General features: G+C 69.4%; 39 protein-coding genes and 1 pseudogene. 19 read left to right on the top strand and 21 right to left on the bottom strand.

Annotated elements, in window-relative coordinates:
- Positions 1–108: 108 nt before the first annotated feature.
- From O6P37_RS28135 to O6P37_RS28120, 4 genes are all read right to left on the bottom strand, one after another.
- Positions 109–786 (bottom strand): methyltransferase family protein, encoded by a 678-nt coding sequence (locus O6P37_RS28135; protein ID WP_269897167.1) that lies wholly within the window; start codon positions 784–786, stop codon positions 109–111.
- A gap of 91 nt (positions 787–877) precedes the next feature.
- Positions 878–1,660 carry a GAP family protein gene (locus tag O6P37_RS28130; RefSeq protein ID WP_269897166.1) on the bottom strand — a complete coding sequence of 261 codons (783 nt, stop codon included), beginning with the start codon at positions 1,658–1,660 and terminating at the stop codon, positions 878–880.
- 45 nt (positions 1,661–1,705) lie between these two features.
- Positions 1,706–8,029, bottom strand: coding sequence for a sulfolipid-1 biosynthesis phthioceranic/hydroxyphthioceranic acid synthase (pks2, locus tag O6P37_RS28125; RefSeq protein WP_269897165.1), 6,324 nt, complete (start codon positions 8,027–8,029; stop codon positions 1,706–1,708).
- Between the two features lie 305 nt (positions 8,030–8,334).
- On the bottom strand, positions 8,335–9,093 hold the full coding sequence (locus O6P37_RS28120; protein ID WP_269897164.1) for a class I SAM-dependent methyltransferase: 759 nt from the start codon (positions 9,091–9,093) through the stop codon (positions 8,335–8,337).
- A gap of 223 nt (positions 9,094–9,316) precedes the next feature.
- Between O6P37_RS28120 and htpG the strand changes: the two genes are divergently transcribed.
- Both htpG and O6P37_RS28110 read left to right on the top strand, forming a co-directional pair.
- On the top strand, positions 9,317–11,251 hold the full coding sequence (gene htpG, locus O6P37_RS28115; protein ID WP_269897163.1) for a molecular chaperone HtpG: 1,935 nt from the start codon (positions 9,317–9,319) through the stop codon (positions 11,249–11,251).
- Positions 11,252–11,339: 88 nt separating this feature from the next.
- Positions 11,340–13,079: an AMP-binding protein gene (locus O6P37_RS28110; RefSeq protein ID WP_269897162.1), complete on the top strand. Its 1,740-nt coding sequence runs from the start codon at positions 11,340–11,342 to the stop codon at positions 13,077–13,079.
- A 13-nt stretch (positions 13,080–13,092) separates the two neighbouring features.
- On the opposite strand, the gene O6P37_RS28105 is transcribed toward O6P37_RS28110, so the two are convergent.
- Positions 13,093–14,028 carry a manganese catalase family protein gene (locus tag O6P37_RS28105; protein WP_269897161.1) on the bottom strand — a complete coding sequence of 312 codons (936 nt, stop codon included), beginning with the start codon at positions 14,026–14,028 and terminating at the stop codon, positions 13,093–13,095.
- 168 nt (positions 14,029–14,196) lie between these two features.
- Between O6P37_RS28105 and O6P37_RS28100 the strand changes: the two genes are divergently transcribed.
- Entirely contained in the window at positions 14,197–14,319 is a 123-nt protein-coding gene (locus O6P37_RS28100; protein ID WP_269897160.1) for a hypothetical protein, read from the top strand.
- A gap of 62 nt (positions 14,320–14,381) precedes the next feature.
- Here O6P37_RS28100 and O6P37_RS28095 read toward each other — a convergent pair whose 3' ends face one another.
- Positions 14,382–14,645 (bottom strand): hypothetical protein, encoded by a 264-nt coding sequence (locus O6P37_RS28095; protein ID WP_264013699.1) that lies wholly within the window; start codon positions 14,643–14,645, stop codon positions 14,382–14,384.
- 117 nt (positions 14,646–14,762) lie between these two features.
- On the opposite strand from O6P37_RS28095, the gene O6P37_RS28090 reads away from it, so the two are divergent.
- Genes O6P37_RS28090 through O6P37_RS28080 form a run of 3 tightly spaced genes read left to right on the top strand, consistent with a single transcriptional unit; the run spans position 14,763 to position 17,575 of the window.
- Positions 14,763–16,106 carry a lipase family protein gene (locus O6P37_RS28090; protein WP_269897159.1) on the top strand — a complete coding sequence of 448 codons (1,344 nt, stop codon included), beginning with the start codon at positions 14,763–14,765 and terminating at the stop codon, positions 16,104–16,106.
- 48 nt (positions 16,107–16,154) lie between these two features.
- Positions 16,155–16,736 carry a TetR/AcrR family transcriptional regulator gene (locus tag O6P37_RS28085; protein ID WP_269897158.1) on the top strand — a complete coding sequence of 194 codons (582 nt, stop codon included), beginning with the start codon at positions 16,155–16,157 and terminating at the stop codon, positions 16,734–16,736.
- Positions 16,737–16,741: 5 nt separating this feature from the next.
- A complete protein-coding gene (locus O6P37_RS28080; RefSeq protein WP_269897157.1) occupies positions 16,742–17,575 on the top strand; it encodes an enoyl-CoA hydratase/isomerase family protein in 834 nt (277 codons plus the stop codon).
- A gap of 4 nt (positions 17,576–17,579) precedes the next feature.
- On the opposite strand, the gene O6P37_RS28075 is transcribed toward O6P37_RS28080, so the two are convergent.
- Entirely contained in the window at positions 17,580–18,083 is a 504-nt protein-coding gene (locus tag O6P37_RS28075; RefSeq protein WP_269897156.1) for a DUF6328 family protein, read from the bottom strand.
- 132 nt (positions 18,084–18,215) lie between these two features.
- Between O6P37_RS28075 and O6P37_RS28070 the strand changes: the two genes are divergently transcribed.
- Positions 18,216–18,863: a GAF and ANTAR domain-containing protein gene (locus O6P37_RS28070; RefSeq protein ID WP_269897170.1), complete on the top strand. Its 648-nt coding sequence runs from the start codon at positions 18,216–18,218 to the stop codon at positions 18,861–18,863.
- A gap of 5 nt (positions 18,864–18,868) precedes the next feature.
- On the opposite strand, the gene O6P37_RS28065 is transcribed toward O6P37_RS28070, so the two are convergent.
- Together O6P37_RS28065 and O6P37_RS28060 are read right to left on the bottom strand one after the other, a co-directional pair.
- On the bottom strand, positions 18,869–19,036 hold the full coding sequence (locus O6P37_RS28065; RefSeq protein WP_269897155.1) for a hypothetical protein: 168 nt from the start codon (positions 19,034–19,036) through the stop codon (positions 18,869–18,871).
- A gap of 117 nt (positions 19,037–19,153) precedes the next feature.
- Positions 19,154–19,879: a GAF and ANTAR domain-containing protein gene (locus O6P37_RS28060; RefSeq protein WP_269897154.1), complete on the bottom strand. Its 726-nt coding sequence runs from the start codon at positions 19,877–19,879 to the stop codon at positions 19,154–19,156.
- 155 nt (positions 19,880–20,034) lie between these two features.
- Between O6P37_RS28060 and O6P37_RS28055 the strand changes: the two genes are divergently transcribed.
- Genes O6P37_RS28055 through O6P37_RS28045 form a run of 3 tightly spaced genes read left to right on the top strand, consistent with a single transcriptional unit; the run spans position 20,035 to position 22,105 of the window.
- The gene (locus tag O6P37_RS28055) at positions 20,035–20,484 is read left to right on the top strand and encodes a hypothetical protein (protein ID WP_269897153.1); all 450 of its coding nucleotides are present in this window, start codon (positions 20,035–20,037) and stop codon (positions 20,482–20,484) included.
- Between the two features lie 38 nt (positions 20,485–20,522).
- Entirely contained in the window at positions 20,523–20,930 is a 408-nt protein-coding gene (locus O6P37_RS28050; protein ID WP_269897152.1) for a YciI family protein, read from the top strand.
- Between the two features lie 11 nt (positions 20,931–20,941).
- The gene (locus O6P37_RS28045; RefSeq protein WP_269897169.1) at positions 20,942–22,105 is read left to right on the top strand and encodes an RNA polymerase sigma factor; all 1,164 of its coding nucleotides are present in this window, start codon (positions 20,942–20,944) and stop codon (positions 22,103–22,105) included.
- Here the strand turns inward: O6P37_RS28045 and O6P37_RS28040 are convergent.
- Positions 22,044–22,379: a hypothetical protein gene (locus tag O6P37_RS28040; protein ID WP_269897151.1), complete on the bottom strand. Its 336-nt coding sequence runs from the start codon at positions 22,377–22,379 to the stop codon at positions 22,044–22,046. The genes O6P37_RS28045 and O6P37_RS28040 overlap by 62 nt on opposite strands.
- 175 nt (positions 22,380–22,554) lie before the next feature.
- Here O6P37_RS28040 and O6P37_RS28035 point away from each other — a divergent pair, with 175 nt between their 5' ends.
- Positions 22,555–23,199 carry a dihydrofolate reductase family protein gene (locus O6P37_RS28035; RefSeq protein WP_269897150.1) on the top strand — a complete coding sequence of 215 codons (645 nt, stop codon included), beginning with the start codon at positions 22,555–22,557 and terminating at the stop codon, positions 23,197–23,199.
- A 14-nt stretch (positions 23,200–23,213) separates the two neighbouring features.
- Here O6P37_RS28035 and O6P37_RS28030 read toward each other — a convergent pair whose 3' ends face one another.
- Positions 23,214–23,975: a GAF domain-containing protein gene (locus O6P37_RS28030; RefSeq protein ID WP_269897149.1), complete on the bottom strand. Its 762-nt coding sequence runs from the start codon at positions 23,973–23,975 to the stop codon at positions 23,214–23,216.
- A gap of 162 nt (positions 23,976–24,137) precedes the next feature.
- On the opposite strand from O6P37_RS28030, the gene O6P37_RS28025 reads away from it, so the two are divergent.
- Both O6P37_RS28025 and O6P37_RS28020 read left to right on the top strand, forming a co-directional pair.
- Entirely contained in the window at positions 24,138–25,109 is a 972-nt protein-coding gene (locus O6P37_RS28025; protein WP_408633270.1) for a methylenetetrahydrofolate reductase, read from the top strand.
- Positions 25,106–25,861: a class I SAM-dependent methyltransferase gene (locus O6P37_RS28020; RefSeq protein ID WP_269897147.1), complete on the top strand. Its 756-nt coding sequence runs from the start codon at positions 25,106–25,108 to the stop codon at positions 25,859–25,861. Before O6P37_RS28025 ends, O6P37_RS28020 begins: the two co-directional genes overlap by 4 nt.
- 8 nt (positions 25,862–25,869) lie before the next feature.
- Here the strand turns inward: O6P37_RS28020 and O6P37_RS28015 are convergent, their stop codons facing one another.
- The gene (locus tag O6P37_RS28015; protein ID WP_269897146.1) at positions 25,870–27,345 is read right to left on the bottom strand and encodes an amidase; all 1,476 of its coding nucleotides are present in this window, start codon (positions 27,343–27,345) and stop codon (positions 25,870–25,872) included.
- Between the two features lie 92 nt (positions 27,346–27,437).
- On the opposite strand from O6P37_RS28015, the gene O6P37_RS28010 reads away from it, so the two are divergent.
- Positions 27,438–27,599, top strand: coding sequence for a DUF7218 family protein (locus O6P37_RS28010; protein WP_269897145.1), 162 nt, complete (start codon positions 27,438–27,440; stop codon positions 27,597–27,599).
- A gap of 6 nt (positions 27,600–27,605) precedes the next feature.
- On the opposite strand, the gene O6P37_RS28005 is transcribed toward O6P37_RS28010, so the two are convergent.
- The 5 genes from O6P37_RS28005 to O6P37_RS27985 all read right to left on the bottom strand — a co-directional run bounded on the left by O6P37_RS28005 (position 27,606) and on the right by O6P37_RS27985 (position 33,716).
- A complete protein-coding gene (locus O6P37_RS28005; RefSeq protein ID WP_269897144.1) occupies positions 27,606–28,850 on the bottom strand; it encodes a fatty acid desaturase family protein in 1,245 nt (414 codons plus the stop codon).
- Between the two features lie 181 nt (positions 28,851–29,031).
- Complete coding sequence (locus O6P37_RS28000) at positions 29,032–30,222, bottom strand: metallophosphoesterase (protein WP_269897143.1); 1,191 nt, start codon at positions 30,220–30,222, stop codon at positions 29,032–29,034.
- Positions 30,223–30,253: 31 nt separating this feature from the next.
- Positions 30,254–31,279: a zinc-binding dehydrogenase gene (locus tag O6P37_RS27995; protein WP_269897142.1), complete on the bottom strand. Its 1,026-nt coding sequence runs from the start codon at positions 31,277–31,279 to the stop codon at positions 30,254–30,256.
- Positions 31,272–33,233 (bottom strand): flavin-containing monooxygenase, encoded by a 1,962-nt coding sequence (locus O6P37_RS27990; protein ID WP_269897141.1) that lies wholly within the window; start codon positions 33,231–33,233, stop codon positions 31,272–31,274. The genes O6P37_RS27995 and O6P37_RS27990 overlap by 8 nt, the downstream gene beginning before the upstream one ends.
- Before the next feature lie 90 nt (positions 33,234–33,323).
- The gene (locus O6P37_RS27985; protein WP_269897140.1) at positions 33,324–33,716 is read right to left on the bottom strand and encodes a hypothetical protein; all 393 of its coding nucleotides are present in this window, start codon (positions 33,714–33,716) and stop codon (positions 33,324–33,326) included.
- A 387-nt stretch (positions 33,717–34,103) separates the two neighbouring features.
- Here O6P37_RS27985 and O6P37_RS27980 point away from each other — a divergent pair, with 387 nt between their 5' ends.
- Complete coding sequence (locus tag O6P37_RS27980; protein ID WP_269897168.1) at positions 34,104–35,189, top strand: glycoside hydrolase 5 family protein; 1,086 nt, start codon at positions 34,104–34,106, stop codon at positions 35,187–35,189.
- Positions 35,190–35,191: 2 nt separating this feature from the next.
- On the opposite strand, the gene O6P37_RS27975 is transcribed toward O6P37_RS27980, so the two are convergent.
- The 4 genes from O6P37_RS27975 to O6P37_RS27960 all read right to left on the bottom strand — a co-directional run bounded on the left by O6P37_RS27975 (position 35,192) and on the right by O6P37_RS27960 (position 38,502).
- Positions 35,192–35,944, bottom strand: coding sequence for a cutinase family protein (locus O6P37_RS27975; protein WP_269897139.1), 753 nt, complete (start codon positions 35,942–35,944; stop codon positions 35,192–35,194).
- Positions 35,945–36,053: 109 nt separating this feature from the next.
- Complete coding sequence (locus tag O6P37_RS27970) at positions 36,054–36,776, bottom strand: cutinase family protein (RefSeq protein ID WP_269897138.1); 723 nt, start codon at positions 36,774–36,776, stop codon at positions 36,054–36,056.
- 25 nt (positions 36,777–36,801) lie between these two features.
- Positions 36,802–37,068 carry a YdeI/OmpD-associated family protein gene (locus O6P37_RS27965; protein ID WP_264014266.1) on the bottom strand — a complete coding sequence of 89 codons (267 nt, stop codon included), beginning with the start codon at positions 37,066–37,068 and terminating at the stop codon, positions 36,802–36,804.
- Between the two features lie 105 nt (positions 37,069–37,173).
- Positions 37,174–38,502, bottom strand: coding sequence for a DoxX family protein (locus O6P37_RS27960; RefSeq protein ID WP_269897137.1), 1,329 nt, complete (start codon positions 38,500–38,502; stop codon positions 37,174–37,176).
- A gap of 62 nt (positions 38,503–38,564) precedes the next feature.
- Between O6P37_RS27960 and O6P37_RS27955 the strand changes: the two genes are divergently transcribed.
- The 4 genes and pseudogenes from O6P37_RS27955 to O6P37_RS27940 all read left to right on the top strand — a co-directional run.
- Positions 38,565–39,461, top strand: a complete 897-nt coding sequence (locus tag O6P37_RS27955; protein ID WP_269897136.1) for a DUF1295 domain-containing protein — start codon at positions 38,565–38,567, stop codon at positions 39,459–39,461.
- A gap of 106 nt (positions 39,462–39,567) precedes the next feature.
- On the top strand, positions 39,568–40,758 hold the full coding sequence (locus O6P37_RS27950) for an NAD(P)/FAD-dependent oxidoreductase (protein WP_269897135.1): 1,191 nt from the start codon (positions 39,568–39,570) through the stop codon (positions 40,756–40,758).
- Complete coding sequence (locus tag O6P37_RS27945) at positions 40,755–41,639, top strand: RNA polymerase sigma-70 factor (protein WP_269897134.1); 885 nt, start codon at positions 40,755–40,757, stop codon at positions 41,637–41,639. Before O6P37_RS27950 ends, O6P37_RS27945 begins: the two co-directional genes overlap by 4 nt.
- 53 nt (positions 41,640–41,692) lie before the next feature.
- Positions 41,693–41,869 (top strand): annotated as a pseudogene (locus O6P37_RS27940) (hypothetical protein); the annotation flags it as partial.

Here is a 41,869-nt window from a genome sequence, read left to right as displayed (position 1 = left end):
TCCCCCTCGCCACCATCATCAACGCACCCACCATCAACACCCTCACCCAACACCTCTAAACACACGCACGGAACTGACCGTGCGGGAGGGGATTTCAGGGGGCGGCGGTCACCACACGCCGGGAACGAGCCGGTACCGAACCTTCTGCGTGTACTCGCTGTATCCCTGCAGTTCGTTGCGCAACAGCCCTTCCTCGTCGCGGATGCGCACCGTGATCACCCCGACGAACAAGATGACGAAGATGAGCCCCCAGTAGGACCCGAGCGCCAACGGAATGCCCACCATCACGAGCAGATTGCCGGTGTACATCGGGTGGCGCATCAGCCCGTACAGGCCGGTGGACACCACGGTCTGGCCTTCCTCCACCCGGACGACCGCGGCCGCGTAGCTGTTCTGGATGATCACGAGCGAGACGACGAACAAGCCCAAAGCGGCCACGATGAGACCCACCACGCAGACCGCCGTGGGTACCCGGGACCACCCGAAGCGATGGTCGAGCGCGCTGACGACGAACTGCGCTCCGACGGCCAGCCAGAGGCCGGCCATGACGCCCTTCTGGACGCTGCGGCCCTCTTCGGTCGGCCCGCCGCGCAGTCTGCGCTCGAGCGCGGCGGGATTCCTGCCCATCAGGTATAACGCCGGGAAGCAGGTCGACACCACGTACATGATGACGAGGAGCGCCCACGCCTGCCAGTAGTCGAACGTCCACGCCGGGATGAAGGACAACGCGCCGTAGATGGCGAGTCCGACAAGACCATTCAACAACATCTTGGGACCGGGACTCACGGGCTCTCCTCTGACTTCAGTGCGGATGTCGCTGACCGACGGGACATGTCGACGATAGTGGCGCAGTGCTGCAGCGGTGCCGGGACAGCGTTCACGCGATCCCCGTCACCGTCAGGCCGACCCCGACCATGGCAAGGACCGCGGTCACCACCTGCCGGCGATACCTCAGGGCCCAGTCGCGAACGCGACCGAGGACGCATTCGGTTCTCGCAGGGATGATCGCGTAACTGACGATCACTGCCTCGACCACCACGAGCATGGAGACGATGTAGGTGATGCCGGCACTCAACTGAATCCCGATCGAGGCACCCGAGGTCAGGACCACGGCCAGCACCAGGAGAACCGCGTCGGGAGCCGGTGCGCTCATGAAGCCGATCACCAGGGCCATCCACAGAGATCCGCGCTTCCACGCTTCCTGCGTGCGACCGATCATCCGCCGAATCGGAGGTCCGTCGTCCGTCGCAGCCGACGACTCCGCCGGAGCCCGGTGCCGACCCGTCGCAGGCGTGTGTGAGTCGTCGTGGGAGGCCGTATTCTGCGCCGTCGCGGTGACCGAAACCGATTCACTCACCGTGGCACCGGGACGCCGCAGGAGGCTGATGAGCATCAGCACCGCCATCGTCAGTAACACCAGTCCTGCGCCCAACTTGATGTAACGGGTCACCGGGCTCGAGCCGATTTCCCGCACCAGCGATTCGACCTGCTGCACGTCGTGCAACACGAACATCGGGACCAGGACCAGCGAGACGGCAACGGTGACCGCCCCGACCCAGAAGGCCAGCAGGCTCCGAACGGGACGAGGGCGGGAGATCATGAGCAGAATCGCGCTCAGCCGCAGAGGATTCAGCGCACCCATCAGGGCAACACCGAACACCGCCGCCCACATCAGCGACGCGCCGGGCCGCGTGACATTCGGCGGTCAGGCAGCATCTACGGGTACGAGCTCGTCGTGCAGCATCCCCGCCAGATCACGCACCGTGGTCGTCATGTCCTTCGGACTCACCCGCACCCCCGTTTCGCTCTCGATACGGGTACGCAGCTCGAGTGCGCCCAGGGAATCCATGCCGTACTCGGCGAGCGGACGGTCGGGGTCGACGCTGCGGCGCAGGATCAAGCTCACCTGATCGGAGATCAGTCGTCGCAACCGGACCGGCCATTCCTCGACGGGAAGCTCGTCGAGCTCGGCACGGAATCTGCTCGTGCCCGAGGCGTTCTGTGCGGTGGACCGGAACGCCTCCGCGAAGGGGCTGTGCGCCGCGAACGCATCCAGCCACGGGGCCCCCATGATCGGCGCATACCCGGTGTACGCCCGGTCATGGCGCAGCAGTGCGTCGAACGCGTACGCGCCCTCCTCGGGCGCGATCGCGACCCCGGAACCCTCGGCAAGTGCCGTGCCCGCGCCGATCTCGCCCCAGGCACCCCACGCGATCGCCGTCGCCGGAAGGCCCTGGGCCCGCCGCCACAGCGTGAAGGCGTCGAGCCAGCTGTTGGCCGCGGCATAGGCACCCTGCCCCGGCGAGCCCACCAGGGCGGCCGCCGAGGAGAAGGAGCAGAACCAATCCAGAGGCTGACCCGCGGTCGCCGAGTGGAGGTTGAACGCCCCATCGACCTTGGCCGTCCAGTCATGCTCGAGGAGTTCGTCGGTGATGTTCGCCAACGTGGCGTCCTCGATCACCGCCGCGGCGTGCAGCACGCCCCGCACCGGCAGTCCGCCTGCCGTGGCGGTCGCGACCAGCCGCTCCGCGGTGCCGGGGTCGGAGATGTCCGCCGACTCGACGACGACATCGGCGCCGCCGGCTCGCATCCGCTCGATCGCCGCCAGCGCCTCGGACGAGGGCTGCGACCGCGACGACAGCACGATGCGACCGCAGCCGGCCGCGGCCATCTTCTCGGCGAGGAACAACCCGAGCCCGCCGAGGCCGCCGGAGATGACGTACGCACCGTCACCGCGGAACACCGGAGCCTGCGCCGGCGGGACCACGACGCGGCTGCGCCCGGTGTGCGGCACCTCGAGCACGAGCTTGCCCGTGTGATTGGCACCGCTCATCACCCGGATGGCGGTCGCCGCGTCGCCGAGCGGGTAGCGCGTGCATTCCGGCAGCGGCAATGAGCCGTCCGCGGTGAGCTGGTACACCGTTCTCAGCAGTTCGCGGATCCGGCCGGGATGGCTCACCGACATCAACGCCAGGTCCACGGCGTAGAAGGAGAGATTCCGCCGGAACGGGAACAGCCCCAACCGGGTGTCGCCGTAGATGTCACGCTTGCCGATCTCGACGAAGCGGCCACCGAACGCCAACAGCTCGAGGCCGGCCTTCTGGGCGGCGCCGGTGACGGAGTTGAGGACGATGTCGACTCCGTAACCGTCCGTGTCCCGTCGGATCTCGTCGGCGAAATCGGTGCTGCGGGAGTCGTAGACGTGCTCGATGCCCCTGTCGCGCAGAAGCTGTCGCCGCTGCTCGCTGCCCGCGGTCGCATAGATCTCCGCACCGGCGGCACGGGCGATGGCGATGGCGGCCTGTCCCACACCGCCGGTGCCGGAGTGGATCAGCACCTTGTCGCCGGAGGAGATGCGCGCCATGTCGTTGAGGCCGTACCAGGCGGTGGCGGTGGCGATCGTCAACGCGGCGGCGTCCACGTCGCTCAGTCCGGCCGGCAGGGCCACCGCCAGGTCGGCGTCGCACGTGATGAAGGTGCCCCAGCAGCCGTTGGCGGACAGGCCACCGACATGGTCGCCGACCTGCAGGTCGGTGACTCCCGGCCCGACGGCCGTGACCTCACCCGCGAAGTCGATGCCCAGCTGCGGCAGCCGCCCCTCGAACGACGGGTAGCGGCCGAACGCCACCAGGACATCGGCGAAGTTGATGCTGGACGCGTTGACCGCGACCTCGATCTGGCCTGGTCCCGGCGCCACTCGCCCGGTGGTCACCAGTTCGGCCGACTCCAGGTCACCCGGCGTGCGGATCTGCAGCCGCACGCCGACGTTCTCGAAATCGGCGACGGCGGAGCGCCGTTCCTCGGGGAGGAGTGGGGTAGGCGTCAACCGCGCGACGTACCACTTGCCGTCTCGCCACGCGGTCTCGTCCTCTTCGGACCCGCTGAGAAGCTGCTGTGCCAGTCGCTCGGCGTCGGGCGTCTCGTCGACGTCGATCTGCGTGGCGCGTAGGTGCGGATGCTCGGTGCCGATCACCCGCATCAGGCCGCGGATGCCGGCCTGCTCCAGGTTCAACCGGTCGTCGGCCGCCACCGCCTGGGCGGAGCGCGTCACGACGAACAGGCGGGGCGGCTCGCCGGCGGTCTCCGGCAGTTCGCGGGTGATCCGCACGAGATGGCGCACATAGCCGCGGCCCAGTTGCGGAGTCTGGTCGTCGGAGTGGCCGTTACGCGGTCCGGTGAGAACCACCACCCCGGTCAGACCGCTGCGGAGGTGGTCCCTCAAATCGTCGGTGTTCGAGCCGAAGTCGCCGTGCTGCGGCCACACCATGGTGGTGCACGCCGCGCCAGAGCTCTTCAGTGCGTCGGTAAGTGCCGTGGAGATGACGTCGGCGGTGGGGCTCGTGCTGATCAGCAGCCACGATCCGCCGTCGGTGTACTCCACCTCGGGCAATTCCCGGTGGCGCCACTCGATGGTCAGCAGCCGGTCGGCGAACGTCCGGTCCTGCTGCGCGGCGTCGGAGACGCCGGTGCCCAGCAGCAGCCCCTGAACGGCGAGTAGCACCTTCCCGTGCTCGTCCATCAGGTCGATGTCGGCCTCGACCCCGGAGGCATCGGCCTTCGTGACCCGGGTGTGGCAGTAGTGGATGTTGCGGGCGGCGCCATAGGAGCGCAGCCGACGGACACCGAGGGGCAGCCCGAGCGCGCCCTCACCCAGGGCGCGCACTTTCGGATGGGCCTCGACGGACTGGAAGCAGGCGTCGAGCAGCGCCGGGTGGACTCCGTACGCATCCTGTTGTGAGCGAATCTGGCGTGGCAGCGCGACTTCGGCCACCACGGTGTCAGAGCGCTCGGCGCCGGTGTGCACGTCGCCAAGACCCGAGAAGGCCTGGCCGTATTGGACGCCCCGGGCATCCATGCGTCGGCGAACCGCGTCACCGTCCTCGACATCCGGGTGCGCGGCGAGCAGTGCGGCGACGTCGTGGAACGGTGGCTGCTCCTCGTCGGCGGCGTGCAGGATCGCCGACGCCTGGCGCGTCTGTTCGCCCGATTGCGTGGTCTCGACCGTGAAGTCGACGACACCGGGCGCCGACGTCGAGGCGGACGCACCGACCGTGGTCTGCTCATCGAGAAGCAGAGCCTGCTCGAATTTCACGTCCCGCACCTCGGCGGGTCCGCCGAGCACGGCATGAGCTGCTGCGAGTGCCATCTCGCAGTATGCGGCCCCGGGCAGCACGGCCACGTTGCGGACCTCGTGATCAGCGAGCCAGGGCTGGGCAACGGTACCGACCTCGCCCTGCCACACGTGACGTTCCGGTTCTTCCTGAAGGCGGACGTGTTCGCCCAGCAACGGGTGCACGGAGACGGTGCACGCGCCGTGCGTCAGGATCTCCTGACCGCCGCCTTCCAGCCAGTGCATCTGATGGGTCCAGCTGGGCAGCGGGGCGTCGACCAGCCGGCCGTTCGGGTACAGCACGGAGAAGTCGACGGCGGCACCGGCAGCGTGCGTGTCGGCGACGAAATCGCTGAGTCCGTGCGGCAGTTGCTGTTCGCGACGCATACCGGCCAATGCGATCAGCGGTGCGTCGACACTCTGGGCGGTCTGCTCGAGCGCGCGAACCAGCAGGGGGTGTGGCGACAGCTCGGCGAAGACGCGGTGGCCGTCTTCCATCGCGGCCTGCACCGCCGTGGCGAATCGCACCATGCGGCGGCAGTTGTCGGCCCAGTACCGGGCGTTGAACGCGGGCTGTTCCCGGGGATCGAACGAGGTCGCGGAGTAGAACGGGATCTCCGGCGACATCGGCGCGAGATCCTTGAGCGCGTCTTTGAGTTCACCGAGGATGGGGTCGACCTGCGGTGAGTGGAAGGCGACGTCGGTGGGGACCTCGCGGGCCATCACATCGCGTTCCTCCCAACCCGCGACGAGATCGTGCACCGTCTGGGCGGCGCCGGCGATCACCGTGGACTGCGGTGAGGACACCACGGCTACCACCACGTCCTTGACGCCCCGCGCTGTGAGCTCGGAGAGCACCTGTTTGGCAGGCAATTCCACCGCGGCAGTGGCTCCGGCGCCCGCCACCTTGGTCATGAGCCGGGAACGCCGACACACGACGCGCGCGCCGTCCTCCGGCGAGAGCGCGCCGGCGACGACGGCGGCCGCGGCCTCCCCGAGCGAATGCCCCACCACAGCGGCCGGCCGGACGCCGTAGGACTTCAGAGTTGCTGCGAGAGCGACCTGCATGGTGTAGAGGGTCGGTTGCACCCGGTCCTGTCCGGTGACCGTCTGCGTCGCCGACATCGCCTCTGTGACAGAGAATCCGGACTCTCCGGCGATGACCGGCTCGATCTGGGCGACGGTCGCCGCGAACACCGGTTCGTTCGCCAGCAGTTGCGCACCCATCGCCGCCCACTGCGAGCCCTGACCGGAGAACACCCAGACCGGGCCGCGGTCGTCGCGTCCGACCGCCGGCTGATACGGGGTGTCACCGTCGGCGACCTCGCGCAGGGCCGCGACGAGCTCGTCGGCGTTGCTCGCGACGACGGCAGTGCGCACCGGTCGATGCGCGCGCCTGCGTGCCAGGGTGTAGGCGAGATCCGCCGGCGAGACGTCTTCGTTCGCCTCGACCCAGTCGGCGAGCCGGGTTGCGGTGCGCCTCAATTCGTCGGCCGAGGTAGAGGACAGTGCGAAGAGCCGCGGAGCGGTGCCCGCCGGCTCCGCGGACTTCTCCTGACTCTCGGGAGCCTGCTCCAAGATCGCGTGGACGTTGGTCCCCGAGACGCCGTATGCGGACACCGCCGCACGCCGGGGCGTGTGGCCGTTGGTCGGCCACGGCGAATTCGTCTGCGGCACGAAGAGGTTCGTCGGGATGTCCGCCATGGCGTCGGGCAGACGTTCGAAGTGGAGGTTCTGGGGCACGACGCCACCCTGCAGTGACAGCACCGTCTTCACCAGCCCGATGGCGCCGGACGCCGACTGGGTGTGCCCGAAGTTGGTCTTCGACGACACCAGCGCACATGGACCGTCGATACCGTATACCTCGGCGAGACTTGCGTATTCGATCGGATCGCCCGTCGGGGTCCCGGTGCCGTGTGCCTCCACCATGCCCACGCTGGTGGGGTCGACGCCTGCCGCGGCCAGCGCGTCGCGGTAGGCCGCCACCTGCGCGGTCCGCGACGGAGTGGCGATGTTCACGGTGCGACCGTCCTGGTTCGCCGCCGTGCCGCGGATGACGGCCAGGATCCGGTCTCCGTCACGCTGTGCATCCGACAACCGTTTGAGCAGCACGACAGCGCAGCCCTCACCGGCGACGAAGCCGTCGGCCGCCACGTCGAAGGCGTGGCAGCGTCCCGTCGGGGACAGCATTCCCTCAGCCGATCCCGCTGCCCACTTGCGCGGGTCCAGCGCCAGCGTCACACCGCCTGCGAAGGAGAGGTCGCTCTCGCCCTCGTGCAGGCTGCGGCAGGCCAGGTGTACGGCGGTCAGACCCGAGGAGCACGCGGTGTCCACCGTCAGCGCGGGACCGCGGAGCCCGAGGGCGTACGCGATGCGGCCGGAGGCCAAGCTGGGGTTGTTCGCGATGAAGCCGTACGGCTTCTCCACGGCGCCGGCGTCGGCGGCCAACAACTGATAGTCGGTGTGGGTCAGTCCGACGTAGACACCGGTCACCGACTGGGCCAGTACCTCCCGGTTGAGGCCCGCATGTTCCATGGCTTCCCACGAGGTCTCGAGGAGGAGCCGGTGCTGCGGATCGCTGACCGTCGCTTCACGGTCACCCATGCCGAAGAACTCCGAATCGAAGCCGGCGACGTCGTCGAGGAAGGCGCCCCATTTCGACACCGACCGGCCCGGCACACCCGGCTCCGGGTCGTAGTAATCGTCGGCATCCCACCGGTCGGCGGGAATCTCCGTGACGAGGTCCTCGCCTCGGAGCAGTGCGTCCCAGAGCCGTTCAGGGGAGTCGATTCCGCCCGGAAGTCGGCAGGCCATTCCGATGACGGCAATCGGGGTGACGGCCTGAGGCCCCCCAGACCGCGCGAAAACGGTGGAATCCGATTCCGACAGCGAATTCTGGCCGGTGTCTACCGAAGCCATCTGCCCCCCTTGTCAACGCCGGCAACGGCATTGCCGCGGCCGGAGTGAAGCTCTTGCGCTTGCAACTTCTACCAGGAACCGAAGTGGATGTCGCGACGGCATTCCTCCACGTTTCCCATATCTCAGCAAGCTACTGCCAGCAAAGACGGTAATTGCGAGCAGGGGAGTTGTCTCGGAATCCGCGCAATCCACCAACCGTCGCACAACGGCGCGCGAAAAGTTGCTAGAGCCTCCCGATTCCGCGAAACCGCTACCCACAGCCGGTCAACGGCCGACCGCCTCCAGGTTGCTCACGTCGCCCCATCTCAGCGGCTGGCCACCGCCAGTTCCCATCGGCCGCGGAGATTGAAGGCACTTCGACGCACTTCGACACGAATCGCGGGGTCGGCGTAGCGGGCCAGGGTCCGCAATGCCGAGGGGCTGTAGGCGCGCAACGCGCTGATGTATCCGTCATGCACCACCGGGAACATCAGCGCGAGCGGGAGCAGCAGAGGGGACTGCACGATGTGCCGCCACGGAGGTAACCGCGGCAGGTCGATGATCAGCAGCTTGTCGGCGACGCGGGTCCCCTCGGCGAACACCCGCGCCGCCGGTCGCGGCGGCAGGTGGTGAAAGGACTGCGCGAAGACGACGAGGTCGTAACTCCGGTCGGGGCTGTCGATCTCGGTCGCGTCCATCTCGCGAACCGTGGCACGCGGGTGGCTGCCCAGATCGCCCGCGGCGATGTCGGCCACAGAGGTGGCATCGATGTCGGTGACCGTCACCCGGGCGGACTGGTGCAGGGCGAGTATCGCCCGCGACAGTCCACCGTGGCCTGCGCCCAACTCCAGGATCCGGGGATCGGGTACGCCGCGGAGCTCGTCGAGCACGATGCCGGCCATCAGGTCGTGCTGGCCCAGCCGCTTCTCACCCCGGTCCAGGGCCCGGATCACGCGTCGCTTCCGGTCATCGGAGTCGTCGCGGTCCAGATACTCCAGGCGGTCGGTCTGCAATCGGCGGTCCAGCCATGAGGCGTCAGGGCCGCCGCGGGGCATGTTGTCGATGTCGAGTGCCTCGCTCACCATGGGACCATCATGGCCGACCGGGGGTGACATCCGGACGAAAACCAGTTTGCCAGTGCTGATCCTGGTTTCGTGTGGAATGAAGCGCGCGCCTCGGCGCGGTCGGGCCCGGTCCGGAGCAACGGCGAGCAAACTGTATCCGAGCCCTCGAAACGTCGATCGGATGACGCCTCGGTACTATTCCTGGGCTGTCCGCATTGGGATATCGAGTTGTCGAAGGATTGACATGACCGCACACGTCGAGCAGCTGGAATTTCAGGCAGAAGCGCGCCAACTGCTGGATCTGATGATCCACTCGGTCTACTCCAACAAGGACTCCTTCCTCCGCGAGCTGATCTCGAACTCCTCCGACGCGCTGGACAAGCTGCGGCTGGAATCGCTGCGGAACAAGGACCTGGACGTTGACACCTCCGATCTCCACATCGAGCTCGAGGTGGACAAGGAGCAACGCCTGCTGACCGTTCGGGACAACGGCATCGGTATGACGCGTGCCGAGGTCGTCGATCTGATCGGCACCCTCGCGAAGTCGGGCACCGCGGAGGTTCGCCGGAAGCTGCGGGAGGCCAAGAACGCCGCCGCCTCCGAGGAGCTCATCGGCCAGTTCGGCATCGGTTTCTACTCGACGTTCATGGTGGCCGACGAGGTCGTGCTGCTCACCCGCAAGGCCGGCGAGGGCGCCGCAACGCGCTGGGTGTCCAGCGGTGACGGCACCTACACCGTCGAATCCGTCGACGACGCCCCGCAGGGCACGTCGGTGACGCTGCACCTGAAGCCCGAAGACGCCGAGGACGAGCTGCACGACTACACCTCGGAGTGGAAGATCCGGGAGCTGGTGAAGAAGTACTCCGACTTCATCGCCTGGCCCATCCGGATGCAGGTCGAGCGGCGTTCCCCCGCCCCGGAAGAGGGCGGAGAGGAACAGACCACGGTCGAGACACAGACCCTCAACTCGATGAAGGCGCTGTGGACGAAGTCGAAAGACGAGGTCCCCGAAGAGGAATACAAAGAGTTCTACAAGCACGTCGCGCACGCCTGGGATGACCCGCTCGAGGTCATCGCGATGAAGGCAGAGGGCACCTTCGAGTACCGGGCTCTGCTGTTCATCCCCTCGCACGCACCGTTCGACCTGTTCACCCGGGACGCCAGGACCGGGGTGCAGCTGTACGTCAAGCGCGTCTTCGTCATGGCCGACTGCGACCAGCTGATTCCCGGCTACCTGCGCTTCGTCAAGGGTGTGGTCGATGCGGAGGACATGTCGCTCAACGTCTCTCGCGAAATCCTGCAGCAGGACCGGCAACTCACCGCGATCCGTCGACGGCTGACCAAGAAGGTCCTCTCGACGATCAAGACGGTGCAGGCGGAGCGACCGCAGGACTACGCCACCCTCTGGGCGCAGTTCGGCGCAGTCCTCAAAGAGGGCCTGATGTCGGACGTCGACAACCAGGACACGCTGTTGCGCATCTCGTCGTTCGCCTCCACACACAGCGACGACGAACTCACGACGCTGGCCGCGTACGTCGAGCGCATGAAGGACGGTCAGAAGCAGATCTTCTACGCCACCGGGCAAACACGGGAGCAACTGCTGAAGTCCCCGCACCTCGAGGCGTTCAAGGCCAAGGGCTACGAGGTGCTGCTGCTCACCGACCCGGTCGACGAGGTGTGGGTCGGGTCGGTGGCCGAGTTCGACGGCAAACCACTGCAATCGGTCGCCAAAGGTGAGGTCGACCTCGACTCCGACGACGAGAAGGCCGCGCACGAAGAGGAGCGCGAGGAACAGCAACGGGACTTCGCCGACCTGCTGACCTGGCTCAAGGAGACGCTGGCCGAACACGTCAGGGAGGTGCGGTTGTCGACGCGCCTCACCGAGTCGCCCGCCTGCCTGATCACCGACACGTTCGGCATCACGCCGGCGCTCGCGCGCATGTACAAGGCTTCGGGCCAGGCGATACCCGTCGGGAAGCGCATCCTCGAACTCAATCCGAAGCACGCACTCGTCACCGGCCTGCAGCAGGCGCACCAGAGCCGCGGCGCCGACGACCCCTCCCTCGGCGAGACCGCCGAATTGCTCTACGGCACTGCGCTTCTCGCGGAAGGCGACGTGCCCGACGATCCGGCGAGATTCGCCGGACTGCTCGCGAACCGGCTGTCCCGCACCGTATAGAGCCCGTCACACCCACGAAGGTGGTGCCAAGTGAGCCAGCAAACGTCATTCCGGCGTGTCCGGAGAGTCGCCGCGGTAGGTTGTGCACGTGACTGAGACCTCTATTCCGAGTGTGCTGCTCGAGCGTGCGAGCCTGCAGCCCAACGAGACGGCATTCACGTTCGTCGACTACGACAAGGACTGGAACGGCGTCGCGGAAAGCCTGTCGTGGTCACAGCTCTACCGGCGCACAGTGAATGTCGCCAACCGTCTCGAGGAATGCGGATCTGAGGGCGACCGCGCCGTCATCCTCGCGCCACAGGGGATGGATTACGTCGTCGCCTTCCTCGGCGCTCTGCAGGCCGGCCAGATCGCGGTCCCGCTCTCGGTGCCCATGGGCGGCGCCACCGACGAGCGGGTGAGCTCGGTGATGATCGACGCGTCGCCGGCCGTGGTGCTCACCACCTCGGCGGTCGCGGGCGCCGTCGGAGACTACGTAACGCCGCGGGCGGACGGGCCCGCGGCGGCCGTCGTCGAGATCGACTCGCTGGATCTCGACGGACCGATGGGCTCAGGCGCAGGCCGGGAAGACTTCCCGGACACCGCATTCCTGCAGTACACGTCCGGTTCGACCCGTACGCCGGCGGGCGTCGTGATGTCACACAGCAACATCCTGGCCAATTTTCGACAGTGGGCGGCGGGATACTTCTCGGCCCATGGGAACGCGGCGCCACCCGGAACAACCGTGGTGTCGTGGCTGCCGTTCTACCACGACATGGGGCTGTACCTCGGCGTCTGCGCACCAGTGCTGTTGGGCATCCCCGCCGTGCTGGCCAGTCCGGTGGCGTTCCTGCAGCGGCCCGCCCGGTGGATGCAGTTGGCGGCCGGCAACACCAAGGCATATACGGCTGGCCCGAACTTCGCGTTCGAGGTGGCGGCGCGCAAGACGTCGGATGACGACATGGCCGGACTCGACCTCTCCGATGTCCAGGTCATCGCCACCGGCGCCGAGCGGGTGCACCCCGCGACCGTCGAGCGGTTCACGCAGCGGTTCACGCCGCTGGGGTTGGACGCATCAGTGATCAGGCCGTCCTACGGGCTGGCCGAGGCGACCGTGTACGTGGCGACCGACACCACCACCGCTCCGCCGTCGATCGTGCGCTTCGAATCGGAGAAGCTCACGGCGGGCAAGGCCGAGCGCAGCGCGGACAAAGGCGGCACCCCGCTGGTCAGCTATGGGACACCGACGTCGCCGATGGTGCGCATCGTCGATCCCGACACCGGCACCGAGTGCCCGGCCGGCACCGTCGGTGAGATCTGGGTGCACGGCGACAACGTCGCGAAGGGTTACTGGCAGAAACCCGAGGAGACCGCGAAGACCTTCGGCGCATCGATCGTGTCGCCGTCGGCAGGTACACCCGAGGGCCCGTGGCTGCGCACCGGCGACTCGGGCTTCCTGTCCGACGGCGAGATGTTCATCATCGGCCGCATCAAAGATCTCCTGATCGTCTACGGCCGCAACCATTCTCCGGACGACATCGAGGCCACGGTGCAGGAGATCTCGCGCGGCCGCTGCGCAGCGATCGCTGTCCCGGACAGCCAGACCGAGAAACTCGTGGTGATCGTCGAAGTCAGGAAGCGTGGTGCGACCGACGACGAGGCGGCCGAGCACCTCGACCAGCTCAAGGGCGAGGTGGCGTCGGCGATCTCGAACAACCACGGACTCAGCGTCGCCGACCTGGTCCTGGTGGGTCCCGGTGCCATCCCGATCACCACGAGCGGCAAGGTCCGGCGGGCGTCGTGTGTCGAGCAGTACCGACTCGGTCAGTTCGCCCGCGCGGACGCTTAGCCGCCCGTAGCCGTCAGGATTTCTCGATCGAGTCGATCTCCACCTCGGCGGTCGCCTGGATCAGCGCCAGCAGTTCCTTGTCGAGGCCCGGCGCGAACTCCTCGCGGCGTTCCGGTGCGATGGTCATCGGGAAGCCCTCGGGCATCATGGCGGTGCTCAATTCGGTGCCGTCGTTCGAGGGCGAAGCGCCCCGGTAGAGCTTCGCCGCCTGGCTCGCGTCGTCGGCGTCGAAGGTGAACTGGACACTCTGCAGGCCCTGGTCGAGCAGCTTCTTCACCTCGGGGAACTGCTCGGCATTGGTCTTCGGGATGGGCAGCACGGCACCCCAGTTGACGCCGAGACTCTCCAGCGCCTTGGCGAAGGCGTTCTCGTGCGCCTGGTCGCGCACGATGAGGTACGAGATCGTCGAGCGCGCCGTCTTGTTGGCCGTCATCTCGTAGATGCGGCACTTCTGCAGCCGCCCGGTCGACTCGAGCATCAGGTTGTAGAGGAGGTCGAGCACCAGGTTCCCGCTGTTGTACACATAGGACCCCAGCCAGGGGTTGCCTGCCGCGTCGACGGGCATCGCGCCCTGGGCGCCGACCAGATAGTGATGGATGTTGCTGTGATCCAGTGCGATCTTCAGCGGCGTCGCGCCCTTGGCGCCCGGCTTGTCCACCGGATCGGTCGGCTTGCCCTTGTACTCCGGTGAGCCGTCGAGCAACCGCGAAATGGTGGTGCCGATCAGCTCCACATGGCTGATCTCCTCGGTGCCCACCCCCTGCAGCAGGTCCTTGTAGGGCTTGGCCGTCACGTCGCCGCGGAAGTTCATGCTCTGGAACAGGTACTGCATCATCGTGCGCATCTCGCCGAACTGGCCACCGAGGCCCTCCTGCAACGCGTTCGCCGCGGCGGGATCGGGCTCGTCAACGGCGATCTCGTTGATCAGTTGCTGTGTGTGTAGGTACATCGTGTCTCTCCCTGTGGTCGCGACCGCCCGTGAAGTTGGGCAGCGCGTAGAGGGACTACCCAATCTCTGGAGTCGAACCCGAATGCGCCCCACCGATCTTGCAGAGATTGCCCGCGGACTCCACCGGGTACTGCTGCACGGACCGACCACCGACAAGGAGCGCAGCGAATGACGTCTCAGGAACCCACCACACCCGCGACCGAGGCCGCCGAGGACGAGGTGCTCGCACCTGCAACGCCCGGCGCCGAGGCGCTTCCGGCGGACGATTCCGGCGACACCGCGCAGAAGTAATCGCCGTAGGACGCAGAACGGGTCGCTGTGTAACAGCGACCCGTTCTCTGTGTTGCGCGACGTCAGGCCTGCTTGGAGTACCGGATGAGGAATGCGGCGGACACCACCGCCGCACCGACGCCCACCGCGACCCAGATCACCGCGGAGAAGATCAGCGACGCCGCCGAGAATCCGACACCAGAGAGCACCGACGCCGAGTACAGCAGCCAGAACACGCGGTAGAGCGACCACAGCGCGGTCATGCCGGCGAAGATGCCGAGCACCAGGCTCGGGGTGCGCTCCACGCGGTCGACCTGCTCCTGGACGCGGGTGGGGATGATGTTCATCGTTTGCTTCCTTTCGTCGTGCGCGCCGCTGCGGCGTCGCCATGACGGCAAGTGAAGTCGTGTCGAGCAGCTACCGATCCCAAACTGCGGCCTGCTCGGAGGGGATACCGTATGACGATGGAGCGCCCGGGATTTGCCGAGGATGGTGCCGAGTGGTCCGCGCCGCACGAGGAGCTCCGCGCCGGGGCTCGCCCGGTGCTGCCCGGTGACGACCCGTTCTACCAACCGCCGCCTGGATTCGAGCGGACCGCGCCCGGCACGGTGCTGCGGTCCCGCGACGTGCAGTTGGCGTTCCTCGGTGTGATCCCGCAGCGCTTCACCGCCACCCAACTGCTGTACCGGACCACCGACCTTGACGACGGCGCGTCGACCACCGTCACCACCGTGCTGACACCGTCGGAGCGGACACCCGGCACAGCCTGCCCGATCCTGTCCTACCAGTGCGCCATCGACGCCGTGACGGGCCGCTGCTTCCCGTCCTACGCACTGCGGCGGCGGGCCAAGGCGGCCGGCGCGCTGGCGCAGTTCGAGCTGCTGCTGATCGTCGCCGCGCTCGCCGAGGGCTGGGCGGTGTCGATACCGGACCACGGCGGACCCCACGGCGTGTTCGGCGCTCCCTTCGAGCCCGGATACTGCGTGCTCGACGGTCTCCGTGCGGCACTGAGCTTCGAACCGCTCGGCCTCTCCGCGTCGGCACCGATCGGCCTGTGGGGATACTCCGGTGGCGGGCTGGCCGCCGCGTGGGCCGCCGAGATGTACGACGGCTACGCACCGGAACTCAACGTCGTCGGCGCCGTACTCGGATCACCGGTCGGCGACCTCGGCAGCACCTATCACCGCCTCAACGGCAAGTTCTTCTCCGGGCTGCCGACCATGGTGGTCGTCGCGCTGATGCACAGCTATCCCGACTTCAAGCGTGTCATCGAGCAGCACGCCAGCGCCGAAGGCAGGGCGCTGATGGAGAAACTCGCGAAGATGACGACCGCGCAGGCGGTGGTGCGGCTGAGGAAGCAGGATATGGCCGGCCTGCTGGACCATCCGCTCGAGGAGATCCTGCAGATGCCGGAGGTCCAGCACGTCTTCGACAACATCAGGCTCGGAATCGCCGCCCCCACCATGCCTGTGCTGATCGTGCAGGCGGTGCACGACCGCATCATCTCGGTCGACGACATCGACCGGCTGGCAGCCACGTACGCCGCCGGAGGCACGAACGTCACCTATCACCGCGACAAGTTCTGCGAGCACATCCTGCTGCACCCGTTGTCCGCCCCGATGGCGCTCCGGTGGCTGCGCGACCGCTTCGACGGCAGGCCGGTCGACGAGAACCGCCTGCGTACGACGTGGCCGACGGTGTTCAACCCGTCGACGTACCGCGGATTGGGCAGGCTCGCCGTGGTGAGCGCGAAGGTGATCACCGGACGGGGCGTCGAGCGTCGCCCGCTGTCGGCGACCGACCGCTGAGCCCGATCTCTTGACAGAGGATTACTCGGTAACACTAGAGTGATCCTCGTGCCGACGCGCAGTGGTGGTGGAGCCCGGAACCGGTTGCTGACCACCGCCCGTCGCCGCTTCGCCGCCGACGGGGCGTTGTCGCCGACCCTCGACGAGGTGCGGCGCGAGGCCGAGGTCAGCGTCGGCGCTCTCTACCACCACTTCCCGGACAAGCGGGCGCTGGCGGCGGCGGTGTTCGCGCAGCTGATCCGCGAGTACCAGGACGGGTTCCTCGAGGCGCTCGTCAAGCAACCGACCGCCGAAGGCGGCATCCGGGCGGGCGTCATCCACCACCTTCGCTGGGTCGTCGCGCATCGTGCCGAAGCCGCACTGCTGCTTGGGGATCGGCTCGACAGCGCCGAACTGCAGGACGCCAACCGCCGGTTCTTCTCCGCCGTCGGTGACTGGTGGCGGCCCCACCACGCCTACGGAGCGCTCGGCCCGATGCAACCAGGGATCACCTCAGCGCTGTGGCTCGGGCCCGCGCAGGAGTACAGCAGGTACTGGCTGGCAGGCACCGCCGCGAAGATCTCCAGCCGAACCGCCGAGACGTTCGCCGCCGCCGCATGGGCGGCGCTGCGACAGCACGCAGAGGAGTGAACTCCATGTCCGAAGACTCGCTGTACCGGAAGATCCTCGCCGAGGGCGACGATCCCTCGGCCCCGGCGCGGGTGCACGTCGACCGGCGCGGTGACCGCGCGGTGATCACCCTCGACGAGCCGGACCGCCTCAACGTGCTGTCGGCACCGCTGGTCCGCCAGTTGCGGCGCGCACTGGTGGCGCTGGCCGACGACGTCGACGTCCGCACCGTCGTGCTGACCGGCGCCGACCCCGGCTTCAGTGCCGGTGGCGATCTGCAGATGATGCGCACCGCGATCGACCACCTCGACGCCGACGAGGGAACCACCGACATCTGGCGGTGGATCCGGCGCGAGTTCGGCGGTGTCGCAAGGACCATCGCGGGATCGGACACCATCTTCGTCGCGGCGCTCAACGGGCCTGCCGCGGGCGTCGGACTGGCCTGGGCCCTGACGTGCGACGTCGTCATCGCCAGCGAGCGGGCGGTGCTGGTGCCTGCCTTCGGGCGGCTGGGACTGATCCCGGAGGTCGGCACGAGCTGGGCGCTCACCCGCCGGCTCGGCTACCAGGGCGCGCTGGCGTTCTTCCTGCGCGGCGAACACATCGACGCGCAGACCGCACGCGAGCTCGGGTTGGTGCAGGAAGTGGTCGAGCACGACCAGCTGCTGCAGGCGGCCGACGAATGGTGCACACGCGTCGCACAACTGCCCGCCCATGCGGTGGCCATGAGCAAGTCACTGCTGCGCGGAGCTGCCGACGCCGGCTGGCACCAGTCCTTGTCCTTCGAGGAGTTCGCGGAGCCGAACTGCTTCTCCACCGCGGCATTCGCCGGCAGCGTCGGCGCCATGCTCGGGCGCTGACCCGTCACCGGAGCACATCGGCCTCGGTGCCTCTGCGCGCGATGAGCGGCAACGCCACCCAGAGCGCAACCCAGGCCGTCGCCGTGAACAGCCCCGCCGCCATACCCGCCTGCCTGCCGGCGATCACCTCGAAGATCATGGTGGCGACGCCCGACACCGCGGCGCCGAGCAGGAACAGGCCGATCATCGTCAGGCGATGGGACACGGTGACCAGCTGGTTCAGCATGTGCCTGCGGAACAGGAGTCGGTGCAGCGCGACGGGCGCGGTGAGCAGCACCGTCGCGGCGATCGAACACCCCACCGTGGCGAGATATAACAGGTGCAGATTCTCGTCGAGCGTCGCGAATCGCTGCTGGAACGGCAGAGTGAGCAGAAAGCCGGTGAGCAACTGGACACCGGTCAACACCACGCGCAGCTCCTGGAGCAGGCAGGCCCAGTTGCGGTCGAGACGCTGGGTCTGCGTCTCGTCCCGCTCCTCGCGATTCCACCCGTCCACCGGGACAGGCATTGCGGTGCTCACCGGATTCGGTCAGCCACGCGACGATGGCCCAAACGGCCGGGACGTTGTCCGTTTGAAGTTCCGCTCAGCGGGCAGCCTCGTGCGGTGTCCGGGGCGCGAGGTGACGGTCTGGCCGTTCGGATGGCCGAGCTGGCGCGGTCGGTCGCGCCGCCTCGCGGGATCGAGGAGATTCTGCTCGAGACGACCACCGCCGCGGTCGAGCTGATCCCCGGCGCCGACACCGCCGGGATCCTGCTGGTGGCCAAGGGCGGCAAGTTCGAGTCGCACGCCGGCACCACGGGCCTGCCCCACGAGCTGGACGAACTTCAGCACACCCTGCAGGAGGGACCCTGCATCGGTGCCGCGGTCGACGAGACGATCGTGCGCACAGACGACTTCCGCGAAGAGTCGCGGTGGCCGGCCTACTCGGCTGCCGTGGTGAAGATCGGCGTGCTCAGCGGACTGTCGCTGCGGCTGTACACGACCGAGCGCACGGCCGGTGCGCTGAACCTGTTCGGATACGAGCCGACGGTGTGGGACACCGAGGCGGTCACGGTCGGCACCGTGCTCGCCGCCCACGCCGCATCCGCCATCATGGCGGGCAGGCAGGACGCTGAACTGAAGTCGGCGCTGGCGACGCGGGACCGTATCGGCCAGGCCAAGGGCATCGTGATGGAGCGCTTCGGTGTGGATGACGTCGCCGCGTTCGACATGCTCCGCCGGCTGTCACAGGAGAGCAACACCCCACTCGTGACGGTGGCTCAGCGGGTCATCGAGACCCGAGGGTGATCCGTTCACCACTTTCCGCCGGATTCATCGGGTGCACCGCCGAGTTCGGTGAACTCCTCGCTGTACGGCGCGCGCGGCGGCGCTAGCTCGTCGAGCCGTTCGTTGATGGCGAGCGCCAGGACGTCGTGTTCCACCGGCGGCATGGCGATCGCGCCGTTGACGTAGGCGTCCACCTCGAAGCGACCCGCCAGGCCGCCGAGGCTGAAGTACCGCAGCCACAGTTCATCGAGGGTCAGTTCGGCCGCCTCGGCCCGTGGAACCGCCTGTGCAGCTCGCCGATGCCGGCCATTTCAGCGCGGCCGCCATGCGGTGGTGGGTGACGCGACCACCTCGGCGGCCACGTCGCGCAGCAGTCTGCGGCTTCGCTGGGACTGCTCGGCCAATTGCCGGAAGGCGCCCTCGGAATCTTCGCCGTCACGCACCATCACGATGCCGCGCGCCGTCGCCACCAGGTCGCGCGTGCGCAACGTCTGCTTCAGCCGCTCGCTGAGCTGTTCGGTCGCCCGGACCGTCACGACGTTGGCCACGAAGATCGCCGCCTGACTGGCGAAGCGGCGCAGCACGTCGGCGTCCCGTGCCCCGAAGGCGTCATCGGTGGTCGAGTAGACCTTCATGGCTCCGATGGCGTCGTCGCGACTGATCAGAGGCGCGCTGAGATAGGACCGCAGCCCCATCTCCCTCGCCCGCCGCGTCCATTCCGGCCACCGTCCCCGTACGCCGTCGGTGCCCGAGCGCAGCACCGCCCGTTCGCGCCAGGCGCTCAGGCACGGGCCCTCGTCGAGTTCGTACTGCAGCCCGTCGAGGCGCCGCACCAGATCGTCGGTGGCCGCGGAGGTGATCCGCCGTCCTGCGGCATCCACGAGCGTGATGCCGGAACCGGTACTCCCCGTGATGGTGTCGGCGGCCAGCGAGGTCACGGTCTCCAGCGCGCTGTCCACGGTGGCCTCGTCCAGCAACACCCCAGACATCCGCGCGAAGACCCCTGTCAGCTCGTCGCTGACACCGGAATCTGACATGGCGACTGGGATACCACCTGTGCCGCGGCACAAACGCTGCACGGAGGCGAGTGTCGTCATCGGTGCGACGAAACACCCACCACGGCGCTGAGCGGACGCTTAGCATGGCGAGGGCCCCGTCGCTCCGACCGGCTCTCTCGCACGGGAGGTTCGTGTTGCCGAATCAGCTCCACCACGTCGTCATGCGCAGCCATGCCGCCGGCACCTTCATCCGCTTCCTGACCGACGTCGTCGGGATGGACATCCAGGGTGCGTTCCACGTTCCCGGTGAGGTGCTGCAGGCCACGTTGGGCTGGCCACCCTCCGACGGCGCCGAGGTGACGATGCTCGGCGGCGGCGACGCCGGGCTGATCGAGGTCCTCGACGTCCCCGCACATCTGCGCGAGGTGGCGCCCGAGGGGCTGGCCGCACTGTCCTTCCTCACGGACGACTACCGCAGCGTGCAGGACAGGGCCCGCACCATGACCGACGACGTCACGGTGCTCTTCGGTGACGTGCCCGGCGTCGACCTGTTCTTCTGCACCATGGGCGGCGTGCCGATGGAGTTCATGGGCAGCTACGACGCCGATGTCGAGAACGGTCCGACGGCTCCGTCCCAGGGGTGAGCGACCGACTAGGGTCGCCACGTCGAAGGGAGAGACTCATGGCCAAGTACCTGTTCCTCAAGCATTACCGGGGTGCGCCCGCGTCGGTGAACGACGTGCCGATGGACCAGTGGACACCCGCCGAGATCGACGCGCACATGCAGTACATGCAGGACTTCGCCGACCGGCTCAAGGACAGCGGCGAGTACGTCGACAGCCAGGCGCTGGCGGCCGACGGCGCCTGGGTCCGTTCCGACGGCGAGGGAAAGCCGCCGGTGACCGACGGGCCGTTCGCCGAGACGAAGGACCTGATCGCGGGCTTCATGATCATCGACGTCGACTCCTACGAGCGTGCGGTCGAACTGGCCGGCGAGCTCTCCGCGGCGCCCGGGGCGGGAGGCCGGCCGATCCACGAGTGGCTCGAGTTGCGGCCGTTCATGTCCGCCGCCCCCGGCTCCGCCGACTAGCCGTGCGCACGGTGGACGAGGCGCGGCTGCGGGATCTGATCCCCCAGGTCCTGGCCGTCCTCGTGCACCGCGGCGCGGACTTCGCGACCGCCGAGGACGCCGTCCAGGAAGCCCTGATCAAGGGCATCGAGACGTGGGCGGACCGCCCACCCGAAGACCCCAAGGGCTGGCTGATCACCACCGCGTGGCGCCGCTTCCTCGACCTCGCCCGATCCGACGTCGCCCGGCGCGACCGGGAGACCCGGGTGTCCGAGGAGCCGCCACCGGGGCCTGCCGAAACCGCCGACGACACGCTGGCGCTCTACTTCCTGTGCGCGCACCCGGGCCTCACCGCCGCGTCCGCCGTCGCGCTCACGCTGCGCGCCGTCGGCGGCCTGACCACCCGCCAGATTGCCCAGGCCTACCTCGTGCCGGAAGCGACGATGGCCCAGCGCATCAGCCGCGCGAAACGCACCGTCGCCGACGTCCGGCTCGACCGCCCCGGCGACCTGCGCACCGTGCTGCGGGTGCTCTACCTGGTGTTCAACGAGGGCTACAGCGGTGACGTGGATCTCGCGGCGGAAGCGATCCGGCTGGCCCGGCAGCTGGCCGGCTCCACCGAGGACCCGGAGGTCGCCGGACTGCTCGCGCTCTTCCTGCTCCACCACGCCCGGCGCGCCGCCAGGACCCGGGCCGACGGCAGCCTGGTACCGCTGGCCGATCAGGATCGCGGCCTGTGGCGGCGCGGCCTCATCGCCGAGGGGGTGGCCGTGCTGCAGGCCGCCCTGGCGCGAGACCGACTGGGGGAGTATCAGGCCCAGGCCGCGATCGCGGCCCTGCACGCCGACGCGCCCACCGCCGGCGAGACCGACTGGCCGCAGATCGTCGAGTGGTACGACGAGCTCGTCGCGCTCACCGACAGCCCCGTGGTGCGGCTCAACCGCGCTGTCGCCGTGGGAGAGGCGGACGGACCGCATGCGGGGCTCGCCGCGCTCGCCGACCTGGACCCGGGCCTGCCGCGACACACCGCGGCGAGCGCCTACCTGCACGAGAAGGCGGGTGACCTGTCCACGGCGGCCGACCTCTACGTGGTGGCGGCAGACCGGGCGCAGAACATCGCCGAGCGCAACCACCTCACACTCCGCGCCGCCGCGCTCCGGCAACGCATCGCTGCCGTGGATCGCCAAGGGCGGTGAGGACCCGGCCCGCAACCCGGTCGGCACTGCGAAGGACACCGGCCCGCCGCGCCGCGACGACGTGGCGGGTGGCGACGCCGAGCGCCTGACGGCCGCGGCCCCCGCGCGCCACCATCGCGGTGGCTGTCGCGCCGCACAGGAATCCAAGCACGAAGAACCCGCGAGCACGCCGCCTGTTCCGTCTGGCTGCCATCACGCCGACGAGCGTGCGCGTGGTGGCGAGCACCGCGAGCGCGACCAGCAGCCACACCAGCGCCGGTCCCACCGCCTGCATGGCGCCACCTTCCGCCGCCCGTGCGCGGGCCGCCCGGCCGATTGAACACGGGTTCTGCCGGCGGCGGCAGAGCCGGCGCCGCATCGTGACCCAAACGACTGCCAAGCGTTAACCGATGAGTATCACCGGCCGGCGAGGTCTACCGTGCATCCGTCCGGCAATCCGAGGAGAACGCGTGACCCAGCTGCTCAAAGTCCAGAACTTCACCGTCTCCAGCGACGGCTTCGGGGCGGGTGAGAACCAGAGTTTGGAGCGCCCGTTCGGCGACGCCGACCCCGGCGCCATGATGTTCTGGGCAGGCGCGACGGCGAGCTGGCCCAACCGCACGGACCCCGGCGGCAGTCGCGGCCTCGACGACTACCTCACCCGGGACTTCGCCCACAACATCGGCGCCGAGATCATGGGCCGCAACAAGTTCGGGCCGCAGCGCGGGCCGTGGCACGACCACGAGTGGCAGGGCTGGTGGGGCGACGAGCCGCCGTTCCACACCCCGGTCTTCGTCATGACCCACCACGTGCGGCCGTCCTTCGCACTGTCCGACACCACGTTCCACTTCGTCGACGACGAGCCGGCCGTGGTGCTCGAGAAGGCCAGGGAAGCGGCGCAGGGCAGAGACGTCCGGCTCGGCGGCGGGGCGACCACCATCCGGCAGTTCCTCGACGCCGGGCTCGTCGACACCCTGCACGTGGCGGTCGCCCAGGTGCAGATCGGCGCCGGAACCCGGCTGTGGAACTCACCCGACGAGCTCGACGACCGGTTCCACCATGACATCGTGCCCAGCCCGAGCGGCGTCACGCACCACCTGTTCTGGCGGCGGTGACACGTCGCACCGGCTCAGGCCCCTCCCGACGGCTCGTCCTGCCAGTCTCGCCATGAGACGCGATGTCCCACAACATCATCGGCTACCTCGGTGATACGCCGGTCGCGGGCGAACGCGAACGCCCGCATCCGCACCAGGGCCTCACCCACCGACACCCTCAGGCGTTCGGCGACCACACCCGCCGCGATGTGCACCTGTGACCTGGTGAAGGGGTCGGACTCCGTCAGCGCGGTCAACGTCGCCCCGTTGAGGTCCTCGTCGTCGGCCACCCGGTGCGTCCATCGGGCGTACGTCGAGCCGATCACCGCACCGATGGCCGCCGCGCATCCGAGCGCCGCGTCGTATTCGTCGACGGTCATCGGGCCTGCGTCGCGCCGGTAGAGCTCCAGCACGCCCACCGGCTGATCGCCCAGCCGCACCGGGAAGTTGAAGGCGGCACCGACACCGAGCGCGACCGCCTCGCGGCAGAACAACGTCCAGCGCTCGTCGTGCGCCAGGTCGGTGACACACCTCGGCAGGCCGGTCCCGTAGCACTCCAGACACGGCCCCTCACCCAGCGCGAACTGCAGTTCGTCGATGCGCTGGGCGAGCGCGTCGGTCGCGAACACCAGCTTCCGGCTGTTCGGCGCCGGGGAGAGCAGCGCGAGGCTGGCACCGTCGACCCTCGACCACCCCACCGCGCTGTCGCAGAACGGCGCCGTGGAGGCGAACAGCGACGCGGGTTCCTCGCGCCAGGCGCCCTCCGCGTCGTCGCCACCGGACCAGGGCTCAGCCATCACCACCTCGCGCGTCGTCAGCGGCCATGCCCCGTACTTACCCTCCGGCGCGGCCGGTAATCCTGCCGGCCGCTCTCCGTCCCGCCGAGTCCGAGGCTTGCCCGCGGGACAGGCCGGGTACATGGCTGCGAACGACCGAACAGGCGGGGGGTGATGTCGTCGATGGAACCGGACTGTCCCAAGCGGATGGAATTCGGGCCCTGCGGCGGTGTGCGTCCCGACGGTCAGTGCGAGATGCGGCCGGGTCCGTGCGCGTTCGACGATGTGGTGCCCTGGTCCGGACCGCGGCCCATTGCGCGACCGGCCCGCGCCCCACTGGTGCTCACCGACTTCAGCGCCGTCCCGTTCGACGAGGCCGACATCGCCGCGACGGCGAGGATTCTCGCGCCGTCATCCGACGCCGTTCTGGTCGGCGAGCATCAGAACAAGCCCGATTTCCCGCCGACGCTGATGGGTCGCCTGCTGCTCGACGCCGGGGTGACACCGTGGATCACCCTGTCGTGCCGGGACCGCAACCGCGTGGTGCTCGAGCAGGAGTTGCGCGGACTGTGCGCCATCGGCGTGCCCACCGTGATGTGTGTGACCGGCGACGGCCGCGGATACGACGTGCGGCCCGAGGTCACCCAGACCTTCGATCTCGACGGCCCCCGGCTTGTGGCGCTGGCGGCAGCGGCGGGCGCCGTCGCGGCGGTACCGGAGACACCGACCGCACCGCCGATCGCCGCGCGGCCGCTGCGGCTGGTGCAGAAGCAGCGGGCCGGCGCCAGCATCGCGGTGCTCAACCACGTGCCCTTTCCGGCCGACGTATCCGCCTTCATGGCGTCGGCCCGATCGGCGGGACTGTCCATTCCGGTGGTCGCCGCGGTCGCGGTGTTCACCGACAGCATGTCCGCGTCCGTGTTGCAGAGCCTGCCCGGACTCGACCTCGATCAGGACGTCGTCGCAGAGGTGCTCAGCGCGGCGGATCCGGTCGCGGCCGGGATCGACGCGGCCGTCGCGGAGACCAGGGCGCTGCTGGCCATCGACGGCGTCGAGGGCGTGAACATCTCGGGCCTTGCGTCCGCCGCAGGCGGCCACACCGGCGCCGAGATCAAGGCCGAGGTCGGCCGCCGAATCCGGGAGGAGTTGACGTGAGCGAGGCGATGGAGGCCGAATTCGACACCGTCGCCGAGTGGACGGCGCAGGTGGCGGTGAAGCTGGGAGCGGAGTACCACGTTCCCGCGGGCTGCCGGGGCAGCGGGAGCCCCGCGGCGCTGGACTGGCTCTGCGAACACATGCGCCTGGCGCCGGGGGACCTGCTGGTGGACTGCGGAGCGGGCGTCGGTGGCCCCGCCGCCTATGCGGCGCAGTCACACTCGGTCAGACCCGTGCTGATCGAACCCGAAGCGGGGGCGTGCCGTGCGGCGCGCAGGCTGTTCGACCATCCGGTGCTGCGCGCGCTCGGATCGGCGATGCCGGTGGCCGACGGGAGCGCCGAGGCCGCCTGGTCGCTCGGCGTGCTCTGCACGACTCCGGATCAGCTCGCACTGCTGCGCGAACTGCGGCGGGTGGTGCGGCCAGGGGGACGGATCGGACTGCTCGCCTTCGTCGCCCACGGCGCCATCGCGAGCGACCAGCTCCCCGACAACCATTTCCCCACGCCTGACGCACTGCGCGATCTGGTGGCCGATGCCGCACTCGAGGTCGAGCACCGGCTCAGCACCGCCGACCTGCCCGCCATCCCCAGCGACTGGGACGAGCGCGTCGACGCGGTGACCGATGCGCTCACCGAGCGACACGGGCACGAGCGGGCCTGGCAGCTGGCCGAACGGCAGAGCGCGACGATCGGGCGGCTACTCGGCGACGGCACGCTGACCGGCGAGCTGCTGGTGCTGCGTCACGCGTGACCGAGTGGTCAGACCAGGGCGAGCCGGTCGGCCCACGGCATCGCCCGCTCGAGTTGGGCGGCCAGTTGAAGCAGCACGGATTCACCGGAGAGCGGCGCGACGAATTGCACGCCGAGCGGCAGGCCGTCGGCGGTCCAGTGCAGCGGCAGCGTGATCGCGGGCCTGCCGGTGAGATTCGCCAGCTGCGTGTACGGCACCCAGCCGAGGTTCTTGTCCACCATGTCGTCGACGATCCCGGTGAGACCCAGCAGCCGCGCGGTGCGCGTCCTGATCAGGACGTCGGCCCCCTTCTGCACCGCCAGCGGGAGCTCGAACTCGCCGATCTTCGGCGGCGGGGTCGCCAGGGACGGTGTCAGCAGCAGGTCATAGGACTCGAAGTACGTCGTCAGCCTGCGGGTGTGGTCGTGGCGCCGCTGCACGGCCGCGACGTAGTCGACACTGCTCGTCGCCCGGCCTAGCGCGGCCAGGATCAGCGTGTCCCGCTCGAACTTGTCGTCACCAGCACCCGTTCGCCGCTTGGCGTCGTCGAGCTCCCACGCGGTGTAGACGAACCACGTGAGCAGGAAGTCACGCGCGAGCTCGGCGTCGTCGAACGGCGCCTGCGGCAACTCCTCGACGTGGTGGCCGAGCTCGGTCAGGCTCTTCACCGTCGCCTCGACAGCGGCGAAGGCCTCCGGGTGCGGCGCCGGGTTGATCGCCGACGGCACCCGCACCCCGATGCGCAGGGCGCCGGGCTCCGCGTCCACGCACGACGCGAACGTCGTGGCGGGCATGCCGGGAACGAACGGCCCGCCCGGCTCGCCGCCGGCGATGACGTCGAGCATCGCCGCCGTGTCGCGCACGGTGCGGGACACGACGCCCTGTACGGCGGCGCCGTGCATGGACTCGCCTGTCGCCGGCCCCGACGGCGTCAGCCCGCGGCCCGGTTTCAGTCCCACCAGTCCGCAGCACGCCGCAGGGATGCGGATCGAGCCACCGCCGTCGTTCGCGCCCGCGCAGGGCACGATTCCTGCGGCGACCGCAGCGGCCGACCCGCCCGACGAACCGCCGGGCGTGCGCTGCAGATCCCACGGATTGCGGGCCGGACCCCAGGCGACGGGTTCGGTGATTCCTTTCGCCCCGAACTCCGGGGTGTTGGTCTTGCCGAAGATGACCAGGCCGGCGTCGATCCAGCGCTGCACGATCGTCGCGTGCTCGGTGGCGTTCGTCGACATCCACGCCCGGGAACCGGCCGAGGTGGGCAGGCCCGCATAGTCCTGCGCCAGGTCCTTGATGAGGAACGGAACGCCGGCGAACGGCCCGCTCAGCTCTTCGGCCGTCCTGGCGTCGGCGGGAACGTCGCGCACGATCGCGTTGATCCGCGGATTCACCGCGGCCGCCCGCTCCTGCGCGAGGCTCAGCAGCTCCGCCGGGGTCACGTCGCCGTCGGCGACGAGCTTCGCGAGTGAGGTGGCGTCATGGGTGCGGTATTCGTCGAAGTCCACCGACTGACCGTATGTCGCGAAGCCGGTGCCCGGGGCGAGTACGTCCCGCCGGAGCGGGTACTCCCCGCTCACGGTTCTCGAGGAGGCGTCTCATGGCGAAGGATCACGGATCGAGTGTCAAGAACGACAAGCAGTACGAGGGTCTGCGCAAGAAGGGCATGAGCAAGTCACGCGCGGCCGCCATCGCGAACACACCCGGAGCGTCCAAGAAGGGCGGCAAGAAGGGCGGGAAGAAGTCGGGCGGGAAGAAATAGTCGCAGTCACGATGCCGCAGGGACGGCAACGCCGGAGTCGTAAAGCCTACTCTGCGAACGGAATCCGCGACGCCGCCGTCGACCCGCAGGCCGGACCGCACCCGCCCAGGCGTCGATCGGCGACACGGCGCACGGAACCGCCTGATGCGCAGACGGTTCCATCTTGTCGTAGTCGGTCCGCGCAGGCCTGTCCGGGAGTGCGAGCACGTGAATGGTGCGCAGCGTCTCGAGGTATTGGTGCAGCAACGACCCGGTGGTGTACGGCAGGCCGAAGCGCTCGCACAGTGCCCGCACGCGCGTGGCGATCGCGGCGTAGCGGTTGCTGGGCAGATCCGGGAAGAGGTGGTGCTCGATCTGGTAGCAGAGGTTGCCGCTGGCGAACGCCAGCAGGGGACCGGCGTCGAAGTTCGCCGAACCCAGCATCTGGCGGAGGTACCACTCCGGTTTGGTCTCGTCCTCCAGCACCGCGGCGGTGAACTTCTCCGCGCCGTCGGGAAAGTGCCCGCAGAAGATCACGACGTAGGCCCACAGGTTGCGGACGATGTTCGCGACGACGTTCGCCCCGAGAGTGCGGCGCCACCGGGACCAACTCAAGGCCGGGAACACCACGTAGTCCTTGACCATCTGCCGGGTGACCTTCCGCCGCGCGGCGCGCGAGAGGGCGGTCTTCTCGGACTGTGTCGTGGCGCGGTCCTGCGCGGCGTGCAGGTCGTGCTGGGCGACGCCCCACTCGAACCCCAGGGCCAGAATGAGATTCCGCAGCGGCTGCAGCAGATGGCGGCGTTCCCACGGCTGGTCGCGAGTCATCCGTATCACGCCGTAGCCCAGGTCCTCGTCCATGTCGAGGACGTTGGTGAAGACGTGGTGGATGTAGTTGTGGGAATAGCGCCATTGCGACGACGGGCCCGCCATGTCCCATTCCCACGTGTTGGAGTGGATTTCGGGGTCGTTCATCCAGTCCCACTGGCCGTGGCCGATGTTGTGGCTGATCTCCATGTTCTCGACGCTCTTCGCGAAAGCCAGCGCTGCGACCCCGGCGGCCCAGCCCTTCTTGGAGCGGGTCGCCGCGATGAGCAGTCGTCCACCGATCTCCAGGGTGCGCTGGAAGGCGATGGTGCGGTGGATGTAGGCGGCGTCGCGGGCGCCGAGAGACTCTTCGACCTCGAGGCGGATCGCGTCGAGCTCGGCTCCGAGCTCCGCCATGTCGGATTCGGTCAGGTGCGCATACTGCGCGACGTCGGTGATGGCCATGAGGCGTCCTTGGTGTGAGGCAGCGGACCGTGAGACGGCCAACCGCGAAAGAAGAGGATCAAACGGTTCCCGCTGCCTGAGAACCCGCGGCAGTGGGCGCGACTGACTTGTGAGCGTCGCGGCGCACACGCCTGTTGCCGCAGGGATACCCCGGCAGTGGAGTAGAAAAACGTTTCGACCGTCACGCCCTGCGCAGCGTCAACAGCGTGATCTCGCTCGGTGCGAACACCCGGAACGGCGGACCCCAGAAGCCGGTGCCGCGGCTCGTGTAGAGCTGCGTGCGCTCGCCGTGCCTGCTCAGTCCCTGCACCACCGGCTGGTCCAGCCGGACCAGGAAATTGAACGGCCAGATCTGGCCGCCGTGGGTGTGGCCCGAGATCTGCAGATCCACGCCGGCACGCACCGCGTGCGGCACCTGCTTCGGCTGGTGAGCCAGCAGCAGGACCGGCAGTGCGCGGTCCGCGCCTTCGAGCGCGGCCTGCAGGTTCGCGCCGTGCCCGTGTACACCGGAGCCCGCCGCGGTGGCGTCGTCCACCCCGGCGACGACGAGCCGGTCACCGCCGCGATCGACCACGATGTGCCGGTTGTGCAGGGCCGCCCAGCCGATGGACTCCATGTAGTCGAGCCAGCCCTGCGCCTCGCTGAAGTACTCGTGGTTGCCCGTGACGTAGACCCGCGCCGAGGCCGCCCGCACCGACGCGAGCGGGCTCGCCTGCGCCTCGCGCACCGCCACGGTTCCGTCGGCTATGTCGCCGACGTGACACACCACGTCGGCGTCCAGGTCGTTGACCCGGTCCACCACCGCCGCCGACCACCGCGCCCGGTCGATCGGCCCGTAGTGGGTGTCGGTGATCATCGCGACCCGCAGACCGTCCAGTCCGGCGCCCAGGCCGGCGATCCCGACGTCGACGGCGCGCACGCGGGGCACCCGCATCGCCTCGAAGTGACCCCACGCCAGCAGCACCACCACCGCGGCCACCACCGCAGCGGCGACCACCCGCGAGCGCACCGGATCCTCGACACCGGCGATCACCAGCGCCAGCTCCATCAGGTGGCCGAGCACCGACCAGACGAACAGCACCCACGCGGCGCCGAGCAGAGCGTCACCGGCGGCGGCCGCGCGGTCGAGGTGCCTGCGGCCGTGCCCGAGCATCATCAGCAACGGCAGCCCGGCGAAGGCCGCCGCGAACGTCAGCGTGCCGGCCACCACCACGGCCGTCGGCCACGCCGCTCCGGCCGCCAGCAGTGTCCACCAGGGCACACCGAACAGCAGCAGCATGACGGTGACCACGATGGCGTGGCGGCGCCATCTGCGCCGGGACCTGCGCGGGGGATCGTCGTTCTCGACCACGTCGGCCGGAGTGTCAGTCACCCCGTCGACGGTACCCACGCCGCAGCGCTGCTCACGTCCTCAGCAGCACCTTGACGACGTCACCAGACCGGGCGGCCACAGCCCGGTAGCCGTCGGAGGCCGAGTCCAGCGGCAGCTCGGTGGTGAAGATCCCGTCCACCCGAAGCCGGCCGGCCTGAAGCAGCGGGATCAACTGCGGCCAGGTCTGCTGCACCGGCGCGGTGGTCATCCGCAGCGTGACGCTGCGCAGCAGGGCCATGGTTGCCGGGAAGGGGAACGGCGCAAGGTCGTGCACGCCGACCACCGACACGGTGCCGCCGGCGCGGACCGCGGTCAGCGCGTCGGCCATCGTGGTGTCGTTGCCGACCGCGTCGATGACGGCGTCCACGCCGCGGCCGCCGGAGTGCTCCATCGCCGCAGCCGTCGCCGACGGCGCCACCGGCGTCGCCCCCATGGCCGCGGCGCGGTCGCGGCGCTGCGGCACCGGATCGACCGCAAGGACCGTCGCCGCGCCCTGGAAGAGCGCGCTGCGCACGGCACACAGTCCGACGGCGCCGAGGCCGATGACGGCGACCGTGCCGCCGGCCGGGAAGTCGGCGCGCTGGGCCGCGGCCCAGCCGGTGGCCAGGTTGTCGGTGAGCAGCAGCGCCTGCTCGTCGTCGATGCCCTCGGGGACGGCGAGCAGCTGGAAGTCGGCGGCCGGGACGGCCAGCAGTTCGGACTGCGCGCCGCCGAGCACCCCGGCGCCGAAGATCTGCGGGCCGGAGTGACACCGGATCGGGTCGAGCGTCGCGCAACCCGCGCAGTGCCCGCAGCCTGCCACCGACGACACCAGCACCCGGTCCCCCACCCGGACCGTCCGGACGTCGGGGCCGATGTCGACGACGGTGCCGACGGCCTCGTGGCCGAGCGCCACCGGCTCGAACATCGGGTAGTCGCCCTCGTAGAAGTGCAGGTCGGATCCGCAGATGCCGGACGCACTCACCGCGACCACCGCGCCGTCGGGCCCGGGCAGCACCGGGTCGGGCCGATCGTCCACCCGGATCGTCGCCGGCCCGTCGATGATCACGCTACGCATGACGCGCCGCCTCCGAACCCGCGGTCACCGGGGCCGACCGCAGCACGAAATCGTCCCAGACCGGCTCCCGGACCGCGGCGTGGTACTCGTGGAGCTTCCACGGGCTGACCGTGTGGATCTCGCCGAACGAGTTCTTGAAATACGAGTGGGCGATCGAGGGATGTGCCCACACCGTCTGCCGGATCGCCTCCTGTGAGCGGCGCCGCCACTCGTCGGTGGCCTCCGGTGTCGGCTCCATCGAATGCACGCCGTCGGCCAGCCTGGCCACGCACTGCCCGATGTAGCGCATCTGCAATTCCGAGTTGAGGATGAGGCTGCCGCCGTGCGCCAGGTGGGTGCCGGGGCCGTAGGTGAGGAAGAAGTTGGGGAAGCCCGGCACGGTGATCCCGCGGTACGCATACGGCCGCTCACCCCACACCTCGCGCAGCTCCGCGCCGTCACGACCGGTGACCGTCATCGGCCACAGCACCTCGGTGGCGCGGAAGCCGGTGGCGTACACGATGACGTCGACCGGGTGCTCCTGCCCGTCCGCGGTGACGACACCGGTGGCGGTGATCCGTTCGATCGGTGTGCGGACCAGGTCGACGTGGTCGCGGCGCAGCGTCCGGATCCAGCTGCCGTTGTCCTGCAGGGTGCGCTTCCCGGTCGCCGGGTAATCCGGCAGCAGCTTCTCCAGCAGCGCGGCGTCACCGTCGACCTGGGTGGTGATCCAGTCGGTGAACATCAACCGGGCCATCGCATTCATCTCGCTGACCGCGTGATCCTGCGGCGAGTAGCCGGGATCAACGCGCGCCGCGTCGAGGCCCTTGTCGGCGCCGGGCCACAGCACCAGGAAGCGGTACCAGCGGCTGTAATAGGGCAGGTGCTCCATCGCCCACCGGGTGCCGTCGCCGACGCGGTCGTGGTACATCGGATTCGGGAACATCCACTGCGCCGTGCGCTGGAAGACCGTCAGGTGTGCGACGTCGTCGGCGATCGCGGGCGCGATCTGGAAGCCGCTGGCGCCCGCGCCGATCAGCGCGACCCGGCGGCCGGTCAGGTCGGCGCCGTGATCCCACGCGGCGGAGTGGAAGGCCGGGCCGGTGAACTCCGCCGCGCCGGGGATGTCGGGGATGTGCGGCCGGTTGAGCTGGCCGACGGCGCTGATGACGGCGCGCGCCGCCACCGTCGACGTGGCGCCGTCTGCGTCGCGCAGTGTCACCCGCCAGACGCCGCCGTCGTCGTCCCACTCGGCGGAGACCACCTCGGTGCGCCACCGCACCTGCTCGGCGATGCCGTGCCGGGCCGCCACGTCGGCGAAGTACCGTCGCAGTTCGGGCTGCTCGGCGAAGTAGTGGCTCCACGCGTTGCTCGGTTCGAAGCTGTAGCAGTAGAAGTGGTTCGCCACGTCCACCCGCGCACCCGGGTAGGTGTTCTCCCACCACGTGCCGCCGGGGCCTGCGTTCTTCTCGATCACCGTGAAGGGCAGGCCTGCCTGCTTGAGCCGGATCGCCGCCAGCAGGCCCGACTCGCCGCAGCCGATCACCAGCACCGGGACCTTCGATGCGGCGTCGGGGTCCAGCGCCTGCGGGCGGCGCGGATCGGTGCCGTCGAGGTCCAGTTCCTCGGACATCAGCGGGAGGTACTCCTCGCCGACCGGCTCGCAGGCGGCCCAGTCCATCATCCGCTTGACGACGCCGGCATCCAGCGGCGCCGGTTCGGGGCAGCCGCGGTCGCGGTAGTCGACGATCACCTCGAGTGCCGCCGCTCTGGCCCTGGCCCGGTCCTCCTCGGACATGAAGCCCTGGATCTCGTTGAGGAACACGCCGGCCTGCGCGAAGTCGTCCAGGTAGCGGGTGTCACCGGTGATGTGCACCAGGCTGAGCAGCAGGGTCGGCACGCTGACGTCGACCAGTGCCGCGGCGATGTCCTCGGTGGAGGTGGTGAACGGGGTGCCGGCATACCGACTCCGCATGCAATGTCCTTCCCGGGCCTCGGCCAAATACGCTACGCGCCGTATCGTAACGGGGCGTGGCTCGGCCGGGGACCGGTTGAGACGCAACGCCTAGATCGGGTGCGTCAACCCGGGCAGGCAGTTGATGAACGGGATGCACGGCGGCCGCGGCGGCGCCGGCGGGCCGGGCGGCTGGCCGGCGATCATGACAGGCTCCGTCAACGGGGCGTTGGGGTCGAAGTAGAAGCTGTGACACACGTTCATGTCCCAGTCCGGGATCGGCTCCATCCCCGAACCGGGGCACCACAGCTGGCTGCACATGCCCTGGGCGTTGCACTGCATCGGCGGGCCCTCGGGCGGTGCGCAGGGCGGCGTGTTGGCGTTCGACGGCGAGCAGAAGGGCGCCGCGAGAGCCGTGCCCGCCGACGGCCCCACCATGGCGAAGGTGAGACCGCCGGTGACGGCTGCGGCGGCGGCGAATCCTGCGACGAGCTTTCGATTCATGACAGGTCCTTTCGGCGTGCCACCGGGTGGCAGGCGAGTGAGCCCATTACACGCCGACGACGTGCCTACCGATCCCAACTTTGCCCGATCCGGCGGCCTGTCCAGCGCGGATGCCGACGCCGCGGCGTTGCCGTAGCGTGTTGGCCTGGCGCCGGGGTGTAACGGCGCCTTCCGGTGCAACGATGCACAGTGGTGTAGCGCAAAGACGCAGTGCACCAAAGTAATTCGTCGTCCAGCTGTGCGGGGGCCAGCTCATGTGACGACGGCCACACCAACCCATTAGGACCAGTGACAGGCCCCCGAGAGCACCTCAACGCAGAACTGCGCGCGCCCCGGGTACACCGGCGGACGGCGCTCAAGCTGCCTCCACTGCTGGCAGTGGGCGCGATGCTCACCCAGCCCCCGCGGGCGGGCGCCCAGGCCGGTAGGTGGCCCGCCGAGCGCGCGCACCGCTGGTACCGGGCGCAGGGCTGGCTCGTCGGCGCGAACTACGTCACCTCGAACGCGATCAACCAGCTGGAGATGTTCGGTGCGGCCACCTTCGACCCGCGTCGCATCGACGCCGAGCTGCGCGCCGCCCGGCTGATCGGCTTCAACACCGCTCGGGTGTTCCTGCACGATCAGCTGTGGGCGCAGGACAAGACGGGTTTCCAGCGCCGGCTGTCACACTTCGTGACGATCGCGGCGCGCCACCGCATCAAGCCGCTCTTCGTCCTCTTCGACTCCTGCTGGGACCCGTTCCCCGCGGCCGGCCGCCAGCGCGGGCCGCGGCCCGGCGTGCACAACTCCGGCTGGGTGCAGAGCCCCGGCGCCGAGCGTCTCGGCGACCCCGGCTACCGGCGGGTGATGCGCGACTACGTCGTGGCGGTGCTGAGCCGGTACCGCAACGACGCCCGTGTCCTGGGCTGGGACCTGTGGAACGAGCCGGACAATCTGGCACCGCAGTACCACCTGGTCGAACGCAGGGACAAGCTCGATCTCGTCGCCGGGCTGCTACCGCAGGTGTTCGGGTGGGCGCGGTCGGTGGACCCGGACCAGCCCCTGACGAGTGGCGTCTGGCAGGGCGAGTGGCGGGACCCGCTGCGCCGCAGCCCGATCTCGGCCATCCAGCTCGACAACTCCGACGTGATCAGCTTCCACAGCTATGACCACCCGGCCGGCTTCGAGGGCCGGATCGGCGAACTCGCGCCGCTCGGTCGACCGATCGTGTGCACCGAGTACCTGGCCCGTTCGATGGGCAGCACCGTCGAAGGCATCCTGCCGATCGCCAAGCGGCACAACGTCGGGGCGTTCAACTGGGGTCTGGTGGCCGGGCGGAGCCAAACGATCTTCCCGTGGGATTCCTGGGAGCGTCCGTATCCGGCCGACCCGCCGGTGTGGTTCCACGACCTGCTGAACCCCGCGGGCCGGCCCTATCGGCACGACGAGATCAGGACGATCCGTGCGCTGACCGGCCGTCCGCGGCCGACCTGACGTCACTGCACCGTGGCGGGGTCGCCCTGCGGGGCGGGCAGGTTCAGCGCATTCACCGCGAAGTCGGCGGCCTGTTCGGTCATCCCGTTGGACTTGTAGGAGCTGTGCGCGGTCCGGTCCAGCCCGCCCGGAGCGCAGACCGGATCACCGGCGGCGCACAGCTGGAGGGTCTTCGGCGCATAGGCGTTGCCGATCGTGATCGGCGGCGCGCTGTGGTCGACGAGGCCCAGGAACCAGCTGTCGGGCAGACCGAACAGCACCACCGCCGCGACGTGGGGAGCGACCGAGGCCGGCAGCGGTCCAGTGAGGCCGGACGGCAGGACGACTCCCGCGGGCACGCTGTCCGCGGTCGTGTAGGCGGCCACCGCCGCGCCCTGGGAGTAGCCGCCGAGCACGATCCTGGTGTCCGGACAGGTCGCCGCGATCGCCTCGACCTTGGCTGCGGTGTCGGCGACGCCGCCCACGGCCGCCTGGAAATCGAGTGACGCGGGGTAGTCGACGCCGTAGGCCTCGACGCTGCGCCCGGGCAGACGGGCATCGAGCGCGTCGACGAACGCCTGACCCGTCGCCCCGACACCGGGCGCCTCGAACGTCCCGCGCGCGAACACCGCCTCGACGTCGGGGCAGGACGGATCTGCGGTGGCCACCCCGGCCGCCTGCGGTCCGAGCACGGCGGCGAGCACCGCCACCCCGACGGCGAGTCTGCGGAACAACGGCGGTACGGCGGTGGCTCTCGATGCGGCGCTGGTGGTCATGGCCGTCCTTCCGACGGGGGGCTCTCGTGGTCGGCACAAGAGTCCCCCGCGCGGGGTGTCAGCACATCGGCGCTGGCATCCGTGACGGCTACCTGCTAGCAGTAAATTGCTAGCCCTGTGCCACCGTTTCCACGGGTTCGGATTCGCCGCCGGGCAACTTGCCCACCGCGTAGTCAGCCGCCTCGTTCACCATGCCGTTCACGACGTAGGCACCGTGAGCGCCGTTGTTCCCGCCGCCCGGTGAGCACACGGGATCATCGAAGACGCACAGGTCGAGGGTCTTCGACACGTACCGCGAGCCGACGTTGATCGGCGGCGCGCCCGTGTAGATCATCTGCAGGAAACCGCTCGAGGGCTTCCCGAACAGCGTCACCGCGGCGACGCGATCGGCCACCTCGGGCCCCATCGGTCCGGTCATCCCGGGCGGCGGTGTGTAGCCCTCGGGGACGGCGTCCTCGGTGATGTAGGCGGCCACCGCGGCGCCCTGCGAGTAGCCGCCGAGCACGATCTCGGTGTCCGGACAGTTCGCCGCCGTGGCGCGCACCCGGTTGCTGGCGTCGATGACGCCGTCCGCTGCCGTGGCGAAGTCCAGCGACGCCGGATAGTTCACCGGGTAGACCTCGACCGACTTACCGGGCGTCTTCGCGCGCAGCGCATCAACGAACGCCTGCCCGACGCCGCCCACGCCGGCCGGTTCGAACGTGCCCCGCGCGAAGATCACCTCCACGTCGGGACACGGCGCCGCGCTCGCCGGAGCGGCGACCACGACCGAACCCGCGACCGCCGTCACAGCGGGCACCAGGGCAGCGAACCAACGACCAACTCTTCTCATCCCGACCGCCTGATCTCGAAGTTGCCTAACTGCCGGTGCGCTCACGGTGTTTGCACCCCGGCCAACAGCAGGGCCGGCGCTGGCCCTCCTCCAGTTCCTCCCGGGTGCGCCGGATGCGGCGTTCCCGTGTCGTCTTCTGCTTGGCGTCCTCCACCCAGCAGATGAACTCGTTGCGTGCCAGCGGCGTGATGTCCTTCCACGCGGCGAGCGCGGTGGCGTCGTCGACCAATGCCGCGCGCAGGTCCGCGGGCAGCTCGTGCACCACCCCGCCGGGCACCCGCTGACTGCTCACCGACTCAGCGTAACCCCGTCCGCGCTCCAGGTCATGGCGTGGGAGTGCCACCGCGACAGCACGTTACGGGCCGACGATTTTATTCCCGATTCGGCCGGCGAATAGTCAGCGATTGTAGGGCTGCTCCTGGATCCAATTGAAGCCCCGTTCGACGAGTGGGAACGTCGCCGGATCCATCCGGGTGAACCACGCGTGGATGCGGTGACCCGCGAAATCCTCGCCGTCGATCACGATCCTGTCGGTGCTGCCCGCATCGGGCCACCAGTAGCTCAGCCTGATCGTCGCCGGTGTCTCCTCGTAGGACCCGAGTTCGATCCGGTTGGTCAGATCGATGAAGTGGGTGCGCGCGTCGATGGTCCCGCCGAACACCTCGAACGAGTCGTCCATGTGCTGCACGGTCACCATCACCGGATCCGACATCAGGAACGGCCGGTCGAAGATGACCCGCCGCCAGCGCAATTCGTCGGTCAGCAACGGGTCGCGGCGGTAACCCTCGGCGGAGAACCCGTCGACCTGCCAGATGCCGTAGAGGTTCGGCGTCGGCCGGGTGAACTGCCGCCAGCCCTGCCCGCCGAACGCGGCCAGCAGCATCACCCCGACCAGCACCTGCGCCACCAGGGCCGTGCGGTTCGCCCGGCGGCCGTCGAACAGGGGTGTCGCGTCGGCGGCCGCGACGGCCCGGTCGGTGAACAGCGCCGCGAACAGCCGGCGGGCGTGCGGGGCGAGCAGGAACAGGCTCAGCAGCAGCAACTGCGACGACACCGACTTCAGCCGGATGTCGTAGGTCATGTTCAGGATGAACACCTGGGTGAGGTCGAACGCACACACCAGCGCACCGGCAACGGCCGTCCGCGGGAGCAGCAGGAGCAGCCCGCCGAGAACCTCGGCCGCGCCGAGCATCATCTGGTAGGGCTGGGAGATGCCGACCTGCGCCCACAGTGCACCCGTCGGACTGAAGTTCCCGTACGGCTCGACCAGCCGGTTCAGCACGAACGGCATCTGCGTCGGGATCAGCTTCGCCATCCCGAAATAGAACATTCCCGCGGCGAGCATGAGCCGAAGGACCGTCCACACCCAGGTGTGCAGCCGGTCGTAGCGCCTGCGGCGCCCGTCGAGCACCGACCACACCGCCGTCGCCACCGCGGCGAGTGCGGCGATCAGAACGATCGCCGACCACTGGAATGCGCTGTCACTGCCGACCTGGGTGCCCTGCACGTGCAGGCCCAGGAGATGGGTGCCGGTCCACTCGATCGGCGGTCGCATCACCGTGACCGCTGCGCGCATCGCCGACCAGGGACCCTCGATGCCGACGCCCGCGAGCACCACCGGCACCAGACCGATGCCGAGCGCCAGGCCGAACGCCCCGAAGTAGCAGCTGCCGAAGCGGAAGGCGAGCAGGGTCGGCAGGCTCCACGGCGGCCCCGGCTCGATCATGAATCTATAGTCAGGGCTGCGCTCGGGCTCCGCGAGCGCTTTCTTGCCGACGGAGGTCGACAGTGACGTCAGCCGCGTACACCAGAGGGCGGTCGCTGGCGATCGTCACGGCCGCCTACGTGGTGGCCGTCGCCGTCGCGGTGGCCTACCTGCTCTGGGGTCCCGGCACCGGCCGGCTCTGGCTGGACGCCCTCATCGCCGACGTGCTGGCCACCCTGGTGATCTTCGGCTTCAGCCGGATCTACCGGAACTCCAGCTTCTACGACGCCTTCTGGAGCGTGATCCCGCCTCTGCTGCTGGCGTACTGGTGGATCGCGGCGCCCGCCCCCGACACGCTGCGGTGCGCCCTGGTGGCGATCGTCGTGGCAGTCTGGGCGATACGGCTGACCGGTAACTGGGTCTACGCGTTTCCCGGTCTGCACCACGAGGACTGGCGCTATCCGATGTTCAAGGAGCGCGCCGGCCGGTGGGAATGGGCCGCCGACCTGTTCGCCATCCACCTCATCCCGACGATCCAGGTGTTCCTCGGCATGGTGCCGGTCTACGTCGCGGTGACCCGCCCGGGGGCGGGACTGACCTGGCTGGCGTGGGCGGCGTTCGTCGTGGGTCTCGCGGCGGTCGCGCTCGAGTTCGCCGCCGATGCGCAGATGCACCGGTTCGTCGCGGCGCGGCGGCCCGGCGAGGTGATGGACCGCGGACTGTGGAGCTGGTCGCGGCACCCGAACTACTTCGGCGAGTTCGCCTTCTGGGTGTCGCTCGCGCTGTTCGGCATCGCCGCCGCCCCCGGCGATTGGTGGTGGCAGATCATCGGCGCCGCGGCGATCCTCGCGATGTTCCTCGGCGCCAGCATCCCGATGATGGAGGAGCGCAGCCTGGCGCGGCGGCCCGACTACGCCGCCGTCGTCGAGCGGGTCTCCCGGTTCGTCCCGCGGCCGCCGCGCGAGCGATCCGCGACCTGACCCTCGGCGCCGCGCGGCATGTGGCGTAGGTCACAATTCCCTCTGTCCTGTCACGAACGGGCGTCCGCCGGGATCTCGAGGACATCCCCCGGAACAGGAGACCCAGATGAGCGAGAACCGCATCCACGCCGTCGTCATCGGCGGTGGCTACGCAGGAACCCTTGCCGCCAACCGTCTGCAGCAGAATCCCGACCTCGAGATCAGCCTCGTCAACGCCCGACCCGAATTCGTCCAGCGGCTGCGGCTGCACCAGTTCGCGACCCGCACCGGTGACGCGACCGCCGACTACGACACGCTGCTCGGCGACAGGGTGAGGCTGGTGGTCGACAGCGTCATCCGCATCGACACCGCGGACCGCGTGGTGCGACTGGCATCGGGCGGTGCGCTGCACTACGACTACGTCATCTACGCCGTCGGCAGCACAGCGGCGCTGCCGCCGTCGGTGCCCGGAGCGGCCGAACATGCCTACGCCGTCGCAGAATTCGAGCATGCCACGCGACTGCGGGCCGCCCTCGACACCGTCGGGCCGAACGCTCCGGTGACAGTCGTCGGCGCGGGGTTGACCGGCATCGAGACCGCCGCCGAGCTCGCCGAGAGCGGTCACGCCGTCACACTCGTCGGCGGTGGACGGCTGGCTCCGTCGTTCTCCGCACCGGCAAGGCGGTCGGTGGCGGCGTGGTTCGCCGCCAACGGTGTGCGAGTGATCGAGTCAGCCGTCGTCACCGAGGTCCGGCGCGACGCCGTGGTCTTCGCCGACGGCACCGTGCACCCGAGCGCGATCACCGTGTGGACGGCCGGCTTCGGGGTGCCCGACCTGGCCGCCCGCAGCGGGCTGCGCACCGACCCGCTCGGCCGTCTGCTCACCGACGAGACACTGACCAGCGTGGACGACGACCGTGTGCTGGCGGCAGGGGACGCGGCCGCACCGTCGGGACGGCCACTGCGGATGAGTTGCTATGCCGCTGGGCCCACGGCGGCCACCGCCGCCGACACCGTGCTGCGCCGGATCGCCGGCGATCGGCCGGCGCCCCTGAGCCTGATGTGGACGGTGACGAACGTCGGGCTGGGCCGGCGGGCCGCGGTGTTCCAGCCCACCCGCAGGGACGACACGCCGGTGAACTTCCACCTCGGCGGCGGGATCGGCAGCCGTGCCGCAGGGGCGGTCAAGGAGGCGGTCACCAAGGGCACGCTGTGGGGCCTGCGCCGCGAAGCGCGCAAGCCCGGGTCGACGGTGTGGCCGAAGGCCCGGACGCGACCCGAACTGGTGGATCCGCCGGTGCAGGCGGTGCCGTCGTGACCGACCACGCCGAACGGTTCAGCCTGCTGCGGCCGCTGCTGTTCACCATCGCCTACCAGCTGCTCGGCTCGGCGACCGAAGCCGACGACGTGCTGCAGGACAGCTACCTGCGCTGGGCCGACGTCGACCTCGCGACGGTTCGCGACACGAAAGCCTATCTGGCGCAACTGGTCACACGTCAGGCACTCAAGGCGCTGCGGTCCGGTGCCCGTCGCCGCGAGGACTACGTCGGACCGTGGCTGCCCGAGCCGCTGCTGCTCGACGACCGCGACGCGTCGACCGACGTGGTGCTCGCCGAATCGGTGTCGATGGCGATGCTCGTGCTGCTCGAGACGCTCACCCCCGACGAGCGGGCGGTGTTCGTGCTGCGCGAGGTGTTCGACTTCGAGTACCGCGAGATCGCCGAAGCCGTAGGCAAATCCGAGGTGGCGGTGCGCCAGGTGGCGCACCGGGCGCGCGAACACGTGCGGGCGCGCCGCAAGCGGTTCGACCGCGTCGACCCCGAGCAGACCACCAGGATCACCGAGCAGTTCCTCGCCGCGGCAACCACCGGCGACGTGGACGAACTGATGAGGCTGCTTGCGCCCGATGTCACCTGGACCGCCGATGGCGGCGGCCGGGTGGGCGCCGCCCGCAAGCCGATCACCGGCGTCGACCGGTTGGTGCCGCTCATCGTCGGCCCGTTCCGCCGTGGCCTGGCGACGCTGCGGACCGGGGTCGTCACGGCCAACGGTGCGCCCGCCGTCGCCGTCTACAGCGACGACCGGCTGGAGGCCGTGCTCGCCCTCGAGATCGCCGACGGCCGGATCACGAACCTCTACGCGATCGCCAACCCGGACAAGCTCACGACGGTCACGACGGCGCGCACCATCAGCCGGTAGCGCGAAGCTGTCGGCGATGAAAACGTGTCGTACCCCTCTGCGATGATGGGGTCATGTCCTCGAGCGCAACGTCTTTCGCTTCTTCGGTGAGGCCGAAGGATCGGCTGGCGGTGTTGTTCGATGAGATCGCGGAGCTGTGCGGTCAGCGCAATGCGATCGACGGGCGGCTGGTGGAGATCGTCGCCGAGATCGACCGCGACGGGTTGTGGGGCATGACGGGCGCGCGGTCG

Origin of the sequence: Mycobacterium hippophais (assembly GCF_027529605.1) — a bacterium.
GTDB lineage: Bacteria > Actinomycetota > Actinomycetes > Mycobacteriales > Mycobacteriaceae > Mycobacterium > Mycobacterium arseniciresistens.
The sequence above is the reverse complement of the archived record's forward strand: the minus strand, read 5'-3'. Positions and strand labels throughout refer to the sequence as shown.

Coding starts and splice junctions, on each gene's coding strand:
- O6P37_RS27995 (WP_269897142.1), bottom strand. CDS start 31,279: ATGCGTAGCGTGATCATCGACGGGCCGGCGACGATCCGGGTGGACGAT.
- O6P37_RS28090 (WP_269897159.1), top strand. CDS start 14,763: ATGGAGCGCCCGGGATTTGCCGAGGATGGTGCCGAGTGGTCCGCGCCG.
- O6P37_RS27980 (WP_269897168.1), top strand. CDS start 34,104: ATGCTCACCCAGCCCCCGCGGGCGGGCGCCCAGGCCGGTAGGTGGCCC.
- O6P37_RS27950 (WP_269897135.1), top strand. CDS start 39,568: ATGAGCGAGAACCGCATCCACGCCGTCGTCATCGGCGGTGGCTACGCA.
- O6P37_RS28060 (WP_269897154.1), bottom strand. CDS start 19,879: ATGTCAGATTCCGGTGTCAGCGACGAGCTGACAGGGGTCTTCGCGCGG.
- O6P37_RS27985 (WP_269897140.1), bottom strand. CDS start 33,716: ATGAATCGAAAGCTCGTCGCAGGATTCGCCGCCGCCGCAGCCGTCACC.
- O6P37_RS28005 (WP_269897144.1), bottom strand. CDS start 28,850: ATGGCCATCACCGACGTCGCGCAGTATGCGCACCTGACCGAATCCGAC.
- O6P37_RS27960 (WP_269897137.1), bottom strand. CDS start 38,502: ATGATCGAGCCGGGGCCGCCGTGGAGCCTGCCGACCCTGCTCGCCTTC.
- O6P37_RS28080 (WP_269897157.1), top strand. CDS start 16,742: ATGTCCGAAGACTCGCTGTACCGGAAGATCCTCGCCGAGGGCGACGAT.
- O6P37_RS28105 (WP_269897161.1), bottom strand. CDS start 14,028: ATGTACCTACACACACAGCAACTGATCAACGAGATCGCCGTTGACGAG.
- O6P37_RS27990 (WP_269897141.1), bottom strand. CDS start 33,233: ATGCGGAGTCGGTATGCCGGCACCCCGTTCACCACCTCCACCGAGGAC.
- O6P37_RS28070 (WP_269897170.1), top strand. CDS start 18,216: ATGGCCGAGCTGGCGCGGTCGGTCGCGCCGCCTCGCGGGATCGAGGAG.
- htpG (WP_269897163.1), top strand. CDS start 9,317: ATGACCGCACACGTCGAGCAGCTGGAATTTCAGGCAGAAGCGCGCCAA.
- O6P37_RS28010 (WP_269897145.1), top strand. CDS start 27,438: ATGGCGAAGGATCACGGATCGAGTGTCAAGAACGACAAGCAGTACGAG.
- O6P37_RS28025 (WP_408633270.1), top strand. CDS start 24,138: ATGGAACCGGACTGTCCCAAGCGGATGGAATTCGGGCCCTGCGGCGGT.
- pks2 (WP_269897165.1), bottom strand. CDS start 8,029: ATGGCTTCGGTAGACACCGGCCAGAATTCGCTGTCGGAATCGGATTCC.
- O6P37_RS28040 (WP_269897151.1), bottom strand. CDS start 22,379: ATGCAGGCGGTGGGACCGGCGCTGGTGTGGCTGCTGGTCGCGCTCGCG.
- O6P37_RS27970 (WP_269897138.1), bottom strand. CDS start 36,776: ATGAGAAGAGTTGGTCGTTGGTTCGCTGCCCTGGTGCCCGCTGTGACG.
- O6P37_RS28120 (WP_269897164.1), bottom strand. CDS start 9,093: ATGGTGAGCGAGGCACTCGACATCGACAACATGCCCCGCGGCGGCCCT.
- O6P37_RS27975 (WP_269897139.1), bottom strand. CDS start 35,944: ATGACCACCAGCGCCGCATCGAGAGCCACCGCCGTACCGCCGTTGTTC.
- O6P37_RS28095 (WP_264013699.1), bottom strand. CDS start 14,645: ATGAACATCATCCCCACCCGCGTCCAGGAGCAGGTCGACCGCGTGGAG.
- O6P37_RS28075 (WP_269897156.1), bottom strand. CDS start 18,083: ATGCCTGTCCCGGTGGACGGGTGGAATCGCGAGGAGCGGGACGAGACG.
- O6P37_RS28050 (WP_269897152.1), top strand. CDS start 20,523: ATGGCCAAGTACCTGTTCCTCAAGCATTACCGGGGTGCGCCCGCGTCG.
- O6P37_RS28030 (WP_269897149.1), bottom strand. CDS start 23,975: ATGGCTGAGCCCTGGTCCGGTGGCGACGACGCGGAGGGCGCCTGGCGC.
- O6P37_RS28100 (WP_269897160.1), top strand. CDS start 14,197: ATGACGTCTCAGGAACCCACCACACCCGCGACCGAGGCCGCCGAGGAC.